This window comes from Streptosporangium jomthongense (assembly GCF_042650425.1).
GTDB lineage: Bacteria > Actinomycetota > Actinomycetes > Streptosporangiales > Streptosporangiaceae > Streptosporangium.
This window is the reverse complement of record NZ_JBHSBC010000008.1, coordinates 175,096-232,019: the sequence shown is the minus strand read 5'-3', so window position 1 is coordinate 232,019 and position 56,924 is coordinate 175,096. Positions and strand designations below refer to the sequence as shown.

General features: G+C 71.6%; 49 protein-coding genes (1 of these 49 running past the window's edge). 12 read left to right on the top strand and 37 right to left on the bottom strand.

Annotation, left to right across the window (positions count from 1 at the left end):
- The 7 genes from ACFOYY_RS09045 to ACFOYY_RS09015 form a co-directional block, all read right to left on the bottom strand.
- Positions 1-716, bottom strand: partial view of an MFS transporter gene (locus ACFOYY_RS09045; RefSeq protein WP_386189272.1) — the 5' portion only. Its footprint begins 553 nt before the window's first position; the window shows 716 of its 1,269 coding nt (coding positions 1-716); its start codon is at positions 714-716; the stop codon falls past the left edge of the window.
- Between the two features lie 60 nt (positions 717-776).
- Positions 777-1,382, bottom strand: a complete 606-nt coding sequence (locus ACFOYY_RS09040) for an energy-coupling factor transporter transmembrane component T family protein (RefSeq protein WP_386189270.1) — start codon at positions 1,380-1,382, stop codon at positions 777-779.
- Positions 1,379-2,053, bottom strand: coding sequence for an energy-coupling factor ABC transporter ATP-binding protein (locus ACFOYY_RS09035; RefSeq protein ID WP_362781306.1), 675 nt, complete (start codon positions 2,051-2,053; stop codon positions 1,379-1,381). Before ACFOYY_RS09035 ends, ACFOYY_RS09040 begins: the two co-directional genes overlap by 4 nt.
- Positions 2,054-3,208: a thiolase family protein gene (locus ACFOYY_RS09030; protein WP_352012576.1), complete on the bottom strand. Its 1,155-nt coding sequence runs from the start codon at positions 3,206-3,208 to the stop codon at positions 2,054-2,056.
- A 1-nt stretch (position 3,209) separates the two neighbouring features.
- Positions 3,210-4,598, bottom strand: coding sequence for a class I adenylate-forming enzyme family protein (locus ACFOYY_RS09025; protein WP_386189267.1), 1,389 nt, complete (start codon positions 4,596-4,598; stop codon positions 3,210-3,212).
- Positions 4,599-4,605: 7 nt separating this feature from the next.
- Positions 4,606-5,244 (bottom strand): biotin transporter BioY, encoded by a 639-nt coding sequence (locus ACFOYY_RS09020; RefSeq protein WP_386189265.1) that lies wholly within the window; start codon positions 5,242-5,244, stop codon positions 4,606-4,608.
- A gap of 192 nt (positions 5,245-5,436) precedes the next feature.
- Positions 5,437-5,979, bottom strand: a complete 543-nt coding sequence (locus ACFOYY_RS09015; protein ID WP_386189263.1) for a TetR/AcrR family transcriptional regulator — start codon at positions 5,977-5,979, stop codon at positions 5,437-5,439.
- A gap of 112 nt (positions 5,980-6,091) precedes the next feature.
- On the opposite strand from ACFOYY_RS09015, the gene ACFOYY_RS09010 reads away from it, so the two are divergent.
- Positions 6,092-7,333, top strand: coding sequence for an FAD-dependent monooxygenase (locus tag ACFOYY_RS09010; protein WP_386189261.1), 1,242 nt, complete (start codon positions 6,092-6,094; stop codon positions 7,331-7,333).
- A gap of 146 nt (positions 7,334-7,479) precedes the next feature.
- Here ACFOYY_RS09010 and ACFOYY_RS09005 read toward each other — a convergent pair whose 3' ends face one another.
- The 5 genes from ACFOYY_RS09005 to ACFOYY_RS08985 form a co-directional block, all read right to left on the bottom strand.
- Complete coding sequence (locus tag ACFOYY_RS09005) at positions 7,480-8,061, bottom strand: TIGR03086 family metal-binding protein (protein WP_386189259.1); 582 nt, start codon at positions 8,059-8,061, stop codon at positions 7,480-7,482.
- Between the two features lie 149 nt (positions 8,062-8,210).
- Positions 8,211-9,395: a HAMP domain-containing sensor histidine kinase gene (locus ACFOYY_RS09000; protein WP_352012582.1), complete on the bottom strand. Its 1,185-nt coding sequence runs from the start codon at positions 9,393-9,395 to the stop codon at positions 8,211-8,213.
- Between the two features lie 3 nt (positions 9,396-9,398).
- Complete coding sequence (cseB, locus tag ACFOYY_RS08995; RefSeq protein WP_352012583.1) at positions 9,399-10,061, bottom strand: two-component system response regulator CseB; 663 nt, start codon at positions 10,059-10,061, stop codon at positions 9,399-9,401.
- 3 nt (positions 10,062-10,064) lie between these two features.
- Positions 10,065-10,517: a hypothetical protein gene (locus ACFOYY_RS08990; protein ID WP_352012584.1), complete on the bottom strand. Its 453-nt coding sequence runs from the start codon at positions 10,515-10,517 to the stop codon at positions 10,065-10,067.
- Between the two features lie 62 nt (positions 10,518-10,579).
- Positions 10,580-11,074 carry a hypothetical protein gene (locus ACFOYY_RS08985; RefSeq protein ID WP_362772195.1) on the bottom strand — a complete coding sequence of 165 codons (495 nt, stop codon included), beginning with the start codon at positions 11,072-11,074 and terminating at the stop codon, positions 10,580-10,582.
- Between the two features lie 320 nt (positions 11,075-11,394).
- Here ACFOYY_RS08985 and ACFOYY_RS08980 point away from each other — a divergent pair, with 320 nt between their 5' ends.
- On the top strand, positions 11,395-11,967 hold the full coding sequence (locus tag ACFOYY_RS08980; RefSeq protein ID WP_362772193.1) for a shikimate kinase: 573 nt from the start codon (positions 11,395-11,397) through the stop codon (positions 11,965-11,967).
- Here the strand turns inward: ACFOYY_RS08980 and ACFOYY_RS08975 are convergent.
- Both ACFOYY_RS08975 and ACFOYY_RS08970 read right to left on the bottom strand, forming a co-directional pair.
- Positions 11,937-12,155: a hypothetical protein gene (locus ACFOYY_RS08975; protein WP_386189256.1), complete on the bottom strand. Its 219-nt coding sequence runs from the start codon at positions 12,153-12,155 to the stop codon at positions 11,937-11,939. The two genes, ACFOYY_RS08980 and ACFOYY_RS08975, sit on opposite strands and share 31 nt — an antisense overlap.
- Positions 12,152-12,670 (bottom strand): carboxymuconolactone decarboxylase family protein, encoded by a 519-nt coding sequence (locus tag ACFOYY_RS08970; RefSeq protein ID WP_386189254.1) that lies wholly within the window; start codon positions 12,668-12,670, stop codon positions 12,152-12,154. Before ACFOYY_RS08970 ends, ACFOYY_RS08975 begins: the two co-directional genes overlap by 4 nt.
- A 103-nt stretch (positions 12,671-12,773) precedes the next feature.
- Here ACFOYY_RS08970 and ACFOYY_RS08965 point away from each other — a divergent pair, with 103 nt between their 5' ends.
- A complete protein-coding gene (locus ACFOYY_RS08965; RefSeq protein ID WP_362916917.1) occupies positions 12,774-13,337 on the top strand; it encodes a TetR/AcrR family transcriptional regulator in 564 nt (187 codons plus the stop codon).
- 1 nt (position 13,338) lies between these two features.
- Here the strand turns inward: ACFOYY_RS08965 and ACFOYY_RS08960 are convergent, their stop codons facing one another.
- From ACFOYY_RS08960 to ACFOYY_RS08945, 4 genes are all read right to left on the bottom strand, one after another.
- The gene (locus ACFOYY_RS08960) at positions 13,339-15,099 is read right to left on the bottom strand and encodes a phytoene desaturase family protein (protein ID WP_362916919.1); all 1,761 of its coding nucleotides are present in this window, start codon (positions 15,097-15,099) and stop codon (positions 13,339-13,341) included.
- Positions 15,100-16,767: a phytoene desaturase family protein gene (locus ACFOYY_RS08955; protein ID WP_352012591.1), complete on the bottom strand. Its 1,668-nt coding sequence runs from the start codon at positions 16,765-16,767 to the stop codon at positions 15,100-15,102.
- Positions 16,757-26,101 carry an amino acid adenylation domain-containing protein gene (locus tag ACFOYY_RS08950; protein ID WP_386189251.1) on the bottom strand — a complete coding sequence of 3,115 codons (9,345 nt, stop codon included), beginning with the start codon at positions 26,099-26,101 and terminating at the stop codon, positions 16,757-16,759. The genes ACFOYY_RS08955 and ACFOYY_RS08950 overlap by 11 nt, the downstream gene beginning before the upstream one ends.
- A gap of 91 nt (positions 26,102-26,192) precedes the next feature.
- The gene (locus tag ACFOYY_RS08945) at positions 26,193-27,002 is read right to left on the bottom strand and encodes a sterol desaturase family protein (RefSeq protein WP_386189249.1); all 810 of its coding nucleotides are present in this window, start codon (positions 27,000-27,002) and stop codon (positions 26,193-26,195) included.
- Between the two features lie 881 nt (positions 27,003-27,883).
- Between ACFOYY_RS08945 and ACFOYY_RS08940 the strand changes: the two genes are divergently transcribed.
- From ACFOYY_RS08940 to ACFOYY_RS08930, 3 genes are read left to right on the top strand one after another with little or no spacing between them, the layout of a single operon-like run.
- The gene (locus tag ACFOYY_RS08940; RefSeq protein WP_352012594.1) at positions 27,884-28,726 is read left to right on the top strand and encodes a carotenoid biosynthesis protein; all 843 of its coding nucleotides are present in this window, start codon (positions 27,884-27,886) and stop codon (positions 28,724-28,726) included.
- Positions 28,714-30,177, top strand: a complete 1,464-nt coding sequence (locus ACFOYY_RS08935; RefSeq protein WP_362772178.1) for a phytoene desaturase family protein — start codon at positions 28,714-28,716, stop codon at positions 30,175-30,177. Before ACFOYY_RS08940 ends, ACFOYY_RS08935 begins: the two co-directional genes overlap by 13 nt.
- A gap of 8 nt (positions 30,178-30,185) precedes the next feature.
- Positions 30,186-31,331, top strand: coding sequence for a glycosyltransferase (locus ACFOYY_RS08930; RefSeq protein WP_386189246.1), 1,146 nt, complete (start codon positions 30,186-30,188; stop codon positions 31,329-31,331).
- Here the strand turns inward: ACFOYY_RS08930 and ACFOYY_RS08925 are convergent.
- Positions 31,264-31,890, bottom strand: coding sequence for a glycerol-3-phosphate acyltransferase (locus ACFOYY_RS08925; RefSeq protein ID WP_352012597.1), 627 nt, complete (start codon positions 31,888-31,890; stop codon positions 31,264-31,266). The two genes, ACFOYY_RS08930 and ACFOYY_RS08925, sit on opposite strands and share 68 nt — an antisense overlap.
- Positions 31,891-31,939: 49 nt before the next feature.
- Between ACFOYY_RS08925 and ACFOYY_RS08920 the strand changes: the two genes are divergently transcribed.
- Positions 31,940-32,581 carry a spheroidene monooxygenase gene (locus ACFOYY_RS08920; RefSeq protein ID WP_386189244.1) on the top strand — a complete coding sequence of 214 codons (642 nt, stop codon included), beginning with the start codon at positions 31,940-31,942 and terminating at the stop codon, positions 32,579-32,581.
- A 14-nt stretch (positions 32,582-32,595) separates the two neighbouring features.
- Here ACFOYY_RS08920 and plsX read toward each other — a convergent pair whose 3' ends face one another.
- From plsX to ACFOYY_RS08875, 9 genes are all read right to left on the bottom strand, one after another.
- A complete protein-coding gene (gene plsX / locus ACFOYY_RS08915) occupies positions 32,596-33,564 on the bottom strand; it encodes a phosphate acyltransferase PlsX (protein ID WP_386189242.1) in 969 nt (322 codons plus the stop codon).
- Positions 33,557-34,492 (bottom strand): phytoene/squalene synthase family protein, encoded by a 936-nt coding sequence (locus ACFOYY_RS08910; protein WP_386189240.1) that lies wholly within the window; start codon positions 34,490-34,492, stop codon positions 33,557-33,559. The genes plsX and ACFOYY_RS08910 overlap by 8 nt, the downstream gene beginning before the upstream one ends.
- Positions 34,489-35,949 carry a phytoene desaturase family protein gene (locus tag ACFOYY_RS08905; RefSeq protein ID WP_386189238.1) on the bottom strand — a complete coding sequence of 487 codons (1,461 nt, stop codon included), beginning with the start codon at positions 35,947-35,949 and terminating at the stop codon, positions 34,489-34,491. Before ACFOYY_RS08905 ends, ACFOYY_RS08910 begins: the two co-directional genes overlap by 4 nt.
- Positions 35,946-36,995: a polyprenyl synthetase family protein gene (locus ACFOYY_RS08900; RefSeq protein ID WP_362916937.1), complete on the bottom strand. Its 1,050-nt coding sequence runs from the start codon at positions 36,993-36,995 to the stop codon at positions 35,946-35,948. The genes ACFOYY_RS08905 and ACFOYY_RS08900 overlap by 4 nt, the downstream gene beginning before the upstream one ends.
- Before the next feature lie 191 nt (positions 36,996-37,186).
- Positions 37,187-37,564, bottom strand: a complete 378-nt coding sequence (locus tag ACFOYY_RS08895) for a hydrogenase maturation nickel metallochaperone HypA/HybF (RefSeq protein WP_352012603.1) — start codon at positions 37,562-37,564, stop codon at positions 37,187-37,189.
- Between the two features lie 60 nt (positions 37,565-37,624).
- Complete coding sequence (locus ACFOYY_RS08890; RefSeq protein ID WP_352012604.1) at positions 37,625-37,798, bottom strand: hypothetical protein; 174 nt, start codon at positions 37,796-37,798, stop codon at positions 37,625-37,627.
- Positions 37,795-38,616, bottom strand: coding sequence for a hypothetical protein (locus tag ACFOYY_RS08885; protein WP_352012605.1), 822 nt, complete (start codon positions 38,614-38,616; stop codon positions 37,795-37,797). Before ACFOYY_RS08885 ends, ACFOYY_RS08890 begins: the two co-directional genes overlap by 4 nt.
- Positions 38,617-38,713: 97 nt before the next feature.
- The gene (locus tag ACFOYY_RS08880; protein ID WP_352012606.1) at positions 38,714-39,418 is read right to left on the bottom strand and encodes a D-sedoheptulose-7-phosphate isomerase; all 705 of its coding nucleotides are present in this window, start codon (positions 39,416-39,418) and stop codon (positions 38,714-38,716) included.
- Positions 39,415-40,032, bottom strand: a complete 618-nt coding sequence (locus ACFOYY_RS08875; protein ID WP_352012607.1) for a D-sedoheptulose-7-phosphate isomerase — start codon at positions 40,030-40,032, stop codon at positions 39,415-39,417. The genes ACFOYY_RS08880 and ACFOYY_RS08875 overlap by 4 nt, the downstream gene beginning before the upstream one ends.
- A gap of 180 nt (positions 40,033-40,212) precedes the next feature.
- Here ACFOYY_RS08875 and ACFOYY_RS08870 point away from each other — a divergent pair, with 180 nt between their 5' ends.
- The 3 genes from ACFOYY_RS08870 to ACFOYY_RS08860 all read left to right on the top strand — a co-directional run bounded on the left by ACFOYY_RS08870 (position 40,213) and on the right by ACFOYY_RS08860 (position 42,281).
- Positions 40,213-40,599 carry a hypothetical protein gene (locus ACFOYY_RS08870; RefSeq protein WP_352012608.1) on the top strand — a complete coding sequence of 129 codons (387 nt, stop codon included), beginning with the start codon at positions 40,213-40,215 and terminating at the stop codon, positions 40,597-40,599.
- 201 nt (positions 40,600-40,800) lie between these two features.
- Complete coding sequence (locus tag ACFOYY_RS08865) at positions 40,801-41,640, top strand: metallophosphoesterase family protein (protein WP_352012609.1); 840 nt, start codon at positions 40,801-40,803, stop codon at positions 41,638-41,640.
- The gene (locus ACFOYY_RS08860) at positions 41,637-42,281 is read left to right on the top strand and encodes a 4'-phosphopantetheinyl transferase family protein (protein WP_352012610.1); all 645 of its coding nucleotides are present in this window, start codon (positions 41,637-41,639) and stop codon (positions 42,279-42,281) included. Before ACFOYY_RS08865 ends, ACFOYY_RS08860 begins: the two co-directional genes overlap by 4 nt.
- A gap of 69 nt (positions 42,282-42,350) precedes the next feature.
- On the opposite strand, the gene ACFOYY_RS08855 is transcribed toward ACFOYY_RS08860, so the two are convergent.
- The 9 genes from ACFOYY_RS08855 to ACFOYY_RS08815 form a co-directional block, all read right to left on the bottom strand.
- Positions 42,351-43,019, bottom strand: a complete 669-nt coding sequence (locus ACFOYY_RS08855) for a response regulator (RefSeq protein ID WP_352012611.1) — start codon at positions 43,017-43,019, stop codon at positions 42,351-42,353.
- On the bottom strand, positions 43,016-45,556 hold the full coding sequence (locus ACFOYY_RS08850; protein ID WP_386189232.1) for a DUF4118 domain-containing protein: 2,541 nt from the start codon (positions 45,554-45,556) through the stop codon (positions 43,016-43,018). Before ACFOYY_RS08850 ends, ACFOYY_RS08855 begins: the two co-directional genes overlap by 4 nt.
- A 33-nt stretch (positions 45,557-45,589) precedes the next feature.
- Complete coding sequence (locus ACFOYY_RS08845) at positions 45,590-46,438, bottom strand: potassium-transporting ATPase subunit C (protein WP_386189230.1); 849 nt, start codon at positions 46,436-46,438, stop codon at positions 45,590-45,592.
- Entirely contained in the window at positions 46,439-48,592 is a 2,154-nt protein-coding gene (gene kdpB, locus ACFOYY_RS08840; RefSeq protein ID WP_386189228.1) for a potassium-transporting ATPase subunit KdpB, read from the bottom strand.
- A 2-nt stretch (positions 48,593-48,594) separates the two neighbouring features.
- On the bottom strand, positions 48,595-50,256 hold the full coding sequence (gene kdpA, locus ACFOYY_RS08835; protein WP_352012615.1) for a potassium-transporting ATPase subunit KdpA: 1,662 nt from the start codon (positions 50,254-50,256) through the stop codon (positions 48,595-48,597).
- A complete protein-coding gene (locus tag ACFOYY_RS08830) occupies positions 50,256-50,345 on the bottom strand; it encodes a K(+)-transporting ATPase subunit F (protein ID WP_352012616.1) in 90 nt (29 codons plus the stop codon). The genes kdpA and ACFOYY_RS08830 overlap by 1 nt, the downstream gene beginning before the upstream one ends.
- Positions 50,346-50,558: 213 nt before the next feature.
- Positions 50,559-51,269: a response regulator gene (locus tag ACFOYY_RS08825; RefSeq protein ID WP_386189225.1), complete on the bottom strand. Its 711-nt coding sequence runs from the start codon at positions 51,267-51,269 to the stop codon at positions 50,559-50,561.
- A complete protein-coding gene (locus tag ACFOYY_RS08820) occupies positions 51,266-52,378 on the bottom strand; it encodes a sensor histidine kinase (protein WP_362916956.1) in 1,113 nt (370 codons plus the stop codon). Before ACFOYY_RS08820 ends, ACFOYY_RS08825 begins: the two co-directional genes overlap by 4 nt.
- A gap of 10 nt (positions 52,379-52,388) precedes the next feature.
- The gene (locus tag ACFOYY_RS08815; protein ID WP_386189223.1) at positions 52,389-52,895 is read right to left on the bottom strand and encodes a hypothetical protein; all 507 of its coding nucleotides are present in this window, start codon (positions 52,893-52,895) and stop codon (positions 52,389-52,391) included.
- Between the two features lie 308 nt (positions 52,896-53,203).
- Here ACFOYY_RS08815 and ACFOYY_RS08810 point away from each other — a divergent pair, with 308 nt between their 5' ends.
- On the top strand, positions 53,204-55,024 hold the full coding sequence (locus ACFOYY_RS08810; protein ID WP_386189221.1) for an ABC transporter ATP-binding protein: 1,821 nt from the start codon (positions 53,204-53,206) through the stop codon (positions 55,022-55,024).
- On the top strand, positions 55,021-56,910 hold the full coding sequence (locus ACFOYY_RS08805) for an ABC transporter ATP-binding protein (RefSeq protein WP_386189219.1): 1,890 nt from the start codon (positions 55,021-55,023) through the stop codon (positions 56,908-56,910). The genes ACFOYY_RS08810 and ACFOYY_RS08805 overlap by 4 nt, the downstream gene beginning before the upstream one ends.
- The last annotated feature ends 14 nt before the right edge of the window (positions 56,911-56,924 follow it).

Genomic DNA, 56,924 nt, shown 5'->3' with positions numbered 1-56,924 from the left:
GCCAGTGCCTGCACTCCGGAGCGGCGGCCCAGAGCGCGGGCCAGCCGTACGACCTCGCCGAGGGTGCCGCGTGATCTCTCCCTCGGGGCCCGCTCGGAGGGTGGCGGCGTCCTGACCCGGGTGAGCAGCACCGCGGAGAGCAGGAACGACAACGCGTCGGCCAGGACGACCAGGGGGGCGGCGAGGACAGCCATCAGCATCCCGCCGGCCGCGGGGCCGCCGATGTCGGCGACGCTGCGGGTCGCGTTCGTCTTCCCGTTGGCGTCGACGAGGTGTTCCCTGGGGACGATCTGCACCAGGATCGGGCTGGACAGCGCCGACTGCAGGCCGCGGACCAGTGAGGAGACCCCGACCAGGGCCAGCAGCGCCGGATAGTTCAGCGAGCCCAGCCACCACAGCAGCGGAATCGCCCCCACGACCAGCGCCTGGACGACGTTGCAGCCGATGAGCGGCGGCAACCGCCGGTGCAGCGTGTCGGCCCAGGCCGCGGCGGGAACCCCGGCGAGCATCGCGGGCGCGAGCTCCATCACCACCAGCCAGGTCATCTGCCCCGGCGTGGCCCCGATGGTCAGCACGGCGACCATCGGGATGGTGACCATGCTGACGGCGGTACCGAACTGCGAGACCCCGATCGCCGACCAGTAGGCCTTGAATCCACGGTCAGGAAAGCCCTCGGCCACATTTTCCTCCGGACGCGTGGTGACGGTCGCCGTCAAGATCGTCCACACGATAACCGAGGAAGATCTGGATTTTTCCGCTTTTATGGAGATCTGTGGTCAGTCGTCCAGGCCGCGGGCGCTGAGGGCCTCGCCCAGGGTGTCGGCGTGCCGCAGGGCGCTCACCACCAGCGGTACGGCGAAGGCCCGCACGCTCCACTCGGTGCCCCTGGCGCGCTGCGCCTCCCTGACCCGGGTGGCCAACCCGGCGACGACGGGCACGCTGCGCAGGGTGAGGGAGAGCAGCAGCGACAGGCGGAAGGGGTCGGCGCCGACGAACCTGACGGGGGCCAGCAGCCGTTCCAGGGTGGCCATCATGACCGCGGTACGCGTGGTGAGCGTGACCAGCCCGGCCAGCGCGACGGCGAGCAGGACACGAAGCACGGACGACAGCGCCCCCGCCCAGCCGTCCAGCAGGTACTGCATGGCGAACAGGACCACGGCGAACCAGCGGACCGGTCTGATCTGCGCCCAGGCCGCCGCGGCGCCGACCCCGGAGAGCGCGTACAGCAGCGCCACGGCGAACGCCGCCCCCGCCAGCGCCACGGGCGGGCGCAGCAGCAGGAGCGCGGTGCACGACAGGGCCAGGCCGAGGAGTTTGACCCCGGCGGGCAGGCGGTGCAGGAACGAGTTCCCGGGGACGTAGGCGCCGGTGAGCGCGTTCACGCCATGAGCTTCCGGTAGTGGCCGATGGCCGCCTCCGGCTCGTCGTCGGCGACGATCCGTCCCTCGTCCAGCACCAGCACGCGGTCGAAACCCGCCAGCAGCGGCAGGTCGTGGGTGACCACCACGACCTGCTGCGGCAGCTCGCGCAGCAGGCCGGCGACCTGGCGGGAGTGGCGCAGGTCGAGCAGCGTCGTCGGCTCGTCCATGACCAGGACCTCCGGGTCGAGCACCATGACCGAGCACAGGGCGAGCAGTTGCTTCTGGCCTCCGGACAGGTGGTGCGCGGGATGGTCGGCGTGATCGGCCAGGCCGTACCTGTCCAGGACCTCCCGCACCCGCAGGTCGATCTCCTGCCGTGTCAGCCCTCCACGCCTGAGGGAGAAGGCGACGTCCTCGGCGACCGTCGGCATGACGATCTGCGCGTCGGGGTCGCTGAACAGGAACCCGACCCGGCGCCTGATCCTGGCCGCGTCACGGCGGGTGTCGAGCCCGAAGACGGTGACGCCGCCCGAGGTCGGCAGGGCCAGGCCGTTGACCAGGCGCGCGAGGGTGCTCTTGCCCGAGCCGTTGGCCCCGACCACGCCGATCCTGCGTTCGGTCAGCGAGGCCGTGATGCCGCGCAGCACCTCACGCCGCCCGAACCGCACCCCGACGTCGTTCATCTCGATCATCTACACCACCTCGAACAACGCGGCGACGCCCAGGCCGCCGCCGACCGCGGCCGTGGCCAGTCCCAGTGTCCCGGCTGGGGCGCCCTGCCGTACGAGCCTGCTGAACAGTCTGGTGACCACCACGGCGCCGGTCGCGCCCCACGGGTGGCCGAGGGCGAGCGCGCCGCCGTCCGCGCAGACCCGCTCCGCGTCCGCGCCGAGGGGGTCGAGGCCGAGTTCGTCGGTCACCGCGAGCACCTGCGCCGCGAACGCCTCCACGATCTCCACCGCGGCGACCTCCCCGAGGCCGGCCCCCGCGCGTTCGAGCACCCGCCGTACGGCGGGCACCGGTCCGAGTCCGGGAAGCGCGGGGTCGCAGCCGACGACGGCTCCGGCCCGCAGCCGCAGTCCCGCAAGCCCGAGCTCGGCCCGCAGCGACTCCGGCACGAGGGCGACGGCCGCCGCCCCGTCGCTGACCGGGGAGGAGTTGCCCGCGGTCACCGTGCCACCGGGCACGAACGCGGCGGGCAGCCGGGCCAGCGACCGGGCGCGCAGCGGGCGCGGCCACTGGTCGTCGTCCCGGCCGCCGACCGTGACGATCTCCTGGGCGAACCGGCCCGCCTCCCGCGCGGCCAGCGCCTTGGCGTGGCTCAGCAGGGCGTAGGCGTCCTGACGTTCGCGGGTCACGCCGCGCGCGGCGGCCAGCGCCTCGGCGGCGGGCCCCATCTCGGGGTCGTGCCACCCCGCGGGGACGAACGGCGCCCGCTCGTACGGAACGGCCGTGCCGCGGCGGGTCCGCAGCGGAGCGGTCGAGGCGCTCTCCACCCCTCCGGCGACGACGAGGTCCGTCTCTCCCGCGGCGACCGCGTTCCCCGCGAGCAGGATCGCGGCCAGGCCGCTGCCGCACTGCCTGTCCACGGTGACGCCGGGGACGCCGTGGCCCAGCCCGGCGGCCAGCGCGCAGATCCGTGCGACGTTGCCGCCGGGGCCGGTGCAGTTGCCGAGCACGACGTCCTCGACGGGCGGGCCCAGGTGGGCGACGTCCCGGGCGACGGCGTCGATGACAGGGGCGGCGAGCGCCTCGACCGTCAGTTCCTTGAAGGCGTGGAAGGCGGTGCCGATGGGGCCGCGGCGGGCCGCGACGACGACCGGCCGTGAGGATGGGTCCCGTCTCATGTCAGGTGAGCCGCCTGATGTCCGGGTCGCCGTCGGCCAGGCGGGCGGCGAGCAGGCCGCGCGCCGGTTTGCCCGCCGGGGTTCGCGGCAGGCTGCGGACGGCGTACCAGCGCCTTGGCCGTTGCGCGGCGTCCAGGCCGCCGCGCGCCACCTCCTCAAGCGTGGCGCGTGAGGGTCGCCGGGGACCGTCCGTCTCCAGGATCGCGGTGACCACGGAGCCGAGCTCCGGGTGCGGTGAGCCGACGACCACGACGTCGTCGACCCCCGGTGCCCGTCGGAGGACCTCCTCGACGTCCTCCGGCACCACGGTCGCGCCGCCGGTCTGTATCGCGCCGCCGCCCCGGCCGCGCAGCCGCAGAACCTCCCCCGCCCGGTACGGCTCCGCCACGTCGCCGACCGTCGCCCAGCCGTCGCCGTCGATCCGCAGCGGGCCCGCCCCTGCCGTCAGGTATCCCTCGGCCAGCCAGGGCGAACGCGCCCACACCTCACCGAGTTCCTGGCCCGGATCGGCCCTGACCTGGATCTCCACCTCGGGGAAGGGCCGCAGGCCGTGGCCGTCGGTGTCGGCGGCGACGAACGAGAGCTCGGTCGCGCCGTAGTAGGCGACCACGTCCACCCCGGCCCGCACCGCCAGGTCACGGACGCCCGCGCCCAGCGCCGCCCCGCCGACGACCGCGGTGCGCAGCCGCCCCCGTGCACCGCCGCTCTCCCGCAGCGCGTCGAGTACGGCGGGCAGCCGGTGCGGCACCACGTGGACCGCGGTCACGTCGCCCAGATGGGCGGCCGGCCTCGCCGGCCAGCGGCCGGGGACGACGGCCGTGGCGCCGGTCGCCAGGGCGTGCACGGCCGCGAAGCCGTACAGGGAGGAGGTCAGGGGACCGGGGACCAGCACGACGTCGCCTGGGCCGATCCCGGTGAGCGCGCTCAGGTGCGGGAACGAACCCGTCCACGACGCGCGGGTTCGTACCACGGCGCGTGGCCTGCCGGTGCTGCCCGAACTGAAGCAGGCCCACGCCCGGTCCTGCGGCGAGGCCCCGGAGTCCACCGGGACGGGGCCGGGGTCCGAGGGCAGCGGGGCCTCGACGCGGACGTGGGCCGGGACCGTCGCCATGATCCGCTCGCGCCGTTCCCGCTCCCAGGTGTGGTCGCAGACCAGCGGCGTGGCACCGGCCAGGTCCGCGGCGAGCACGGCGACGAGCAACTCGGCCGGGTCGGCCAGGCTGAGCGCCGTCAGCGTGCCCCGGCCGATCCCCCGGCTCCGCAGTGCCGCCGCGGCGGCCTCCGTCCGCCTCGCGAGCCCGGCGTAGCTCAGGTCGCCTCCTGGAGCGCGCAGCGCGATCCGGCGCGGGTGCTCCGAGGCGTGTCGCACCACCTGAAGGGCCACCGGCATGGGCGGGTCAACGCCTCCCCGCGGCCTTGAGCCGCTCCTGCCGCACGGCGGGGACGGCGTCGGGGTAGGCCCGCTGCGTCCCCCTGACCACCAGGGAGGCGAGCACCACCTTGATCAGGTCGCCGGGCAGGAAGGTGAGGCTGAGCAGCGCGGCCTGTCCCAGGGAGACGCCGGTCACGGCCGCCTGCACGGGAATGCCGAGGAGGTAGACCATCCCGACGCCGCCGAGGAGGCAGGCGATCAGCAGGCGGACGATGCCCGGGGTGCGCCCGCCGCGCTCGACGATCCAGCCGGTCAGCATCGCGCCGGGCAGCCAGCCGATCAGGAACCCGGCGGAGGGCGCGACGAAGACGCCGAGTCCGCCACGGCCGCCGGCCAGCAACGGCAGTCCCGTCGCGACGAGCGCCATAAGGACCGCTACGGCGAGCCCGGCCCGCCAGGTGCCCAGGATCGCTCCGGCGAGCATGACGCCGAACGTCTGCAGGGTGATGGGCACCGCGTTGCCGAAGACGTTCAGCGCCCCGGGCAGTCCGAGCACGGCGATCAGCGCGGCGAACACGCTGACCCTGGCCAGATCTCCGGTGGAGAAGCCTCGGCCCGACGAGGAGCCCGACGAGGAGCCCGACGTCCCTTCCTGCTGTGACACCGTCTTCCCTTCATCTGTCATGAGGTCGATCCCACACCAGGAGGTGCCGGGTCACGCATGGAGGAACCCCACAACATTCCACACGGCCGTCTGGGAGAACGGATACCGGTCCCCACCCGTACACCACCCATACTCGTACGAAGGAGGGTATACGGTCACTTTAGGTGCCCGAAAAGCGCCTTTCGGTGATCCTCAGGGGGTCGCCCGGCCGAGCGTTCCGAGGGCGGCGAGCGCGGCCTCGACGGCGGCGGCCTTGACCTCCTGCGCGGGGAGATCCGCGTGTTCGACCACACAGTCGGCCATGCCGCCCAGCGCCACGGTCGAGCGGATCCGGGCGGCGTCCGAGGGAGCGGGGCCGAGCAGGAGCACGGTCAGCTCCTTGCGCCAGCGCCACATCCGATCGACCATTTCCAGCTCGGCGAGCACGGTCGGCGCGTGCAGCACCATCGAGATCTCCTCGCGGTAGCGCCAGATGAGATCGAAGTAGTCTTCGAGCAGTAGCCGCCCCTCCCCCGGCTCACGCCCGATGACGAACGCCTCCAGGGTGTCCATGACGGGCTGCAGGATGCTCCTGACCAGCTCCTCCCGTGAGGAGAAGTGGTAGTAGAGAGCCGGTTTGGTGATGCCGAGCCGGTCGGAGATCTGCTTGAGGCTGGTGTTCTGCACACCCTGCTCACGAAAGAGCTCACGCGCCGTCGCCTGGATGCGGATCTTGGTGTCCGAGGGCCTCGCCATGAGCCAAGGGTATCGCTTACCTATCGTTCAGTAAGACTTGCGCCCCGCCGTCAACCGTGCTTACCTATCGTTAAGTAATTAACTTACCTCCCGTTAAGTAAGGATACGGCGCATGCGGATCCTCATCTCCGGCGCCAGCGTCGCCGGGCCCGTCCTCGCCTACTGGCTCACCAGATACGGCTTCGCCGTCACCGTCGTCGAGCGGGCCCCCTCCCCCCGCAAGGCCGGCGGCCACGCGGTCGACCTGTTCCGCCCGGCCATGGACATCGTCGACAGGATGGGACTGGCCGGGGCCGTCCAGGCGAGGAAGACCGGCACCGAGTGGCTCTCCTTCCTGGCGGAGAACGGCGACCGCCCGCACACACTCGACGTCGGCAGGCTGATGCGCGTCGTGTCCGACCGGCACGCCGAGATCATGCGCGACGACCTGGGCGAGATCCTGTACGAGGCCACCCGGCACGACGTCGAGTACGTCTTCGACGACTCCATCGCCTCCCTGACCGAGGACGCCGACGGCGTCGAGGTCACCTTCGAACGGGGACCGGCCCGCAGGTTCGACCTGGTCATCGGCGCCGACGGGCTGCACTCCAACGTCCGGCGCCTGGTCTTCGGCCCCGAGTCGCGCTACACGGCCTGGATCGGGGCCTACCTGGCGGTCATGTCGATCCCCAACTATCTGGGGCTGCGCGACCGCATATCGGGCATCACCGGCGTCAACAGGATGGTCGGCGTGTACGGCGGCGCCCACCTGGACGACGCCCGCGCCGTCTTCCTGTTCCGCCCTCCGGCCGAACTCGACTATCACCACCGGGACGTCGCCCGGCAGAAGGAACTGCTGCGGGAGCAGTTCGCCGGGATGGGCTGGGAGGTCCCCCGCCTGCTGGGCGAGGAGCTCGACCGCGCCACGGCGTTCTACTTCGACTCGATCACCCAGCTGCGCATGGACACCTGGTCACGGGGGCGGGTGAGCCTGGCCGGGGACGCGGGCTACTGCCCGGGCCCCGCGGTCGGAGGCAGCACCAGTCTGGCCGTCGTCGGCGCCTACGTCCTGGCGGGCGAGCTGGCCGAGGCAGGCGGCGACCACACCCGCGCCTTCCCCGCCTACGAGCGGGAGATCGGCGACTACGTACGGCGCAGCCGCTCCTTCGCCGTCGGCGCGGCCAAGCGGCTCATCCCCACCAGCCCCGGGGCACTGCGGACCCTGACGTGGGGGATGTGGCTGATCAACCACATCCCCACCTCCGCCGCCCGCACCCTGACCGACATGGGCGCCAGGGGGCTGCGCCTGCACGACGAGGTCAGGACGAAGGACTATTCACGCGGCCTCACCCCCAGGACCGGCGTCACCGGCTGATCGCCCCGCCGGAGGACCCCCTCTCCCACCCGTGTGCGTGCTTCTTTCTCCTGCCTGGGCTCATGAAACGGGCCGTGACCCAGGACGCCTCCGCGAGCCCTCCTCCCGGCCCGGACGCGTGGGCCGGGGCTTCCGCCCTCCCCGGTTCAGGCGGACCAGTTCGGGTCGCGGCCGAACAGGCCGAGAAGGCGGTGCTGGAGCGGGGCGTCGTCGGGGACCTCTACCTCCGGCCCCAGGACGACGACCCCGGGGCCGAAGGCACCGGGGATGCGCATCTCATCGGGAATGTACTGAACATGGGGCCACATCGCCTCGACCTCGGCCGGGTCGATCGTGTCGTCCTGCCCGGTGGCCCGGGACAGATCCCAGCCGTGCAGCACCATGTCGGCGCTGACGACCTGGTCGATGTGCTGCTCGACGGACACGTTGCCGGTCGGGGTTTCCACCTTCCTCTCGGCGGTGGCCGGGTCGTCGAGCAGGGCCTCCACGTCGGCGCGGGCCGCGGTGAAGGCGGCGAGCGGGTCCTGCGCGACGGACGGCGCGGGGCTCAGCGACCGGCCCAGGGGCCTGAGCATCACGGCGTGCATGTCGATGATGTGACCGACGACGTCTCTCGCGGTCCACTCCTCACAGGGGGACGGGTCGGACCAGCGGCCGGGCTCCACAGCGGCGATCTTGGCCGCGAAGATGTCGGCACGGGTTCGATAGCGGGTGGCGATGTCACTCATGGGGTTCCCCGTTCTCGTCGGCGTCGCCAGGGACGCTACCGCGGGGCTCAGACAATATCCGGGGCCTATCTCCAGCCCCGGTGTTCGAGCCTGCGCCCGGTTCCGTCGTCTCGCAGATGGTGCCCGGCGACCCGGCAGGCGCCACCGGGTCAGGCGAGGTCCAGCCGGACGATCGCACCGCCGTCCGGAGCGTTGGCGAAGCTGAGGTGCGCCCCGAGGACACGGGCCTGTCCCGCGGCGATGGTCAGCCCGAGGCCGACGCCGTCCTCACGGGCGGCCGACCCGGTGCCGAAGCGCTGTGGGCCGTGCTCGCGGAGCATGACGAGCATCGGTTCGGGGAAACCGGGACCGTGATCCCTGACCGTCACGCTGAACCCGGTGACGTTGACCCGAACGGGCGGGGCTCCGTGTCTTGCCGCGTTGGTGACGAGGTTGGCGAGGATCCGCTCGACCCGTCGCGGGTCGGTCTCCACCTCGGCCTCCCCTGCGACGACCACCTCGACGCCCGGCACCCCCGAGGCCACGACCGCCCGCCTGGCCAGCGCCCCCGAGGAGCGGACCTCCCTGACCGGCGTCTCGGCGGAGGCGTCGAGCCGGGCCACCTCCAGGATGTCCTCGACCAGGCGGCGCAGCGTCGCGGCGCTGTCCCTGACCAGTTCGGCGGGGCGCCCCGACGGTAACAGCCCTGCCGCCGTGACCAGTCCCGCGACGGGGGTGCGCAGCTCGTGGGCGATGTCGGCGGTGACCCGTCGCTCCGCTTCGAGCCTGGCCCGCAACGCGTCGGCCATCTGGTCGAGCGCCGCCCCGACGGCTGCGATCTCGTCCCGGCCCCGCGCCTCGACCCGGGCGGACAGGTCCCCCTCGGCGATGTGGGCGGCCGTTCTCGCCACCGCGCGGATCCTGCTGCTGAGCCCGCCCGCGACCACCAGCCCCACACCGGAGGCGAACAGCGCCGCCGCCAGGCCGGAACCGAGGAGGATGCGGTCGAGCCGGGCAAGCTCCGCGTTCTCCGCCTCGTAGGAGCGGCGCAGCGAGAGCGTCTGCCCGTCGGCCCTGGTCGCCGCCCAGAGAGTGGTGCCGTCCTGCAGGTAGGTGGCGCGTGTCCCCTCGCCGAGGGCCGCGGCCAGCGGCGCGGGAACGTCTCCGGCCGCCAGCGGGGTGTCCTGCCCCTCCTGGTGACGGATCAGGGTGCTCGTCAGCTCGGCGTCCAGACCGCGCCGCGCGGAGTCGAGTGTGACGACGGCCGTACGTGTGTGGACCAGAAGACTCAGGACCGTGGCGACGAGCACCGACATTCCCACGATGACCAGGCTGAGCTTCGCGCGCAGACCCATGCGTCATCTCCGCAGTTTGTAGCCGAAACCGCGCACGGTCTCGATGCGGTCGTTACCGATCTTGGCTCTGAGCCGTTGCACGTGGACGTCGACGACCCTGGTGTCCCCGTCCCAGGCGTAGTCCCAGACCCGGTTGAGCAGAGTGTCCCTCGACAGCACGACCCCCGGTTCCGCGGCGAACTCCAGCAGGAGCTTCAGCTCGGTCGGCGTCAGCGCCACCCGCTCGCCGCGCAGCCGTACCTCCATGGACTCGACGTCGATCGCGAGGTCGCCGAAGGCGAGTGGCGCGTTCGCCTGCCCGGGCATGGCGACACGGCGGAGCACGGCGCGGATTCTGGCGTGAAGCACGGCGGCGTCGAACGGCTTGGTGACGTAGTCGTCGGCCCCTGCCTCCAGGGCGTTGATCACGTCGATCGCGTCGGACCTGGCGGAGATCATGATGATCGGGGTCTCGCCGCCCTCCCTGATCCGCCTGGCCAGGCTGACCCCGTCCAGGTGCGGAAGCATGACGTCCAGCAGCGCGACATCCGGTGGGCGGGCGCGGAACTCGGCCAGGCCGCCCAGTCCGTCGGACGCGGTCCGCACCCGCATGCCGTACAGCTCCAGGGCCATGCCAGTGGCCTCGCGGATCACCGGGTCATCCTCGACCAGGAGCACGTCGATCATGTCTCAGGACTCCGGCACCGTGAGTTTCCCGCCGGTCAGCTCCTTGGCCTTGTCAGGAGGGAGGCCGTCGGCCCTCACCGTGAACCGGCCGTAGTATCCGGCCCGCTCGTGCCAGATCAGCTCACTGAGCGTGATCGTCCCCCGGTAGGGCCTCTCCTGACAGCCGGGCAGACACCACGTGCCGCTCAGCTCACCCGTTCCCACGGCGCTCTCTCCTCCCCAGGACTCCCAGCGAATCCCCGTGACGCTGTTGAACTCGTCCAACGCGAGCCTGCTCGGCCGTCGCAGCGGATCTCCCAGGTAGGCGATCACGTAGACGGGCCCTCTGGGGGGCTTGGAGGGCGGCGCCGACCCCTCCACCCGCACCCCGCCGTCCGCTCCGCACCCCGCCACCACCGGAATCATCGTCAGAACAGCGGTCAGAACGGCGGCGCTCAGGGGGGCTGCTCGCTTCACACCGGTCATCATCGTGTGGAGGGTATGCGACCCGCTGACCCCTCCGCTCAGAAACCCGCAGTTCAGGGGGTGGAGAACGGCAGCGGGAGCGTCCCGCTCAGAGTGTCCTTGGGGCTGTCAGGGCGGGGGAAGTCACCGGTGATGTCGAACTTCGTGAAGTAGCGCCTCTCCCCGACCTTCCTGGCCTTGCTGAGAGTGATCGTCGCATCGTACGGCCTGGCCTGACAGCCGGGCAGGCACCACGTCCCGCTCAGCCTGCCGCCGCCGACGGCCCTCTCCGGACCCCAGCTCCGCCAGGTGATCCCCTTGAGGGTGCTGAACTCGGAGGCGACCAGGTTCGCCGGGCGCCGGGCGGGCTGCCCTTCCTCGGCACCGTACAGATTGATCACATAGACCCCGCTCTCCTGCGGAACCTCGTGGGAGACCGGCTCCGCGTCCTCCGGGGACAACGTCTGGGCCAGCGGCCGCCTGACCTCGTCGGCCCCGCAGGCCGCCGCGCAGGTCACCACCACGAACCCGAGCAGCGTGACGGCCACGGCCGTTGTGATCCTTCTCATCGTCTCCCCCTTGGGCCTCGTACGCGCCGGGACCCGACGAGAGGCGTCTCAGCACGCCCCGCCCGGCACAACGATGACGGTAGGAGGGAAACTTCTCGGTCTTCCTGCGGCTTTGTAACAGCCCTCCATCGAGAGGTTCGCCGTGGAGGACCGTCGCGTGTGCCCGTTTTCCGGTCCTCCGGCAGGAGGCAGCAAACCGGTCTGTTCCCCCACGAGGCCGGGAAGCCGATGGGAGAGGGGAAACCAGGGTGGATGGGACGGTGTTTTCCGGGCAGAGGCGACGGTGGGGATCACCTGGGCGCCGGCAGGAGGAGGGCAGCATGACGAACGACATCCCGATCGTCGTGGTCGGCCTGATGGGGGCGGGAAAGACCAGCGTTTCGCGCCTGCTCGGCGAGAGCCTCGGCAGGCCGGTGCGCGACAGCGACGAGTATCTCCGGGAACGCTACGGCGCCACGGCCGCGGAGATCGCCGAGCGTGAGGGGATGGAGGTCCTGCACGCCAGGGAGGTCGAGCACCTGCGGGCCTGCCTCGCGGAGCGGCCCGCTCCGGTCATCGCCGCCGCCTCCAGTGTGCTCGACGACCCCGGCGCCCGGACCGAGATGAAGCCCGCCCTGGTCGTCTGGCTGGACGCCGCCCCCGAGTTCGTCGCCGAGAAGATCGCCGCCAAGCCGTACCGGCCGCGGTTCGGCATGGAGCCGCTGGCCCTGGCGACCGAGCTGCACGAGCGCAGGGCCGCCTTCTTCGAGGAGGTCGCCGACCTGCGCTTCCAGCGTCCCTCGGCCTCCAAACGCGAGGTGGCGCGAGCCGTACTGGACCACCTGGAGGGACTGCGGCCCCGCCGGAAGGTTCACGGCGGGCGTCACACGGCGCAGGAGTCCTCGGAACGGTAGGTGACCAGGCGGATCGCCGGGGCGGAGAGCACCTCGACGCGACCGCTGCCCGGCACCTCGACGTGCGCGAACCCCCCTTCGAAGGCGACGCGGGCCTGTCCCACGCGGGTGGTGGGCGCGCCGTCCTGGCCGGTCAGCAGGTATCCCTCGACGAGTTCGACGGAGGCGGTGCGCCAGGTGAGGGTCATACGGTCACCTCGGGGAAGTCCAGGTCGGGGCGGGCCAGGTGGTTGAAGTGGTTGGACAGGGTGTTGAGCGCCACGTGCGCGACGATCTCGGCGAGTTCGGCGTCGGTCACCCCGGCCTTCCTGGCCAGGGCGAGCTCCTCGTCGTCCACCCTGCCGCCCGTCCTGACGACCTGCCTGGTGAGGCGCAGCACCGCCTCAGTGTGCGGGTCGTCGTCGCGGGCGTCGCGGGTGCGCTCAAGCTGCCGCCCGTCCATGCCCATCAGGCCGCCGCGCAGCGTGTGCGCGCTGACGCAGTAGACGCAGCGGTTCTCCTGGGCGACCAGCAGGGCGATCTGCTCGCGCAGCCTGGCCCTGAGCACGCCGCGGGACAGCGCGTCGCGCATGGCCAGATAGCCGCGGAGCGCGGCGGGGCCGTTGGCCAGGGCTGCGTACAGGTTGGGCACTCTGCCCAGTTGCCGTCGTGTCTCCTCAAGCAGGCCGTCGGGATCCTCGGTCAGCTGCGGCAGCCTCGGCATGGTGTCCTCCATGATCAGAGCCCAAAACGGTACCGGTCGGTTCCGTTTGAGAAGACGGTACCGATCAGTTCCATTTGCGTCAACGGCGGATAGAATCGACGACGTGCCGACCCGAGCCCGCGAACGCCTGCTGGACACCGCCGAGGAGCTCTTCTACGCCCAGGGGGTGCGCGCGGTCGGCGTCGAGCAGATCCTGACCGTCTCCAAGGTGGGGCGCGCCTCCTTCTACCGCCACTTTCCCGGCAAGGACGACCTGGTCGTGGCCGTGCTCGAACGCCGTGACCGGCGGTGGCGCGAGTGGCTGGCCGAACGGGTCGCCGCGCACGGCGGCGGGCCGCTGGCGGTCTTCGACGCGCTCGCCGAACGGTTCGCCCGCGCCGACTTCCGCGGCTGCGCGTTCATCAACACGATGGTGGAGGCCGCCGACCCCGCGGGCGCCGCGCACCGGGTCGCGGCCGGCCACAAGGACCGGGTGACCGGCTACGTCGAGTCGTTGCTCACCGCCGCCGGGCACCCCCGCGCCGCCGCGCTCGCGCCGCAACTCGTCATGCTCATGGACGGCGCCATCGTCACCGCCCTGCGTGAACGCTCCACCGTCCCCGCCCTGCGGGCCCGGGCCGTCGCGGAGACGCTCATGGGGGCGGCCGGAGAACCGGCCGCCCCCTGAACTACCGGCCGGTGGGCACAGCCTGCCTGCGGGGTTCCGCCGGGGCGTCCGCCCGGCCGGGACGCGGCCCGACCGGTATCACGAGGTGGGTCGGCGGCGGAGCCGTGTCGTCGATGGAGGCGGTGAACTCCTTGCCGTCGTCACGGCAGACGAACTGCATGACGTGCCTGCCCGCCGCGGCGGCGCGGATCAGGCCGCCGGTGGTGGCCCACACGCCCGACTGGTAGAAGTTCTCCAGCCCGGGCAGGCCGGGGCCGTGCTTCTTGACCAGTTCCTCCAGGGTCTCTCCGCTCTCCACGAACGGCTGCCAGCCCAGGACGGTCCCGTCGTAGTTGCCGGTGTAGCGGACCTGGGTGAGCGGCGTCGACACGTCGCGTACGGCCACCGCGTCCGTGATGCCGGGGAAGCGCCGTTCGAGGAACTCCATGAGCGCCAGCCGCGCCCGGCGCTTGGCCGCGGAGTACTCGCGGCCGCGCCGTACCGGCATGGTGTGGATCTCCTCTCCCTTGTGCTTGCGGCTGGACTGCTCCGGCCCCTCGGCCAGGGCGCGCCAGGGGGCGATGTCACAGAAGTAGGTCGCGTAGACCACGGTGCTGTCCTCCGGCGACAGCTCGGGGTAGTGCATGCTGCGGAACTGCACGTTGATGCTCGGGTGGCGGATGCCGGTCAGGTCGGCGGCCTCCTCCTCCGTGAGCAGATAGGTGGTGCAGGGGTCCCCCTCGGGGAAGGGGCGCCGCAGGCCGAGGAACAGGCAGAAGTAGCCGGGGAAGACCATGCCCGGCTCCTTGATGGTCGTGGTGTACAGCTTCCGGTAGGCCTCGTTGAGGTAGCGCCCCTTGAGGAACTTCGTCATCGTGGTGTGGCCGTCACAGGCGGAGACCACGATGTCGGCGCGGTGTTCGCTGCCGTCGCTGAGCCGTACGCCGACCGCGCGGTCGTCCTCGACCAGCACCTCCTCGACCTTGGCGTTGTAGGTCACCTTGCCGCCGAGCCTCAGGTAGCGCTGCTCGATCGAGGTGGACAGGCCGAGCGAGCCGCCCTCGGGAACGCCCGCCGACAGGTTGGCGTGCGAGGCCAGCTGGAAGTAGAACGGCAGCACCGGGAAGGCGGCGTGCTTCTCGTAGAGGATGAAGTTGAACGCCTCCCGCAGCAGCGGGTCCTTGAACCTCGCCGAGTACTCCGTCATCAGCACCGCCATCGACTTGCGGATGACGTTGAAGTAGGGGACGAAGGAGGCCAGCATCCGCAGCCGTTCGATCCGGCCCATCAGGCCGACCGGCTTCAGGAAGGGGTAGACGGCCAGGCACTTCCTGAACGCCCGCAGCCCCGCGCAGAAGTCCTTGATCAGCTTGGCGTCGGCGGGCGAGAGGTCGAGCAGGTGCGCCTGGAGCCGGTCGGGGTCGGAGTAGAAGTACACCGCCCTGCCGTCGCGTCCCCGCACGATGTTGAACACGTCGAAGTGACGCATCTGCTTGCCCTGGAGCGCGCCGAGTTCGAGCCAGATCTGGTGCATCTGGTTGCCCGGCCCGTTGCCGAGCAGCCAGCTGATGCAGCAGTCGAGGGTGAAGTCACCCCGCTCCCACGCCGTACAGCAGCCGCCGGGGATCTCGTGCATCTCGAAGATCTGGGTCCTGTACCCGTTCATCTGCGCGTAGCAGCCGGTGGACAGACCACCGAGACCGGCGCCGATGATGATCATCGTCTCTCTGTTCTGACCGGGCCGTGACACGTCCCTGTTCTCCTTGGTGATCACTGTCGCCACCTATCGCACGAGCCGCTTGTCGAGCTGTGGCATGTGGCCGAACTTCCCCGGATGCCAGGCCTCGTCGTTGTCGCTCTCCCAGGCCTTGAACTCCATTCCCAGTTCCTCGCACAGGTACTGCACGACGAAACGCCCGGTCGAGGCGGCGCGGATCAGGCCGCCCATGCCGACCCACTGACCGGCCATGGAGAAGCCGCGCAGCCCCGGCAGCCGCATACGGTCCTCGTTGACCAGCTTGGTCGCGAGGTCGTCGGCGTCGGAGAAGGCCTTCCAGGCGAGGATGCTTCCGTTGAAGTTGCCGGTGTAGCGCCTGGTCGTCGCGGGCGAGGCCACGTCGACCAGGTCGATGCGCTCACCGAGCCCCGGATAGCGCCGCTCCAGGAAGTCCCGGACGAAGTCGGCGACCTGCCGCTTACGCGCCCAGTACTCCTTGCGGTTCTCCGTGCGCAGCGTCCTCCAGTAGCCGAAGTCACTGAAGTAGGTGCAGTGGATCACCGACTTGCCCTGCGGCGCGAACCCCTCGGAGTAGCGCGAGCGCAGCTGCACGACCAGGCTGCTCTGCAGCGCGCCGGGCAGCCTGGCCCCTTCCTCCTCGGGCAGCAGGTAGGTGGTGCTGTGCGCGTCGCCGGGCTCGAAGTCGCCGTCGATGCCGACGAAGGCCGAGACCACCGCGGGGAACAGGATGCCGGGGCGGTTCAGCATCTCGTCGTAGAGCTTCTCGATCCTCGGGCTGGTGTACTTGCCCTCCAGCAGGCCGTACACGGTGGTGTGGCCGTCGCAGGCCGAGACGACGTGGTCGGCGTAGTACCGCTTGCCGCCCCGCATCTCGACCCCGACCGCGCGCCCGTCCTCGACCAGGATCCTGTCCACCCTCGCCCGGTAGCTGATCGTGCCGCCCAGCGAGGTGTAGCGCTCCTCGATGGAGCGGGCCAGCCCCAGCGACCCTCCCTGCGGGAATCCGGCGTTGCCGTTGTGGGCGCTGGCCATGTTGAACAGGTACGGCAGCACCGGGAAGCTCTCCGGGTCCTGGAAGAAGATGTTGCGGAAGGCCCGGCGCAGCAGCGGGTCCTGGAACCTGTCGGCGAAGGTGTGCATCTGCGTCGCCGCGGTGCGCCAGAACAGCCGGAAGGCGGGCAGGACCGTCCGCAGCGTGCCGAGCTTCTCCCGCGCCGTCTGCAGCGGCGGCGGCTTCAGGAACGGGTACAGGTCGATGTTCACGAAGCGCCGCAGGTCACGGCAGAACGACCGGATCAGGGCGGCGTCTGCGGGAGAGACCTCCAGCAGGTGCCGCTCCAGGCGGTCCGGGTCGTTGTAGAACGTCACCGACCTGCCGGTCTCGTCGGTGACCTTGTTGAACATCTCGAAGTTGGTGATCGTCTTGCCGTCGAGCGCGCCGAGCTCCCGCCACACCTGGTTGGCGTTGTTGCCCGGGGCGGTGCCGATCAGCCATTCGATGCAGTAGTCGAAGACGTAACCGTCACGCGCCCAGGCGGTGCAGCAGCCCCCCGGCAGGACGTGCCTTTCGAGGACGCGGGTCTCCATCCCGCTCATCTGCGCGTAGCAGCCGGTGGCCATGCCCGCGACGCCCCCGCCGATGACGAGGACCCGGGGCCTGCCTCCTGGAGGTCGTTCGCGGACGCTCCAGTCCTGTTCGGTCTCAGCCGGCATGGGTGGCGCCTCCCGCGAGGATCTCGCGGACCAGGTCCGCGTTGCGTGCGATGTGGTCCTGGCCGAGCATCTCGGCGTGCGTGCCCGAACCGCGGAAGACCTCGGTGCGTGCCTCTGAGCTGCCGTGCCAGGTGCCGCTCTCGGCGGCGGCGTAGAAGGAGACCTTCTCCTCGTCGGAGATCACACTGACCGCGGCGGAGACCACTCCGAGGTTCGGCGTGCGGCTGGAGAAGTCGATGTACTCCCTGGCCTGGCCGAGCGTCTCCTCGGCCACGATCTCCGAGCCGGTGTGCCTGAGCAGGTGCTCGCTCAGCTCACGCTCGAAGATCGCGAGGTGCTCCTCCCCGAGCTCGAAGGACTCGGAGATGCGGTAGGAGTCCATGATGACCACGTTCGGCACCTCGCGCCCCCGGCTCTGGAGCACCTTGGCCACCTCGAAGGCGAGGTTGCCGCCGAGCGAGTAGCCGAACAGGTCGCAGGGGCCCTCGGGCCTCAGGGACTCGATCAGGTCGGCGTAGTGGGTGACCTTGTCGTCCCCCGCCACGTAGTTGAACGCGACGAACCGGTACTCGGGCAGGTGCGCCGCCAGCTGCCGGTAGACCAGGCCGTGGCCGCCGGCGGGCGGGAAGCAGAAGATCGTCCGGTCCTGGTCGGGGTTGAACCACAGGTACGGCTGCGCGCCGCCCAGCCTGCCGGTGATGATGTGCTCGACCGTCTTGGCCATGCCGTGCAGGGTCGTGACCTTGAACAGGTGGCTGACCGGGATCGTGATGTTGAACTCGCCCTGGAGCCGGTAGATGAGCTCGATCAGCTTGATCGAGCTGCCGCCGACCTCGAAGAAGTCGTGCTGTAGGCCGACCTGCTCAAGGCCGAGGAGCGCCTTCCAGTGCTCGGCCATGCGCATCTCGTACAGCGTCACCGGCGCCTCGTAGGCCCGCTCCCCGGTGTCCGCCTCGGGTGCGGGCAGCGCCGCGACGTCGACCTTGCCGTTGGGAGTCAGCGGCAGCTCGGGCAGCTCGACGAAGTACGACGGGACCATGAAGGTCGGGAGGTACCCGGCCAGGTGCCTGCGCAGCTCGCGCCAGTCCAGGGACTCGCCCTGGGCGGGCACGCAGTAGGCGCACAGCGCGTTCTCGCCGCGCGTGTCCGCGACGACCGTGACCACCGCCTGCGCCAGCGTCGGCCAGGCGGCGAGCCGCGTCTCGATCTCGCCGATCTCGATGCGGTGGCCGCGCACCTTGATCTGCGCGTCGACGCGCCCGAGGAGCCGCACGTCGCCGTGGGCGTCCCAGCTCGCCAGGTCGCCGGTGCGGTAGAGCCGTAACGGTTCGGCCCCGTCCCCGCGGCCGAGGGTCACGGTGACGAAGCGCTGCGCGGTCTGCTCGGGGTCGCCGAGGTAACCGGTCGCGACGCCGTCGCCGCCGACCCACAGCTCACCGGGGACGCCGGGCGGCACCGGCTCGCCGTGCTCGTCGAGGATGTACAGCGCGCTGTTGGGGAAGGGCCGCCCGATCGGCACCATCTGGCTGGGGTCGAGCTCGTCGGCCGGGCCCTCGAAGTAGGCGCTGTCGATGGTGGCCTCGCTGAGGCCGTAGGAGTTGACCAGGCGGGTCCGCGAGCCGCACAGGGCGCGCAGGCGCCGGTACTCCTCGACCTTCCAGGCGTCGGAGCCGACGATCAGCAGGCGCATGAAGTCCAGGCGCTCGCCCTCCCGCTCGCAGTAGGCCGTCAGGCCACGGACGATCGCGGGCACGAACTCGCCGCAGTCGACCTTCTCCTCCAGCATCGTCCGGTACAGCCGCGCGGTGTCGAACAGCAGCTCACGGCGGACCAGGACCAGGTTGCCGCCGGAGCACAGCGCGCGGACCAGGTCACCGGTGAAGACGTCGAAGGAGAAGCTCGCCATCTGCAGGTGCACCCGGACGTCCTCGTCCAGGCGGTAGGCCTCCCGCCAGGCGGCGTTGACGGAGGCCAGGTTGCGGTGGGTGACCTGCACGGCCTTCGGCCTGCCGGTCGATCCCGAGGTGTAGATGACGTAGGCGAGGTCGTCGAGCCCGACCTCGGGCTCCGGCTCGTCGTCCCGCGCCTCCGCGGTGTCCCGGTGCAGTTCCTCCAGGGTCAGCGTCATCCCCGCCGCCCCGGCCAGGCTCTCCCGGCCCGACTCGTCGACGACGGCGAGCGCGGCGCCCGCGTTGCGCACCATGTAGGCCAGGCGCTCGGCGGGGTAGTCGGGGTCGAGCGGCAGGTAGGCTCCACCGGCCCGCAGCACCGCCAGCAGGGTGACGATCAGGTCGGGGGACTTGTCCAGGCACAGCGCGACCACCGCGCCCTCACGCACGCCCAGGCCGCGCAGCCTGCCCGCCAGCGCCCTGGACCGCTCCTCAAGCTCGGCGTAGGTCAGCCGGACGGTCTCGCCCGTCTCCGAGGGGGCCGTGACCGCGACCGCGCCGGGGTTCCTGGCGGCGGCCCTGCTGATCAGCTCGTGCACGGGGGTCTCGTGCAGCGTCCTGCGCCTGGCACCGCTCCAGGTCTCCAGGACCCGCTCGCGCTCGTCGGCGGCGAGCAGTTCGAGGCGGGTGGCGGGCTGCGCCGAGGAGGCGCGGGTCAGCGCGTCGAGCAGGTTGACGTAGTGCGAGGCCAGGCGCCGTGCCGTCTCGGGCAGGAACAGGTCGGTGTTGTACTTGAACACGCAGTGGAAGCGCTGCTCGGCCTCGTCCTCGTAGGCCGAGAGCGTCAGGTCGAACTGCCCCTCCTCCTCGGGCAGCTCGATGTACTCCAGGCGGTAGCCGTACTTCTCGGTGGCGACCTTGTGGGCGAGCAGGATGAACATCGCCTGGAACACCGCCGAGCGGCTGGGGTCGTGCTGCAGGCCGAGCTTGTCCACCAGCAGCACGAACGGGTACTCCTGGTTGTCCAGGCCGTTGAGCACCGTGGTGTGGACCTGCGCCAGCAGCTCGGAGACCGACGGCTCACCGGCGAGGCTGACGTGCAGCGGCAGCGGGTTGACGAAGTAGCCGTACAGGGAGGCGAACTCCTCCTGGGTGCGGCCCGTCACCGGGCTGCCGACGATGATGTCGTCCTGTCCCGAGTAGCGGTGCAGCAGCAGGTAGTAGGCGCTCAGCAGCACCATGAACACGGTCATCTTGTTCTCACGGGCCAGCGCGTGGACGCGGGCGCTGAGGTCGGCGTCGAGCACGAAGAACTCGGAGGCGCCGTTGTTGGTCTGCACGGCCGGGCGGGGCTTGTCGACGGGCAGGCTGAGCAGCGGCACCTCGGCCGGCAGGTGACCGCGCCAGTAGTCGAGCATCCGCCGCGCGTCAGGACTGGCGAGGAAGCGGTTCTGCCAGTTGAGGAAGTCGAGGTAGGTGGCCGTCAGCGGCGGCAGCTCGACCTGCTCGCCCCGGCGCAGGCCCTCGTAGATGGCCAGCAGTTCCTCGATGAAGGTGAAGGTCGAGATGGCGTCGGAGATGATGTGGTGGACCGCCTTCATGATCACCCAGCGGTCCTCACCCCGCTTGAACAGGCGGAAGCGGACGAGCGGGTCCCGTTCCAGGTCGTACGGCCTGCGGTACTCACGGATGATCATCTGGTAGATGTCGTCCCACTCCTCGTCCTGCACGTCGAACAGGGCGAGGTCCTCCCTGGCCTCGGCGGAGATCCGCTGCAGCGCCTGCCCGTCCTGCAGGACGAAGTTGCCGCGCAGGATGGGGTGGCGCCGGATCAGCGCGCGGACGGCGTCGAACATCAGCTCCGGGTCGAGCTCGACCCGCACCTCGACCGCGCCGCCGATGTTGTAGGCGAAGCCGTCGGGGTTGAGCTGCTTGAGGAACCACAGCGCCTTCTGGTTCTGGGTCAGGGGGTACTGGTTCTCGTCCAGGTACACCTCGACCGCGGCGTCGGCGCCGTCGTCGTCCGCGTCCGCGGCGACCAGGGCGGCCAGGCCGTCGTGCAGCTGGGTGACCAGGTCTCCGACGGAGGTGCCGCTGAGCAGGGCGACCACCGGCAGCGCGACCTTGAGGTCGGCCTGGACCCGGGCCCGCACCTCCATCGCGAGCAGGGAGTCCAGTCCCAGGGTGTTGAGGCTGACCTCGGGCTCGACCTGCTCCGCCCGCACCCGCAGCACGCCCGCGACCAGCGCGGTGAACCGCTCGGTCACCAGGAGCCTGCGCTTGTCCTCGTCGGCCTCGCGGAAGGTGTCGAGGAAGCCCCCGCTCTCCGCGGGCGAGGAGGTGTCCGCGGCCGCGGCCAGCTCGGTCACCAGCAGCGGCGGCGAGTCGTACCAGGCCATGAAGACCGGCCAGTCGACGACGGTCGCGACCAGCAGCTGGGCCTTGTCCTGGCCGATGACGCGTTCGAGCACCGCCATGCCCGCGTCGGGTGGCAGCGAGCTCATCCCCCGGCTGTTGCGGTAGTGGTCGATCAGGCCGAGTTCCTCGATCATGCCGGTGGCCCAGGGGCCCCAGTCGAGGCTCAGCGCGGGCAGCCCCTTGGCGCGCCTGTGGTGCGCCAGCGCGTCCAGGAAGGCGTTGCCCGCCGCGTAGTTCGTCTGGCCCGCGGTCGTCAGCAGCGAGGCGATCGAGGCGAACAGCACGAAGTGCTCAAGCGGTTCGTCCCGCAGGTGGCGGTGGAGCAGGAAGGCGCCCGCGACCTTGGGGCCGTGGACGGCGTCGAAGGCCTGCCGGTCCATCTCGGGGACGAGCGTGTCGCGGACGTGGCCCGCGAGGTGGAACACGCCGCGGATGGGCGGGGAGTCGTTGCGCCGGTAGTCGTCGAGCCAGGCGGTCAGGGCCGCCTCGTCGGTGATGTCGAGCGGCGCCAGGATCACCTGGGCGCCGAGCGCCTCAAGCTCCTTGACGAAGCGCACGTTGCGGCCCGCGGTGGTGTCCGGGTCCGTCTCGCGCCATCGGTCTCGTTCCGGCAGCCGGGTGCGGCCGACGAGGATCAGCCTGCGGGCGCCCCGCGCGACGAGCGTGCGGCACATCAGCCTGCCGAGCGCGCCGAACGCGCCGGTCACCAGGTAGCCGCCGTCGGCGCGCAGCCGCAGCGGGAGCGGGCTGGTCAGGTCCGCGGCCTGCGCGAGCCTGCTGGTGTGGCGTTCGCCACCGCGCAGGGCGATCTCTTCCTCGTCGTCGGTCAGCAGCTCACGCAGCAACGCCTCGGCCTCGGCCTTGACGTCCCCGCCCGCGGGGTCGAGGTCGACGAGCTTGCCGCGCCAGGCGGTCAGCTCCTGGTGGCGCAGCACCCGGGTGACGCCCCACGCGGGAGCGCCGAGCGGCTCGGCCGCCTCGTCCGCGGTGACGGCCTGCGCGCCCCGGGTGACGACGTGCAGCCTGCTGTCGTCCTGCCCCGCGGGAAGCGTCTGGGCCAGCGCGACCAGCGAGTAGGCGCCGAGGCCGTTGTGCCCGGCGAGTGAGTCGCGGTCGGTCTCCTCGATCGACGGCAGGTCGAGGTTCCACAGGTGGGCGACGGTGCCGAACGACGTGCCGCTCGCCTCCAGGCCGTCGAACAGAAGGGCGAGGTCGTCGGCGGAGCCGGGGACGACCGCGGATTCGCCGTCGGCGTCCTCAAGACGGTAGACGTCCGAGGGGCGGACCAGGTGGCAGCGGGTGCCCCGGGCGCGCAGCAGGCCCGCGAGCTCGTCGGCGACCCCTCGCGAGTCGGCGAGGATCAGCCAGTCCCGCGTGGTCTCACCGGCGTTCTCCGCCGTGCCCTCGCCGCTTTCGGCCGCGGGCTCGCCGTACGGCCTGCGGACCCAGGTCACCTCGGCCAGCCAGCCGTCGATGGTGCTCCTGCCGACCGCCGTCGAGGCCTTCTCGACGTCGGCGGCGAGGATGCCGCTGATCCGGCCGAGCGAGGCGCCGTCGGCGTCGTGGACGGCGATGTCGCCGACCAGTTCGTCGCCGCCGCGCCGTACGACGGTCGCGTGCACCCACAGCGGCCGGTCGCCGACGGGGCGGACGCGCACCTCCTCGATCGACAGCGGCAGGCGGATGCCGGTCCCCTCGGTGTGGCTGAGGACCAGCGGCGTCAGCAGGGTCTGGAAGCAGGCGTCGAGCAGCGCCGGGTGGAAGTGCGCGTTGGCCGCGTCGCCGCCGAGCGCCTCGGGCGGGCGGATGCGGGCGAGCGCCTCGTCTCCGCCGATCCAGACCTCCTCGATCCCCTGGAAGGCGGGGCCGTAGTGGTAGCCCATGTCCGCCAGCGCCGCGTAGCAGCCCTCTCCCCGGAGGTGGCGTTCGCTGCGCGCCTTGATCCCCTCGATGTCGAGTGCCGGGTTGAGCCTGCGGTGCTGGCCCGCGCGCACGACGCCGCCCGCGTGCACGACCCGGTCGCCCGAGCCGTCGGGCACCGTGGCCACGGTGAAGGACGCCCCCTCCGAGGAGAAGGACAGCTGGACCGTCCTGACCTCGCCCTCGGGCAGGAACAGCGCCTTGCGCAGCTCGACGTCGGCCAGGGTCGCCTCCGTGCCGCCGGTCATCGCCAGCACCGCCTGGGTCGCCATCTCCAGGTAGCCCGCCGCGGGGAACAGCGCGTTGCCCTGGATGCGGTGGTCGTCGAGGTAGGGCAGCGCCTCGGTGTCGAGCTTGACCTCCCAGGTGGGCTCGGTCATGGCCAGGCGGCGGCCGAGCAGCGGGTGGTCGAGCCTGCCGAGCCGTACCTGCCTGACCTGCTCGGGCTCGGTCCAGTAGCGGTCGCGCCGCCACGGGTAGCGCGGCAGCGTCACCGTCTCGCCCGAGGGGTAGAGCCTGTCCCAGGCGATGTCGACGCCCAGGTTGTGCAGGGCGGCCAGCGACATGGTGAAGCGCGCGTTCTCATCCTCCTGGCGGCGGATGGAGGGCAGCGTCCTGCCCTCGACGTCCTTGGCCTCCAGGCACTCCTTGATCGAGTGGCCCAGCACCGGGTGCGGCCCGATCTCAAGGAACAGGCCGTAGCCGTCGTCGGCGAGGCGGTCGACGGCGGCGCGGAAGCGGACGCTGTCGCGGACGTTGTGCCACCAGTACTCCGCGTCCAGCTCGGGGCCGCGCGCGAGGCCCTCCTTGCCCGTCAGGTAGAGCGGGACCCGCGCGGGGTGTCCTTCGAGCCCGGCCAGCGAGGACAGCAGCTCGTCCTTGATCAGGTCCATCTGCGCGCTGTGGTAGGGCACCCGCACGGTGAGGAACTTGGCGAAGATCTGCTCGGCCTGCAGCTCGGCCTGCAACCTGCCGAGCGCCTCCTCCTCGCCCGCCAGCGTGATCGCGGTCGGGCTGTTGACCGCGGCGATTGAGATCAGGTCGCCGTAGGGGGCGACGCGGCTCCGCGCCTCGTCCTCCGGCAGGCTCACGGCGAGCATGGTGCCGGTGCCGACCAGCTTCTGCTGCAGGCGGCTGCGGTGCAGCACGACCCTGACCGCCTCGCGCAGGTCGTAGACGCCCGCCTCGTGGAAGGCGGCGACCTCGCCGGTGCTGTGCCCGACGATGGCGTCGGGGTGCACGCCGTAGGAGCGCCACAGCGCCGCCAGGCCGATCTGCACGGCGAAGTTGGCGGGCTGCGCCAGCCAGGTCTCCGCCATGTTGGAGTCGGCCTCGGCCGCGCCCATCTCCTCGATCAGCGACCAGCCCGCCTGCTGGCGGATCTCACGGTCGCAGTCTTCGATCACCTCGCGGTAGACCGGCTCGCTCTCAAGGAGCTGGCGGCCCATGGCCCACCACTGGGGGCCCATGCCGGTGAAGACCCACACCAGCTCGGGCCGCGGTCCCTCGCGCCGCTGGTCCTGCAGCACGTACGGCCCCTGCTCGCCGCGCAGGTAGTCGGCCAGGCGCTCGTCGAGCGACTCGGGTGAGGAGTAGACCACGGAGAGCCGTGATTCGAGGTGCTGACGGCGGCGGGCCAGCGTGTAGCCGAGGTCGCCGGGCGAGACACCGGCCGCGAGCTCCTGCCTGACGCCCCTGACCAGTTCGGGCAGGGCCTGCGGGTCGCGCGCGGTCAGCGGCAGGATGGCGTGTCCCGTGTCGCGCGCGGGGGCGGGCTCGGCCGGGCGTGACGGAGCCTCCTCAAGCAGGACGTGCGCGTTCGTGCCGCCGAAGCCGAAGGAGTTCACGCCGGCGCGCGCCGGTCCCTCGTGCTCGGGCCAGTCGGTCGGCTCCGCCGGGATCTCGTACGGCATCGACTCCAGGTCGATGGCCGGGTTGACCTGTTCGAGGTTGATGTGCGGGGGGATCTTCCGGTGTTTCAGGGCCAGGGTGGTCTTGATCAGACCGGCGATCCCCGCGGCCGACTCGGTGTGCCCGATGTTCGTCTTGACCGAGCCGACGTAGCACTTGGCGCCGGGTCTGCGGCCGATGGACAGCGCGCGGCCGAGCGCGCCCGCCTCGATCGGGTCGCCGACCGGTGTCGATGTGCCGTGCGCCTCCATGTACTGCAGGCTGCCGGGTTCGACGCCCGCCTCGGCGCAGACACGCTCGATCAGCCTGACCTGGGCGTCGGGGTTCGGCACCGTGATGCCGTTGGTACGGCCGTCCTGGTTGACCCCGCTGCCCACGATCACCGCGTGGATCGGGTCGCCGTCGCGCAGGCTGTCCTCAAGGCGCTTGAGGGCGACCACGGCGACGCCCTCGGCGCGCACGTAGCCGTTGGCCGAGGCGTCGAAGGTGCGCGAGCGCCCCTCGGTGGACAGGAAGCCGCCCTTGGTCTCCGCGACGGTGTACTGCGGCGTCATGTGCAGCAGGGTGCCTCCGGCGAGCGCGAGGCTGGTCTCGCCCCTGCTCAGGCTCTGGCACGCCAGGTGCACGGCCACCAGCGACGAGCTGCAGGCCGTGTCGAGGGAGACACTGGGGCCGCGGAAGTCGAAGCAGTAGGAGATGCGGTTGGAGACCATCGTCATCATGGTCCCGGTGGCGGTGTGCGCCGCCAGGGTCTCGAAGCTCAGGTCGGCGAACTGCAGGATCTTGTAGTCCAGGGTGAAGGCCCCGACGAACACTCCGACGTCGGTCCCGGCCAGTTCGCCGGGTTTCTGGCCGCCGTCCTCCAGCGCCTCCCAGGCCACCTCGAGCAGCTTGCGCTGCTGCGGGTCCATGTGGTCGGCCTCGCGGGGACTGATGCCGAAGAAGGCGGGGTCGAACTCGTCGAAGCCGTCGATGTAACCGCCCCTGCCGCCGACGAGCCTTCCCGGCTTCGTCTTGTCCCGGCTGCCGAGCGTCGCGACGTCGTAGCGGTCGGCGGGTGTCGGCGTGATGCAGTCCTTGCCCTCGATCAGGTTCTGCCAGAACGTGCGGTGATCGGAGGCTCCTCCGGGGAATCTACACCCGATACCGATAATGGCGATCTTGTCACGGAGAGTAGCATTACTGAGGTCCGTCACGATTGATCCTTGTGTGATGGCGCTGTGCGCGAGCATGAGGGGAAAGCGGACAACAGTGGACGCGCCCGTACGGCGCGCGTTCCCGGCCTGGTCAGGCGGCCGGGCCACCGGCCTCCGGCGACGAAACCGCGGGGCGTCGGCGCCAGGGGTGGGAGAAGGTGGCAAGGACTGCATCCGTCCTGGGGAAGGACGCGGGGTCCGTCAGCCCTACGGCGACCGGTGTGCGGCCGGAACGCCATGTGAAGCTGCCGAACATGAGATCCCAGATCGACAGGTCGGAGCCGTAGTGACCGGCTTCCGACAGGTCGGTGCTGTGATGGAGACGGTGCTGCTCTGGACTCGCGAAGAGGTAGTTGAGCGGGCCGATGCGGATGTCGGCGTTGACGTGTACGAAGTAGCCCTGCGCGACGACGAACAGGCCGACCGCGAAGACCGCCTCCTGGGAGAAGCCGGCCAGCGCCAGCGACAGCTGCACGATCCCTTGCTCGAACAGGACGTCGAAGGCGTGGTTGACGCCGTTGTTGGCGACGTTGACCTTCTCGGGGACGTGGTGGACACCGTGCAGGCGCCACAACAGGGGGCGGGTGTGCGCGAGCCGGTGGACCACGTAACTGGCCAGCGAGCCGACGAGAAGGGCCGTGGGGATCTCCGCCCACAGGGGGATCATCGGGACCCGGACCGCCAGGACGCCGACGAGGGTCATCACCAGGAACTGCGCCACGCTGCTGGTGGCGAGCGTCAGCACGAGGTAGAGACCGTACCAGCCCCATTCGCGGCGGTCGGGATGCCAGCCACGCTCGTAGGGGACCACCCGTTCGAGCAGTGCGAGGTATGCGATCGTGCCGGCCAGGAAAAGAGCGCTGACCTGACCGAAATCCAGGTGGCGGCCTATGGCCACCACGGCTGTCGAAACGACGGCGACGAGAAGGACGGGGTAGGCGCAACGGCGCACGAGACGGCGCGCCGGAAACGTGAAACTGTTTAACCTTCGCCGCCGTTGCGACACTTGTTCGAACATAATACCCATGCCACGCATCCACCTAAAAGGACTCGAACGACCGCAAATCGGTCAAAGGAACGGCGGATACGGAAATCGCGGCGGCGACCTCCGGCGGAACGGGAGAGCTCCCCCGAAGCCCGTCATCTTCACCCCCCCTCCCCCGAAGACGCTCTCGCGCATGACATCCCTCTATCAAGAGTCCGGACAACGTCACAGTACTCCAAAATGGCTTTGACCTGGGCAGATTTGGGCTGGCGACAATTTTCCCATGTGCGGACAATGCGGTAATTCAACCCCCATCGTTCGACATTCAGACGTAACCACAGGCACCAACCGGAATCAATATGACGCGGACCAGATTTTTTGCACGCCGCCCTCAACCTATAGATGCAATGACAGAAACCCGGGTTTGCGGGCGCAGTTAATAATCTATTCTTTCAGCCCCAAATCGGATTTACGGACAACCCTTTCTGGTTTTACATGAGCAAGTAATGGACATAAGGTGCATACAGTGCAAACCATGTAAACCATTGGTTAACTTAATATTTCGCGCCAACCTTTGATGTGTATTCGTGGCGGCGGATAACCTCGTCCCGGATTTCCGAAAAAGTTTCGGCCGCGACACCCGCCGTTCCCCCTCCCGCACCCGGTGCGCCGCTCCGCGCGGAACGGCACGGAGCGGCACTGAGCGGCACGGGTGGAGGGAACACCGTGGGGAACAGGGACGGACTCCGGGAGGCCAAAGTGAATCTGACCATGGGGCAACGCTCGAATGACCGTTCGTGGGGCACAGCGAGAAGATGAGCAGCGGACGGCCGGGTCCTGGCGCGACGACGGACGCCCGGGGCGCCCCGCGCGCCAGACCCTCCCTTCCGGATGCGACGGGCGGGATCCTGCTGACCGTCATGGTCGCGGCGCAGGTCGTGTCCGGTCTCGACTCCCGGCCCGCCCGGCTGACCGGTCTGATCGTGCTGTTGCTCACGGTCTGTGCCCTGGCCTTCGCCGCCGGGACGTACGGTCCGTTCAGGGCCTCTGCGGCCCTCTGTGCCGCGGCCGCGGCGGGGTACGCCGCCGAGTGGGTCGGCGTCAGAACAGGGCTGCCGTTCGGCGGCTACGCCTACACCGACGTCCTTTGGCCGCAGCCGGGCGGGGTGCCCGTGATCGTGGCGCTCGCCTGGGGCGGCATGGGACTGGCCGCGCACGCGACGGCACTGGCCGCCACCACGGTTTCAAGGGGCGGCCGGGTCACACGGATCGTGCTCGGCGCCTGCGCGCTCACCGCCTGGGACCTGTTCCTCGACCCGCAGATGACGCGGCTCGGCCTGTGGACCTGGCATGTCCCCGGGCCCTACCGCGGTGTCCCGCTGAGCAACTTCGCCGGCTGGCTGCTGGTCTCGCTGCTGGTCATGGTCCTGATCGACGGAATCACCGCGGCAGGCGCCACGACGAGCGCGGGACTCGTGGGTCTCTACACCGTGATGGCCCTGATGGAGACGGTCGGCTTCGCGGTGGTCTTCACCCCGCCCGACCCCCTGGTGGCCGTCCTGGGAGGGGCCTGCATGGGGTGCTTCGCCGTGGCCGCCTGGTCGGGCGTCAGAAGAAGGAGCCGCGCGTGGCAGACGTGATCGTGGTGGGAGGCGGCGTCGGCGGGATGGTCTCCGCCCTTCTGCTGGCAGGGCGGGGCCACCGGGTGCGCCTGTACGAGCGGCTTGACCGCCTCGGCGGCAAGCTGGCCGAGCACCGGCGTGACGGCTTCGCCTTCTCCCTCGGCCCGTCGCTGCTGACCATGCCGCATCTGTTCGCCGGGCTCGGCCTCGACCTCGTCGAACCCCGGGAACTGTGCCGCTACCGCTTCGCCGACGGCTCGGTGCTGACGGCCCGCCGTGATCCCGGCGCCATGGCCGCGGAGGTCGACCGGCTCGCGCCCGGGGAGGGCCGGAACTGGCTGGCCTTCCACCGCTGGGGACGGACCTGTCTTGAGGCGTCGCACCGCACGTTCTTCGCGGGCCCGATCGACCGGCCGCCCGCGCAAGCACGACTGTCCGACCTGTTCGCGGTCGCGCCAGGCCGTACGCTCGACGGTCTGGCCAGGCGTTTCTTCACCGATCCCCGCCTGCGGCAGTACACGGGACGGTACGCGACCTACGCGGGGGCGAACCCCTACCGGGCTCCGGCGGCGCTGGGATGCGTCCCCGCCCTCGAACACGGGCAGGGAGGCTGGTACGTGCGTGGCGGCCTGCCCCGTCTGGCGGACGCCCTGCGGGCACGGCTTGAGGAGGCCGGGGTCGAGGTGACACTGCGCACCGGGGTCACCGACGTGCTCGCCGACTCGGAGCGGGTCCTGGGGGTGCGGCTCGCCTCGGGAGAACGCGAGCGGGCCGACGTGGTGATCGCCAACGTCGACGCGGCGGCGCTGTACGGGCGGCTCCTGCCTGACCGGCGGCGGCTGCGGCGGATCGCCAGGCTCGGCAGGTCGTCCTCGGCGTTCCTGCTGCTGGCCGGCGTCGAGGGCAGGACCGAAGGCCTGGCGCACCACTCGGTGGTCTTCTCAGCCGACTACCGGCGGGAGTTCGCCGACATCTTCGAGCGGCACAGGCCCGCGGAGGATCCGACCGTCTACGTCGGCTGCTCGGCCGTCGACGACTCGTCGCAGGCACCGGACGGCGCGGAGAACTGGGTGATGCTGGTCAACGTCCCCGCCCGTGATCCGCTGCGGTGGCCGATGTCGCCGTCCGCCTACCGGGACCTGGTTCTGGAACGCCTGGCCGCGCGTGGTCACGACCTGTCGGGAAGGCTGCGTTTCGTCGACCTGTTCACCCCCGCCGATCTGCGGGACCGTTACGGCGCATGGGGCGGGGCTATCTACGGCGGCGCCTACGACGGCCCGCTGGCGCCCTTCAGGCGTCCGGGCAACAGAGGGCCCAGACGTGGCCTCTACCTGGTCGGCGGTTCCGCGCATCCCGGCGGCGGGCTGCCGCTGGTGACGCTGGGCGGTCGCATCGTGGCCTCGCTCGTGGAGGAGGACTTCTCCCTGAAGCAGGACGCCCGCCGTCCGCGTATCCGGACGCGCCGATGAGGACTCCGATGAGGGCACTGACCGTGCTCCAGGCGGCGGCCGCGGTCACCGCCGCGGTGCGGCTCGCCCGCGGCCGTGACCGCCTGCCTCGGCTGAGCCCCACGACGACGGATACGCCGGTCTCCGTGGTCGTACCGGCCCGCGACGAGGAGGAGCGCATCGGTCCCTGCCTGAAGGCGCTCCTGGCCGATCCCGCGGTGGCCGAGGTCGTCGTCGTGGACGACGGCGCACGGGACGGCACCGCCGCCCTGGCGGCCGGGCTTGGCGCCAGGGTCGTCGCGGGCACGCCGCCGCCCCGTGGCTGGGTCGGCAAGCAGTGGGCGCTGCGGCAGGGGGTCACGGCCGCGGTCAACGACGTCGTGGTGACCCTCGACGCGGACACCAGGCCCGCCCCCGGCCTGGTCGGGGCGCTCACCGCCGCCCTGGCGCACCACGACCTGGTCAGCGCGGGTCCGCGCTTCGTCTGCGACGGGGTCGCCGAGCAGGCACTGCACGCCTCCTTCCTGGCGACGCTGGTCTACCGGTTCGGCCCGATCGGGCCGTCAACGCCACCACCTCCCCACCGGGTCGTGGCCAACGGCCAGTGCATGGCCTTCCGCCGTACGGCGATGCTGGAGGCGGACGGGTTCGGCAGGGTGCGCGGGCACATGACCGACGACGTGGCGCTGGCCAGGCTCCTCGCGGCGGACGGCTGGGCGGTCGCCTTCCTGGACGCGGGCGGGCTGCTGGAGGTGGACATGCACGAGTCCGCCGCCGGGGTGTGGCGTGAGTGGGGCAGGTCGCTGCCGTTGCGCGACGTCACCGGGCCCGGCTGGCAGGTCGCCGACCTGGCGGTCGTCTGGCTGACGACCGCCCTGCCCGTCCTGCGGCTGCTCTCCGGCAGGCCGACCCGTCTCGATCTGGGACTGCTGGCCGCGCGGACACTGCTGGCCCGCGCGTTGCGCGGCAACTACGCCGTACCGGGGCCCGGCGTGCTGCTTTCTCCGCTGCTGGATCCGCTGACGGCCGTACGGCTGACGCAGGCGACGCTGCGCCCCGTGCGCTCGTGGCGTGGCCGCCGCTACCCCGCCGCCGAGATGGGCGCTCTCACGTACCGTCCGCCGCCCGGCCCGTGTGGGAGGACCGGGCGGCCTGTCCGAAACGAAGGCCGATGAGACACATCAGCGCCCCCGTCGCGGCCACCTGCCCGATCGGGGTGAAGAACAGCTGGAGGAGCGGCAGGCCGAAAACCGCGACCCTGGCCCCGACCGCGAAGGAACGCGCCGTCAGGGCGGCCAGGACCAGGACCACGACGCCCAGCAGGAAGGCCGGGGGGCAGATCACGGCGAAGCCGCCGACGAAGGTGAGGACGGACCGGCCGCCCCTGAATCCGGCGAACACCGGCCATGCGTGCCCGGCCATCGCGGCGGCCACCGCCAGGTACACCGGCACGACGCCGCCGCCGGCGACCACGCCGGTCCCCGTGGTGTGCGCGCCGCTCACCGCCAGGGCCAGCCCTGCGGCGAGCGTGCCCTTGAGGGTGTCGCCCGCGAAGACGGGTACGGCGGCCCGCCGGCCGAGACTTCGCATGACGTTCCAGAAGCCGGGGTTGCGGTCCCCCGCCTCGCGGGGATCGAAGCCGTGGGTCCGCCCGACCAGTACGGCGACCGGCACGGATCCCAGGAGGTAGCCGCCGATGAGAGCCACCAGCGCGCAGAGCGGTCCGGGAGTCATCGCCTCATTCCATCTCATCAGATATGCGGATCTGGGGGCTGTCGGTCACATGGCCTTCGACCGGCCTTCACTCACGGGCACCGACGGGCTGGTGTTCTGGCGGCTGCTCGGCACCGGCCGTGGCGCGTCGATGAGCCTGGGCGCGGACCTGCGCCGCTGGGCTCTGTTCGCGGTCTGGCGGCACGAGGCCGCCCTCGACGGCTTCCTCACGACCTCCCCGATCGTGGCGCGCTGGCGCGGGCGGGCCGTGGAGGCATGGCAGGTACGGCTGAGGCCGCTGGCCTCGCGTGGGAGGTGGGGTGGCGTCGAACCGTTCGGCTCCGGCATACCGGAGGCGGGCGGAGACGACGCGGCGGGCGGCGGGCCGGTGGCCGTACTCACCCGGGCGTCGATCCGGCCGTCCCGGCTGGTGGCGTTCTACCGGTCCGTTCCCCGAGTCGACCGTCTCCTGCTGGGCCAGGACGGCTGTCTGGCCTGCGTCGGCGTCGGCGAGTGGCCGCTGGCCAGACAGGCGACGTTCTCGCTGTGGCGCGACACGGGCGCGGTACGGGACTTCGCCTACCGGGGACGGGCGCATCGGGAGGTGATCGAGCGAACCAGGGCACAGCGGTGGTACTCCGAGGAGTTGTTCGCCCGGTTCGCGCCGTACGCCAGTGAGGGGACCTGGAACGGCGCCGACCCCATCGCCTGAGGGGAGCGCCCGGCTCATCGAACGGACTCGGCGGCGGGCCAGTCCCCGGGGCGGCCGGTGACGCCGCCGTCCGCCAGGGCACGGGCGAGCACGCAGGCCCGTGCGATCGTCGCAGCCCCGGACGCGCCGTGCGCGACGACGACGGTGCCGCGCAGACCGAGCAGCGCCGCCCCGCCGTGGGTTTCGGGGTCATAGCGGCGGGTGACCTCACGCAACGCCTCGGAGGTGGCGATTCCCCCCTCCGCGACCAGGGTGAGCGCCGCGCGCACCGTCCCTTCGACGTTCTTGAGCACGATGTTGCCGGTGAACCCGTCGGTGACGATCACGTCCACGGTCCCGGCCAGCACATCGTGTCCCTCGACGTTGCCGTGGAAGCGCAGGGGCAGGCTGGACAGCAGCTCCCCCGCCCCACGGGTCACCCGGTTCCCCTTCCCGGGTTCCGAGCCGATCGACAGCAGGCCGACGGACGGGTCCGGCACGCCGAGGACCAGCCGGGCGTAGGAGGTGCCGAGCACCGCGAACTGGGCGACCATCTCCGGCACCGGATCGGCGGTCGCCCCGGCGTCGATCAACACGGTCGCGCCACCGGTCACCGAGGGCAGGGCGACGGCCAGGGCGGGCCTGAGCACGCCCGGCGCCCTGCCGATGCCCCGGACGGCGCACGCCACGACGGCCCCGGTCGGGCCCGAGGACACGAACGCCGAGGCGTCGCCCCGCCCGACCAGTTCACAGCCGATCCTCAGGCTTGAGGCGGCCTCGGTGGCCGCCGCGCCCGGCTCGTCCATCGGGATCACCTCCTCCGCGTGCACCACACCGATCTCCCCGAGGGCGCCGTGGCGCGCCAGGTGCCGGCGGACCTCCCCGGATCTGCCGACGAGCACGACGGGGACGCCGTACTCGCGGCTGGCCACGACCGCGCCACCGACCGTCTCGGCTGGGCCGTGGTCTCCGCCCATGGCGTCGACGGCCACCGGATCAGGCATCGCGCCCTCCTTGGGGACTCCGGGTGACCACCCGGCGTTCGGCCCTGTCCGCCACACAGGCCGCGTACAGGTGCCGGGTGAAGACGGCCAGTCTGCGGCCCAGCGGCACGACCGCCCTGGCTCCGAGGACGTCGTGGCGGGCCGCCTCGATACGGCTGAGGATCTCGCCGTACAGCTCGTGGGCGGCGCGGACGCACGGCTGGGAGGAGGGGATCAGCAGGTCGATCCCCTCGGCCGCGCGTCTGTAGTGCTCACGAGCCCGCTCGGTCTCGAAGGCCAGCAGCTCGCGCAGGGCGCGGGTGGGGGTGGGCCGCCCCAGGTCTGCGACCCGTACCCCGAACCTCTCCAGGTCCTCCAGCGGCAGGTAGACCCGGCCGCGTCGCAGGTCCTCGGACACGTCACGCAGGAAGTTCGTCAGCTGGAAGGCGAACCCGAGCTGCCTGGCGGGTTCGCGGGCCCGTTCCACCATGCCGGGCAGCGCCTCCAGAACCGGCAGCATCATGGTGCCGACGACCGCCGCCGACCCCTCCATGTAGCCGAGCAGGTCGTCGTAGGTGGTGTAGCGGCTGACGGTCAGGTCGGCCCGCATCGAGGCGAGGAAGGACTCGATGTCGCCGTGGTCGATGCCGAACGAGCGCACGGTCTGCGCGAACGCCGGAAGCACCGGATCGTCCTGGGGGACGCCCGCGAGGGCGTGGGCCGTACGTACGGCGAACCCGTCCAGCGCGGCCGCCCGGTCCCCGGTCATCGCGAAAGAGTCCACGATCTCGTCGGCACGGCGCGCGAAACCGTACAGGGCGTGCACGTGGGGACGTTTCCAGGCCGGCAGCAGCCGGGTCGCCAGGTAGTAGGAGCGGCCGTGGCGGGCGTTGAGTCTGCGGCAGAGTTCGTAGCTGGTGGTCAGCGTCACCGGAGGCGCCAGGGTCATCGGGGTGTCCTCAGGATGCGTTCCGCGGCCAGCCTGCCGGAGATCAGCACCGGCGGCACGCCGACGCCGGGGGCGGTGTGCATTCCAGCGAAGTGCAGGCCGGGGACACGACCGGCCGCGCCCGCCGGTCTGAACCAGGCCGTCTGTGTGAGGCGGTGGTCCAGGGCGAAAGGGGTGCCCGCCGAGTGGCCGAGCCCGGCCCAGGCGGGCGGGTCGAAGGTCAGCCGGGAGTCCTGCGAAAGGTCGCCGTAGCCGAGGCCGGCCAGTCTGCCGAGCAGACGTTCGCGCAGGTACGGGGTCAGGCGGGTCCAGTCTCCTTCGCCACGCAGGTTCGCGGTCGGCTCCAGCACGGTGAGTGTCGCGTGGCCCTCGGGGGCGGCGGAGGAGTCGGACTCGGGGTAGGTGACCAGCAGGCTGGGGTCGGGCTGTGGCCTGCCCGCGCGCAGGGCGGAGAAGCCGGAGTCCCAGTCGCTGCCGAAGTGCAGCGTGTGGTGAGCCTGGTCGGCCAGCCTCCGGTCGAGGCCGAAGTGCATGACCAGGCACGAGGGGGAGAAACGGGGGCGGCGCAGACGCCAGTCCTTCGCTTCGGGCGGCAGCAGCCCCTGATGGGCGCCGGGCAGGTCGCAGGCGACCACGACGTGCCGGGCGGGCAGGCGTTCGCCGGTGTCGAGCCGTACCGCGCGGACCCCGTCGTGGCCGGTCTCGACCCTGACGGCCCGCGTGCCGTACCTGATGCGTGCCCCGGCCTTCCGCGCCACGTCGGCCAGTGCCCGCGGGATGGCGTGCATGCCGCCGTCGGCGGGGAAGAAGACACCGCCGACGGTGTCCATGTGCGCGATCACGGCGTAGATGCCGAGGGCCTGACGAGGGGACAACCCCACGTACAGAGCCTGGAAGGTGTGCGCCCTGATCAGCCTGGGGTCGGTGAGGTGGGCCTTGACGAGCCGGTCGAGGCGTCGCAGACCCCCCAGAGAGGCCAGCCTCGCCAGGGCGAGAGGGCGCAGCAGGCTCCGCAACCGGGTCACGTCACGGTCGATGAAGTCGTGCCACTCCGCGGTGAAGAGCTCGCCGAGCCTCGCCCTGAAACGGAGATACCTGTCGGCCTCGGCCGCTCCGCACAGCTCGCGTACCCGTTCGGCCATGGCGTCCCGGCCGGCGACCACGTCCAGGTGGGAACCGTCGTGGAAACGCAGCCGGTAGTAGGGGTCCAGACGCCGCAGCGGCAGCAGGCTCTCCATGTCGTGCCCTGCCGCGGCGAAAACGTCGGCCAGCACCTGCGGCATGGTCAGCACGGAGGGACCTGTGTCGAAGCGGTAGCCGTCCAGGCTCACGGAGCCGCAGCAGCCTCCAGGCACGTCCCTGGCCTCGACGAGCGTGACGTCCCTGCCCGCCGCGGCCAGCCTGACCGTCGCCGCCAGGCCGCCGAGCCCGGCGCCGACGACCACGACCGGGCTCACGCCCGCCTCCGCGTCGCCAGGTCGGCCAGCTCGCCGAGCCCGCGCACGACCTCCGCCGGCAGGTCCGCCTCGTCCAGGGCCGTCCTGGCCAGGGAGACCAGGTCCGTGATGCGTTCCTCGGCCGTCTCCAGGGCTCCCGTGGTGACGATCAGCCGTCGGGCCGCCGCGACGTCCGCCTCGTCGTGGACGTCGTCGAGCAGCGCGGCGTCGTACCGGCCCGCCCGCTCCCTGGCCGTCGCGGTGAGCCAGGTGTGTTTGCCCTGGCGCAGGTCGGCGCCGACGGGTTTGCCGGTGACCTCCGGGTCGCCGAAGACACCGAGCACGTCGTCGCGCAGCTGGAACGCCTCCCCGAGGGGCAGGGCGTAGGCGCTGAGCGGGGCGCGCCGCCTCGGGTCGCCGCCCGCGACGGCGTGGCCGAGGTGCAGGGGGCGCTCGATGGTGTACTTGGCCGACTTGTACGTCGCGACCCGAGCGGCCTCGACCGGGCTGCTCGCTCCCCCGGCCGCGTAGGCGAGGTCGAGATACTGGCCGCCGACGACCTCGGTCCGCATCCGGGTGAAGACCTCGAACGCGTCGGTGAGGTGGGGCCCGGCGCGCAGCAGCGCCGCGTCGGCCCAGGTGTAGGCGAGCATGCCGAACAGGGTCGCGGCCGACTCCCCGAAACGCCGCCCGTCCCCCCGCCAGCCCCGTCCGCCGTGGTGCTCGGCGAGCGCGAGGTGTACGGCGGGCCTCCCCCGCCGGGTCTCCGCCTCGTCCATCACGTCGTCGAGGATCAGCGCGCACGCGTGCACGAGCTCGACCGCGCAGCCCGCGGCGAGCACGGCCTCGTCCCCTGGTTCGCCGCCCGCCGCCCGGTGTCCCCAGTGGACGAAGGCGGGCCTGAGGCGTTTGCCGCCCTGGCGGACGAAACCGAGCAGGGTGTGCCGTAGTAAGTCGAGGTCCTCACCCAGGAAGGCCATCTCCGCTGTCTCCCGCTCCAGGAACTCGTCCAGGTAGCGGCTCATCCGCTCGCGAAGATGATCGGTTTCGCGGGTGACGGTGGCCATGGGCGTCGCTCCTCTGTCTTGTTGGGGGTAACTTCGCAGCCGCAACCGCATTCGGATGCGCCTACCGGAGAGCGAGCCGGAATGGGCCATGATCATCGCATTCCCTGACGATCCATCCCCGGGCTCCGTGCTAATAAATCACCCCATCACGCAAGAAGTCGCAAAAAAGGCCATAAAACGCCCTGGTGTGGTCAAGCGTGCTCCGGCACGTCCACGGGCCCGGCGGCCTGGGCGGACTCCAGGAACTGGACGGAATCGAGGAAGAGGTCGTCGCCGCCCACGGTCTCGACGTCGGTGCCGTCGCACTCGACGCAGACGGAGCGCGGGACGAACGCCGCCGCGGTCTGGCCGCACCTGCGGCAGATGAGCTGGGCGGGGACGATGAGCAGCTCCACCTTCGCCCCCTCGGCCAGCGAGCCCTCCGCGACCTTGGCGAAGGCGTGGTTGATCTCCGGCTCCGTCACCCGGAGCAGGGCGCCCGCGTGCACCCTGGCCCGGCCCACCCTCCGGCCCTCCGCGCGTTCCTCGACCGCGATGAGGATCGCCTCCGCGACCCCGAACTCGTGCATGCCCGATTCCCTCGTTCCCGGTTTGTCCTGTTCCTCAGCGGCTTCCCGCCGCGCGGAGTGTCACGTCCCACCGTTCTCCGGGCGGCCGCCCCGGCGCCCGAGACGGGGCAGGACCCGGTAGACCACCCAGCCGGCTCCCGTCACCAGCGCCCTCGTCACCACCGTCGTCGCCGCTGTCGTCACCGCGGTCAGCGGCCGTCGCGGCAGTCCTCCTCCCATGGCGAAGCTCCTCACGCGATGGCCTCCTCATCCCCCGCCTGCGCGGGGTCGTCCGGGTGGTCGGGCAGGACCACGGGCGAAGAAAGCACCGCGTCACGGTGCCCCGGCTCACCGACCAGCGCGGGCCAGGTGTGCTCGTTGCGGCAGGCACGGGCGAACGGCCCGGCCCATTCGGGGGGATCGGCGAGCGAGACGAAGCCCCCGCCGTCCGTCTCGACGATCAGGTGCGCCGAAAGCAGCGACCGCCGCAGCGCGTACTCGCCCGAGACCCCCCGCCCGATCAGGAGCGCGGTGTTGCGCGCCACGACACGCAACCGGATGAGCCCGCACGGCCCGGCCAGGCGTTCGGCGCTCATCGTGAGGGCCGCGTCCAACGGCAGGTGCTCGCAGACCACCCGCCCCTCCGGTCCGCCGCGGGGGCCGCGGATCTGCTCGGTGAAGCGGTCCCCGGGGACGTTCACCTCCGTCGTCCGCTCCCCGCCGAGCAGTACGGCCAGCGGGAAGGACACTCCGATCTCGCGCTCGGTCGCCTCGTCGTAGGACAGGAAGGTCCCCTCTCCGGACTCCGGCCGGGTGCGCTCGACACCGCACCTCCTGAGGTGCAGGAAGCGCAGGCACAGGTGGACCGAGGCGTCCTGCGCCCGTTCGAGCAGGCACTCGGTCATGCTCCACGAGGTGCCCTCCTCCTCGGGACGTCCCGGCGGCACCAGCGTTCCCGGCCGCTCCCCCGGGGCCGCGGGCGATCGGTCCCGGTACAGCACGGCGTCGGCGACCCTGCGGGCGATCCGCGCGGGCACGCCGGAGGGGATCCCGTCTCCGGTCCACGCCGTCATGCCGCCTCCCGCCACCTCGCGCCCGCCGATACCCCGTCGCCGCTGTGCCACCGTCCTGTGTCTCTGTCCTGTGTCTCTGTCCTGTCGCCGCCCGCCCTCAGCCCGTGCCCGGCGGGTTCACCCCGAGCGCTCGCTGGGTGAGTTCCCACAGCACGTGGTAGACCGTCGCCTGGGCCTCCTGGACTCGGTGCGCCGACGACGACGGGATGACGAAGAGATAGTCGAGCAGGCCGAGCCCGGCCATCCTGCCGCCCTGGTCCCCGGCCAGGCCGATGGTGAGCATGCCCTGGTGCGCGGCCTCCTCCAGGGCCCGCAGGACGTTGAAGGAGCCGCCGCTCGTGGACAGGCCGAGGGCGATGTCGCCGCGCCTTCCGAGCGTGGCCAGCTGACGCGCGAAGACGGCCTCGAAGCCCACGTCGTTCGAGAGCGCGGTGACCACGGCGACGTCGCCGGTCAGGCTGAGGGCGGGCAGCGACAGGCCGTAGGCCGGGTGCAGGAAGGCGGTCGCGACCTGCTGGGCGTCGGTGCTGCCGCCACCGTTGCCGAAGGCGAACAGCCTGCCTCCCGCGGCGAACCTGATGGCCATCTCCTGGGCGCACTCGGCCAGTTCGTCGCCCGCGACCTCGGCGACCTGCCAGCGCAGCCGTACGATCTCGGCCGCCTTCTCCTCGGCCGACCTGCGGGCCTCGGCCAGCGCCGCGGCGGAGTCGGATCGTGCGGGGGCGGCGATCCGCCGTCCCGGGGCGGGAAAGGGGTAGAGGGCGGGCACCGCCCCGGCGGCGGGATCCTCAAGCGTGCTCATCGCGCTCCCTCGCCCACGGGTCCCGCCTTCTCGAAGAACACGTGGACCAGTTCCCACAGCAGGTGGCAGAGGGTCACGTGGACCTCCTTGACCACGGCGGGGTCGTCGGAGTCGACCGTCAGCAGATGGTCGGCAACGCCCCGCCCGGCCGTGATCCCGCCGTCGCCCCCGGTGAGCGCGACGGTCAGCAGGCCCAGTTCCCCCGCCGTCTCCAGACCGCGCAGCACGTTCTCGCAGCGGCCGTCGCGGGAGATCCCCAGCGCCATGTCGGCCGGGTCCGCCCAGCGGCGCACCTGGTGGGCGAAGGCCTCGGCGAGGCCCTCCCTTCCGCTCACCCCGGTGACGGTCGCGCAGTCGTTGCTCAGCGCCAGCGCGGGAAGCGTCCGTCTGCCGACGATGACCGGGTGCATGAACTCGGCGGTGATGTGGGCCGCGTCCGTGCCGCAGCCGCCGTTGCCGAAGACGATCAGTTTTCCGCCCCTGCGGAACCGCGACGCCATCTCACGGCAGGCCAGGGCGACGCGTTCGGCGTCCGCCGCGAGTGCCCGGCCCGCGCGGTCGCGTCTGAGGAAGGCCGCGCCGACAGCCGGATGCATGGTCGATGTCACTGGCATGGGTGAACGCTCCGTTGTCCGCGGTAGTCGTCAGGCTACGACGCGTGTCCGAGACGCCGACACCTCCGGCGCTGCAAACCGGGGTAAAGGTCTGATCATGGGCATGCCGCCACCGGCCTCCCGCTCCCGAAGTCACACGTCGCAGATATACCCTATAAATCGGTAGGTAATATTGACATTATGGAGTCGGTCTGGTCGGGTGATGGCGTGGCGGGCGACAAGTCGGCGGTCCGGTGGAAGCGGGTCGGCACCGCGCGTGAGAGAACCACATGTGAGAGAACCGCGCACGGAGGACGGGCGCGGCCGCGGTCGGGCTCGCCCCACGAGGGGACGGGCCGGGGCACCGCCGCGAGACCCACGCCCGCGTGTACGGAGCACGAGCACCTGACGGCCCTGGGCGAGGCCGCCGCGGCGGTCATGGAGTCGGCTCCGGGGGTCGCCGCCTGCTGGCTGCGGGCCGCGCTGAACACCTTTCCCCCGGAACAGCGCGGCGGCCGGGAGCACACCCGGCTGCTCGGCCTGCTGGAACGCGCCCTCACCCTCTCCGGGGACCGGCGCCCGCCCTGACCCGCCCATGCCGTACGGCCGTGGCTCCCCGAACCCACCCTCTTGGTGATCGCGGGGGTTCCGGATATCTTCCTGGCATCGGGGCGGACGGGGACGGAGGCGGCGACGCCGTACGGCGCGGCCGCGTGGGCCCGCCCCGGCGGACGACCCCCGGGCCGCCGTGGCCCGGGAGACCTCTGAACCACCGAGGACGGTGCAAGCATGACCTCGCTGCTGGCCATCAGCGACCTGCACATCGGATACCAGGAGAACCGGAGGATCGTCGAGGGGCTGCGGCCGGACTCCCCCTCCGACTGGCTGCTGGTCGCCGGGGACGTCTCCGAGGCGGTCGCCGACGTCGAGTGGGCACTGCGCCTGCTCTCCGAGCGCTTCGCGAAGGTCGTGTGGGCGCCGGGCAACCACGAGCTGTGGACCCATCCCAGCGACCCCGTCCAGCTGCGCGGCGAGGAACGCTACCGGCACCTGGTGAAGGTCTGCCAGAACCTGGGGGTGGTGACCCCCGAGGACCCCTACCCGGTGTGGGAGGGGCCCGGCGGGCCGGTGGCCGTCGCCCCGCTGTTCGTGCTCTACGACTACACCTTCCGGGTGCCCGGCGCGGCGACCGAGGAGGAGGCGCTGGCCCTGGCGTACGAGAAGGGGGTGGTGTGCACCGACGAGATGTTCCTGCACCCCGACCCGTACCCCTCCCGTGCCGCCTGGTGCCGGGCCAGGATCGCCGAGACCGAACGCAGGCTCGCCGGACGCCCCGAGGGCGTGCCCACCGTGCTCGTCAACCACTATCCGCTGGTCCGTGAGCCGACCAGGATCCTGCGGCACCAGGAGTTCGCGATCTGGTGCGGCACCGAGCTGACCGCCGACTGGCACCTGCGTTTCGACGCCGCCGCGGTCGTCTACGGCCATCTGCACATCCCCAGGACGACCTGGCACGACGGCGTGCGCTTCGAGGAGGTCTCCCTCGGCTATCCCCGTGAGTGGCGGCCCCGGCCGACCCCGCCCGGCAGGCCGCGCCTGATCCTGTCCTCCCCCGGGGCGGCCTCGTGATCGACAGGATTCTGCCGTCCTGGGTGGCGAGCGCCGAGGCCTTCGACGACCCGCCCGAGGCCACGCTGTTCCCCGAGGAGGAGGCCGTCATCGCCCGCGCGGTCGGCAAACGGCGGATCGAGTTCACCACCGCGCGCCACTGCGCCAGGCGGGCGCTGGCCGATCTCGGACTGCCGTCCGTGCCGATCCTGCCCGGCGAGCGCGGGGCACCCACGTGGCCCGGCGGGGTGACGGGCGCCATCACCCACTGCGCGGGCTACCGCGCCGCCGCCGTCTCTCTTGAGGCCCTGACCGTCGGCATCGACGCCGAGCCCCACGAGCCGCTCCCCGAGGACGTGCTCGGGGCCGTCTCCTCGGAGGGCGAACGCAAGGAGCTCGAACTGCTCGGCGGGGACGTGCACTGGGACCGGCTGCTGTTCAGCGCCAAGGAGAGCGTCTACAAGGCCTGGTACCCCCTGGCCCGGCGCTGGCTCGGCTTCGAGGAGGCCCACGTCACCTTCGACCCTTCGGGCGTCTTCAGCGCCCGCATCCTCGTCGAGGGCCCGCTGGTCGAGGGGCGCCCGCTGACGGGGTTCGACGGCCGGTGGCTGGTGTCCGGCGGCCTGCTGATGACGGCCATCGCACGCCCCCGCACGGCATGAGCCGCCTTTTCCTGATTTTTCAGGATTACGGTGCTGTCCCGTCGCCCGCCCTTCCAGGACGGGGTTCGTTCAGGGCTGGAAGCGGTAGCCCATGCCGGGTTCGGTGAGCAGGTGGACCGGGCGGGCCGGGTCGGGCTCCAGTTTCCTGCGGATCTGGGCCATGTACTGGCGCAGGTAGTGGGTCTCCCTGACGTAGGCGGCGCCCCAGACCTCGGTCAGCAGCTGGCGCTGGCTGATGAGTTTGCCCGGGTTGCGCAGCAGGATCTCCAGCAACTGCCACTCGGTCGGCGTCAGCCGTACCCCTCCGGAGATCGTCTTGCCCGCCAGGTCGACCACGTGCGCGCCGACCTCGACGCGGGCGAGTTCGGCCTCGTGGACGGTGGTCCTGCGGGTGACGGCCCTGATGCGGGCCAGCAGTTCGTCGATGTTGAACGGCTTGGTGACGTAGTCGTCGGCCCCGGCGTCCAGGGCCTCGACCTTGTCCTGGTTGCCCGCCCGTCCGGACAGCACGATGATCGGCACCTTGGTCCAGCCGCGCAGCCCGTGGATGACGTCGATCCCGTCGATGTCCGGCAGCCCGAGGTCCAGGACGACGAGGTCGGGGTGCCAGTCGGCGGCCTCGCGCAGGGCGGCGCCGCCGCCGTCGGCGACCGCGACCTCGAAGTGCCTGGCCAGGAGGTTGATGCGCAGCGCGCGCAGGATCTGCGGTTCGTCGTCGACGACGAGGACGCGGGTCATGTCCGCTCCTCGGGGGCGATGGGCAGCTTCAGGATCATGGTGAGGCCTCCCCCTGGTGTCTCCTCCGGCGTGAGCGTCCCGCCCATCGCCTCGGCCAGCCCTCTGGAGAGGGCGAGGCCGAGGCCGACACCGGTGTGGTTGTCGCGGTCGCCCAGGCGCTGGAAGGGCATGAAGATCCGGTCGTGCGCCTCCCTCGGCACGCCGGGGCCCCGGTCGATGACGCGGACCTCGACGCTGTCGCCGTAGGAGCTGGCGGTGACCAGGACCTTGTGGTCTCCCGGGGTGTAGCGCACCGCGTTGGACATCACGTTGACCAGGATCCGCTCGACCAGGGCCGGGTCGGCGACGACCTCGGGCAGGCCGGGCGGGATGTCGCCCTCGACACGCTCGCCGAGCGGCCCGAGGTCGTCGACGGAGCGCGGGACGACCTCCCCCACCGCGACGGGTTCGAGGGCCAGTCCGAGCACCCCCGCCTGCAGGCGGCTCATGTCGAGCAGGTTGGCGACCAGCCGGTCGAGCTTGACCAGCGACTCGTCCGCGGTGGCCAGCAGTTCCCGCCGGTCCGTCTCGCTCCAGTCGATCTCGGTGCTGCGCAGGCTGTCGACCGCGATCCTGGCCGAGGCCAGGGGGGTGCGCAGGTCGTGGCTGACGGCGGCGAGCAGCGCGGTGCGCATCCTGTCGGCCTCGGCCAGCGGCCCGGCCAGGTCCGCCTCACGCCGCAGCCGCTCCTGGCGCAGGGCGACGGCCGCCTCCGCGGCGAAGGCCTCCAGGACCCTGCGGTCGGCCGCGTCGAGCAGCCTGCCGCGCGCGGCGAGCACCAGGTCGCGGTCGATCACCACGTCGGTGTCGGCGGCGCCGGGGGTGGCGCAGGGCGGCCCTCCCGAGGTGGCCGCGATCCGCCACGCCGCGGGCTCGGAGCGGTCGTCGGGGGCGGGCTCGCCGGTGCGTTCGAGCAGCGTGACGGAGGTCAGCCCGAAGGTCTCGCGCAGCCGCGCCAGCAGGGAAGCCAGCGCCGCCTCCCCTCTGAGCACGTGTCCCGCCAGGGTGGACAGCACCTCGGCGTCCGCGCTCGCCCTGGCCGCCTCCCTGGTCCGTCTGGCGGCCAGGTCGACCACCGCGCTGACCATGACGGCGACCAGCACGTAGACGCTGAGCGCGAAGATGTTCTCCGGGTCGGCGATGGTGAACCGGTCGACCGGCGGGGTGAAGTAGTAGTTGAGCAGCATGAACCCGGCGACGGCCGCGGTGACCGCGGGCCACATCCCTCCGGCGAGGGCGACGCAGACCACCATGAGCAGGAATATCAGGATCGCGCTCGACAGCTTCAGGCCGTCCCTGAGCGGGGCGAGCAGCGCGGTGATCGCCGGGATGCCCAGCAGCGCCATGGCCCAGCCCGCGATCCTGCGTCCTCGGGTGAGCGCCGCCCTCGGCCGGTCGCGCCCGGCTCCTCTGCCCACCTCGCCGTGCGTGATCATGTGGACGTCGATGGAGCCGGACAGGGCGGTGGTCGTGACCCCGACCCCCCGGGAGAAAAGCTGCGCGAAACGTCCCCTGCGGGAGGCGCCGAGCACGAGCTGGGTGGCGTTGACCCCGCCGGCGAAGTCGAGCAGCGCGCGCGGGACGCTGTCGCCGACCACCTGGTGGTAGGTGCCGCCCAGGCTCTCCACCAGGGCGCGCTGGCGGGCCAGGTGCGCCGGGTCGGTGCCGTTCAGCCCGTCGGAACGGGTGACGTGGACGGCCAGCAGATCGGCGCCCTTGGTCCTGGCGGCGATCCTGGCGGCCCGCCGTACCAGGGTGTCGCCCTCGGGGCCGCCGGTCAGCGCGACCACGACGCGTTCGCGCGCCTCCCAGGTCCCGGCGATGCCGTGTTCGGCGCGGTAGCGGTCGAGCTGGTCGTCGACCTTGCCCGCGACCCACAGCAGCGCCAGCTCCCGCAGCGCGGTGAGGTTGCCGACCCTGAAGTAGTTCGACAGGGCCGCGTCCACCTTCTCCGGAAGGTAGATGTTGCCGTGGGCCATCCTGCGGCGCAGCGCGTCCGGCGCCATGTCCACCAGCTGTACGGCGTCGGCCTGCCGTACCACCTCGTCGGGGACGGTCTCGCGCTGCGGAACGCCGGTGATCTCCTGGACGACGTCGTTGAGCGACTCCAGGTGCTGGATGTTGACGGTGGAGATGACGTCGATCCCCGCGTCCAGGATCTCCTCGACGTCCTGCCAGCGCTTGGCGTTGCGCGAGCCGGGCACGTTGGTGTGCGCCAGCTCGTCGATCAGCGCCAGTTTCGGTTTGCGGGCGATGACGGCGTCCACGTCCAGCTCGGTGAAGCTCGCCCCCCGGTGGACCAGGGTCGCGCGGGGGACGGTCTCAAGGCCGTCGAGCAGCGCCGCGGTGCGGGGCCGGTCGTGGGTCTCGACGAGCCCCACGACCACGTCCGTGCCGCGTCCCAGGCGCCGGTGCCCCTCGTCGAGCATCGCGTAGGTCTTGCCGACGCCGGGGGCCGCGCCCAGGTAGATCCGCAGTTTCCCGCGCGCCCCGTTCATCGCCCGCTCATCTCCTCTCGCCTCTTCCTACGATCATCCCCTGTCGAGGGCGAGGTTGAGTTCCAGGACGTCGACCGCCGCCTCGCCCATGAAGCCCAGGGGCCTGCCGGTCGTGTGCTCCCTGATCAGTTCCCTGACCCGCGCCACGCCCAGGCCGCGTTCCCTGGCCACCCGGGGGGCCTGGAGTTCGGCGTAGGCCACGGAGATGTGCGGGTCGAGCCCTGAGCCGCTCGCGGTGACGGCGTCGGCGGGCACGACCGCGACCCCCGTGCCGCGGACCGGGACCGTACGGCCCGCCGACAGGTCCTCCCCCGGCTTGGCGCAGGTGACCCTGACGCCCTGGTAGGCGGTGAGGAACGGCGTGACGGGGCAGGCCTGGTTGGCGCTGACCACCCGCTGGGGGGTGCCGGTCGTGGGGAAGACCTTCAGCACCGCGCCGACCCCGTCCGGCGTGCAGTACGGCCTGGCGCCGCTGACGCCCTCCAGCTCCCCGACCGCCCTGGAGCGGGCGCAGACCCGCGTCAGCAGGGACGGCCTACCGGCGTCACCCGGTACGGGGAGGACGTCCAGGACGTCCTCGGGGCCCAGGTTGCTCGCGCCGCTGGCCAGCGGGTCGTAGCCGTCGCCCGCCGCCGAGGGACGGCTCTGGAAGTACTTCCCGACGGGGGTTCCGTCCTTGCCGGTGAAGTTCTGGCCGATCAGCTCGCTGCCGACGTCCTTGCCGTCCTTCTGGACGGGGGATCCGTCGGCCTGGTGGCCGAACACGGCCTGGGCGACTCCGGTGACGAGAAGGGGGTAGGCCAGCCCGAGGAGCAGGGTGAGGACGAGCAGCGCGCGCAGCGCGGCGATGTGACGGCTGAGCCAGCCGGGCAGGCGTTCCATTTAAGACATCCCTGGAAGGAACTGGATGAGCAGGTCGATGACTTTGATGCCGGCGAACGGCGCGACGACGCCGCCGAGGCCGTAGACGTACAGGTTGCGGCTGAGCAGCCTGGAGGCGCTGGCAGGGCGGTAGCGCACCCCGCGCAGGGCCAGCGGGATGAGCGCGACGATGACGATCGCGTTGAACACCACCGCCGACAGGATCGCCGACTGCGGGCCGGCCAGCCGCATGACGTTGAGCGCGTCCAGGCCCGGGTAGACGGCGGCGAACATCGCCGGGATGATCGCGAAGTACTTGGCGACGTCGTTGGCGATGGAGAAGGTGGTCAGCGCGCCCCGGGTGATGAGCAGCTGCTTGCCGATCTCCACGATCTCGATGAGCTTGGTGGGGTTGGAGTCCAGGTCGACCATGTTCCCGGCCTCCTTGGCGGCGGAGGTTCCGGTGTTCATGGCCACCCCGACGTCGGCCTGGGCGAGGGCGGGGGCGTCGTTGGTGCCGTCGCCGGTCATCGCGACCAGCCGCCCGCCCTGCTGTTCCTTGCGGATCAGCGCGAGTTTGTCCTCCGGGGTGGCCTCGGCCAGGAAGTCGTCGACCCCGGCCTCGTCGGCGATGGCCCTGGCGGTCAGCGGGTTGTCGCCGGTGATCATGACGGTGCGGATGCCCATCCTGCGCATCTCGTCGAACCGTTCGCGCATGCCCTGTTTGACGACGTCCTTGAGGTGGATCACGCCGAGCACCCTGGCGGTGCCACCGGGGCCGCCCGTGATCTCGCCGACGACCAGCGGGGTGCCTCCGGAGGCGGAGACGGCGTCCACTATCGCGCCGACCTCGCCGGTCGGGTGGCCGCCGTGGTCGCGCACCCACTTCATCACCGCGGTCGCCGCGCCCTTGCGGACCTGGCGGCCGTCCACCCCGACCCCGGACATGCGGGTCTGGGCGGTGAAGGGCACCCACTCGGCGTGGGCCAGCTCACCGGGGGCGCGTTCACGCAGGCCGTAGGCCTGTTTGGCGAACACGACGATGGAGCGGCCCTCCGGGGTCTCGTCGGCGAGGCTGGACAGCTGGGCCGCCTCGGCCAGTTCCTCGGCGGAGACGCCGGGCGCCGGGACGAACTCGGCGGCCTGCCGGTTGCCGAGCGTGATGGTGCCGGTCTTGTCCAGCAGCAGCGTGGAGACGTCCCCCGCGGCCTCGACCGCGCGGCCGCTCATGGCCAGCACGTTGCGCTGCACGAGCCGGTCCATGCCCGCGATGCCGATCGCCGACAGCAGGGCGCCGATCGTGGTGGGGATGAGGCAGACCAGCAGGGCCGCGAGCACGATCCCGCTGACGCCGTCGGCGGTCAGTGCGAGCGAGTCGGGGACCCCGGGGTTGACGGCCTTGGAGTAGATGGCCAGGGGCTGCATGGTGACGGTCGCGATCAGGAAGATGACGGTCAGCGCGGCCAGCAGGATGTTGAGGGCGATCTCGTTGGGGGTCTTCTGCCGGTCGGCGCCCTCGACCAGGGCGATCATCCGGTCGATGAAGCTCTCCCCGGGCTTCTGGGTGATCCGTACGACGATCCGGTCGGAGAGGACCTTGGTGCCGCCGGTGACGGCGGAGCGGTCGCCGCCGGACTCGCGGATGACGGGCGCTGACTCGCCGGTGATGGCCGACTCGTCCACGCTGGCGATGCCCTCGACCACGTCACCGTCGCCGGGGATGATCTCCCCCGCCTCGACGACCACGTGGTCGCCCTGCCGCAGTTCGGGCGCGCCGACCTGGTCGTAGGAGGGCTCCTCGGAGCCTGGCCGCCAGTCCCTGAGCCTGCGGGCGACGGTGTCGCGCTTGGCGGCGCGCAGTGTGGCGGCCTGCGCCTTGCCCCGGCCCTCGGCCACGGCCTCGGCGAGGTTGGCGAAGAGCACGGTCAGCCAGAGCCAGACCACGACGGCCCAGGCGAAGAACGAGGGGTCGAGGATCGCGAGGGCGGTGGTGAAGACCGCGCCGACCTCGACGACGAACATGACGGGGTTGCGCCACAGCGTGGCCGGGTTGAGCTTCGTGAACGCGGCGGGAAGGGAGGTGATCAGCTGGGCGGGGTCGAGCAGGCCGCCGCCGACCCGGCTCTCCTTGCGCGGGCTCCCCGGGGCCGGGGCCTGGAGCGTTGGGGTGGACACGTCTACCGGATTCCTTCTGCGAGCGGGCCGAGCGCCAGGGCGGGGAGGAAGGTCAGCGCGACCAGGACGACCGTCACGCCGACGACCATGCCGACGAACTGCGGCCGGTGGGTCGGCAGCGTGCCCGCCGAGACCGGAACCGGGTCCTGGCGGGCCAGGGAGCCGGCCAGGGCCAGCACGAACACGATCGGCAGGAACCGGCCGAACGCCATGCACAGCCCGAGCGCGGTGTCGTACCACGGCGTGCTGACGGTCAGGCCGCCGAAGGCCGAGCCGTTGTTGTTCGAGGCGCTGGTGAAGGCGTAGAGCACCTCCGACAGGCCGTGCGGCCCGCCGTTGAGCATGCTCGCGCGCTGTTCGGACGAGCCCATCGCCAGCGCGGTGCCGACGAGCACCAGGACGGGGGTGACCAGGAAGTACATCGAGGCGAGTTTGATCTCGCGGGCGCCGATCCGCTTGCCCAGGTACTCGGGGGTGCGGCCGACCATCAGCCCGGCGACGAACACCGTGATCACGGCCAGTACCAGCATGCCGTACAGACCGGAGCCGACGCCGCCGGGCGCGACCTCGCCCAGCATCATGTTGACCATCGTGACCATGCCGCCGAGCGCGGTGTAGGAGTCGTGGAAGGAGTTGACGGCGCCGGTCGAGGTGAGCGTGGTGGCCGCGGCGAAGGTCGCGGAGTTCGCGACGCCGAAGCGCACCTCCTTGCCCTCGGTCGCGGCACCGACAGCCTGCGGGACGGTGCCGTTGTGGGCCAGTTCCAGGCCGGTCAGCACCGCGACGCTGACGACGGCGAGGGTGGCCATGATCGCGACGATCGCGTATCCCTGCCGCCGGTCGCCGACCAGGCGGCCGAAGGTGCGCGGCAGCGCGAACGGGATCAGCAGGATCGCGAAGATCTCCACCCAGTTCGTCCAGCCGGTGGCGTTCTCGAAGGGGTGGGAGGAGTTGGCGTTGTAGAAACCGCCGCCGTTGGTGCCGAGTTCCTTGATGATCTCCTGGCTGGCGACCGGGCCACCGGTGATCGCCTGGGTGCCGCCGGTCAGGGTGGTCACCTCGTACGGCGCGGCGAGGTTCTGCACCAGGCCGCCCGCGACCAGCACGAGCGCCCCGACGAAGGCGATCGGCAGCAGGATGCGGACCGAGCCGCGTACGAGATCGACCCAGAAGTTGCCCAGTTCCTCGCTCCGGCCGCGGGCGAAGCCGCGGACCAGGGCGATCGCCACGGCCATGCCGACCGCGGCCGAGACGAAGTTCTGCACCGCGAGCCCGGCCATCTGCACCAGGTGTCCCATGGTGGACTCGCCGGAGTAGGCCTGCCAGTTGGTGTTGGTGACGAAGCTGACCGCGGTGTTCCAGGCGACGTGGCCGGTGACCGGGGGCATGCCCAGGCTCAGCGGCAGCCGTTCCTGCAGGCGCTGCAGGCCGTACAGCAGCAGGACCGAGACCGCGGAGAAGGCGAGCACGGCGCGGGCGTAGGCGCTCCAGCGCTGCCCGGCCTCGGGGCGGACCCCGGCCAGCCGGTAGATCACCCGCTCGGCGGCCAGGTGCCCGGGGGCGGTGTAGACGCGGTACATGTAGTCGCCGAGCGGGCGGTGGACCACCGCGAGGGCGACGATCAGGGAGGCGATGAACACGATCCCCGACAGGGCCGGTGACATCAGAAGCGCTCCGGGAACAACAGGGCGGCGACCATGAGGGCCGCCAGCACGACGGCCACGACCAGGCCGATGGCGTTGACGGCGCTCACAGCCGTTCCACCGCCTTGACGACGAGCCCGAGGACCGCGAAGATCGCGATCGTCAGGGCGACGAAGATGACGTCGGCCATCCTCACTCCTTGTTGGCGCATACGTTCCCGGCCGCCGTTTGGCGGCCATGCGACAAGGAAATCGCGGGATTTATGGGTTTTTGCGCGCCTTGACGGGTTCCATACGCCTTCGCACCGTTTATTGACGCGTTCCCTACGCCCCGCCGGTCTCCGGCTCCGCCAGGCCGACGCGGTAGGCGTAGGTGACGGCGTGGACCCGGTCGCGCAGCCGGGCCTTGGCGAACAGGTTGTTGATGTGCGTCTTGACGGTGGCCTCGCCGATGAACAGGACGGCGGCGATCTCGGCGTTCGACAGTCCCCTGGCGATGAGGCGCAGCACCTCCGCCTCACGCGGGGTCAGCCCGTCGGGCAGCGGCCCCCGCCCCCGCCGCTCCTGCCGCTCCCGCTCCGCAGGCCGGGTACGGCCCGGCGGCGGGGACGGCTCCCCCATCACGGCGTTGAGCAGGCGGCGCTGCACGCCGGGGTCGAGCTGGGCGTCGCCGTTGACGACCGCCGCGACGGCCCTGCCGATCTCCTCCGCGCCCGCGCTCTTGGTGAGGAAGCCGCGCGCCCCGGCGCGCAGCGCGGCGAAGACCGACTCGTCGTCCGCGTAGGTGGTCAGCACCACGACCTGGGTCGCGGGGAAGGCGGCACGGATCTCCCGGGTCGCCTCGACCCCGTCCATCCTCGGCATCCGCAGGTCCATCAGCACCACGTCGGGACGCAGTTCCGCGACCAGCCGCAGCGCCTCCAGCCCGTCCCCTGCCGAGCCGACCACCTCGACGTCCGGCAGCAGGCCGAGCAGCAGGACCAGCCCCTCGCGGACCACGGCCTGGTCGTCGGCCACCAGCACCCGGGTGCTCACGCGGGCACCCGCAGCCGGACCAGGAAGATCCCCTCCCGCTCCCCCGACTCCAGCGTCCCGCCGAGAAGCTCGGCCCGTTCCCGCATGCCCACGATCCCGTATCCTCCCCCGGGCGTCCCCGGGGAGTCCGCCAGGGGGTTGGTGACCTCCAGTTCGCACGAGCCGCCGTGGAAGCCGAGCCGCACGGTCGCCGGGGAGCCGGGCGCGTGCCGACGCACGTTGGTGACCGCCTCCTGGGCGGTGCGGATCACCGCCAGCTCGGTCTCCGGCGGCAGCCGCCGCTGCCTGCCCGACGTCAGCAGGGCGCACTCCTGCCCGGTCGCGGCGTGGAACTCCTCGGCCAGCCTCCGCAGCGCCTCGGGCAGCGGCGGCTGGTTCTCCCGCAGCGCGGACACGGCCCTTCGTGCCTCCTCAAGCCCGTTCCTGGCCAGGTCACCGGCGCGCTCGACCCGTTCCAGGGCCTCTCCCGCCCGGTCGGCGCGCAGCAGCATCCTGGCCCCCTCCAGGTGCACGATCTGCGCCGACAGGCTGTGGGCGAGGATGTCGTGTATCTCCCTGGCGATGCGGGCGCGCTCGGCGAGCACCGCCTCCCGCTCCTGCGCGCTCCTGGCGGCCCTGCGCTCCCTGATCGAGTAGGCGATCATGAAGACCATGCAGAGGCTGAAGGCCAGGCTGAGGTCCCGCTCCAGGGCGCCGGTCACCGCCCCGGCCACCAGCAGCCCGCCCAGCGCGAGCCCTCCGATCGGCAGCGAGCGGGCGAGGGGATACCTGACCGCGGCGGTCCCCACGCCGAAGAGCAGGACCGCGACGGCCGGTCCGTCGACGGCCACCATCTCCAGCCAGAGCGCGAGCAGCACCGCCAGGCCGAGGGCCACGACCTTGACCGGCACCCCGAGGAGCGGCAGGCGCGGCGAGGGCCCGGTCGCCGACGGCAGGATCGCCACGGCGAGGAACCCGGCGACGGCGAAGGCCAGGAGCGTGACCGCGAGCCTCTCCCCCGACAGGCCGAACCCGGCCCCGGCACCCGCCTGCGCGACCAGGAACAACACGATCACCCCGGCCCGCAGGACAACGGGGGCGATCGTGGTGTCCCTGAGTCGCGTCGTCACGCCACGGACGTTACCGATCCCGCCCGGCCGGCTGCGAGGCGGGCACCCACGCCGGTACGGCCTCGCCGAGCATCCGCCCCCTCCTGGCGACCAGGACGGCCTGGGCCGCGACGGTCAGGCCCGCGAAGACGAGGGCGGCGGCCGGCCGGTAGGTGAGGCCGAGCGCGCCGCCCGCGGCGAACAGGGCCAGGCGGGCGGCGAAGGAGACCGCCCAGGCCGCCAGGGTCCATGCGGTGCCCCTGGCCCAGGCGACCCCGTCGGCCTCCCGCCACACCCGCACGGTCCAGGCGCGCAGGGCGCCGAAGGCGACGGCCATGACCGCCTCGACGGCGATCACGGCGACGCCGAGGACGGACGGGCTCTCCTCCAGGAGGCCGCCGCCGTACACCCCGGCCCCCGTCAGGATGAGGCCGAAGACCAGCAGGCCGCGTCCCGCGGCGGGCCGGGTCCGCATCTGGCGGTAGACGACGAGGGCGAGGACGACGAGGGAGAAGACGGCGATCTGCAGCGAATCCATGTCACCGACGGTAGGGACGGTGGTCCCGGCGCGGATCGGAGCACGGGTGGAGACAGGAGAACTCCACCCGTGGGTGGAGACGCGGGTCGTGTGGCCCCGATGTCAGGGGAGGCCCACTTTCAGGACAGTTGTCGGCGTCTGAACCGTTGCGGACACTCTGATGGTCGCCGCACGCCGGACGGGGGGACCGATCCGGCGGGCGTTCACCGGGGCCCGTGACGCGGAAAACCGTTTGACGGGGGTTTTAGCCTTTACGGGCCCTTCTGCGAGGACAGTGCTGAACCCAGTAAGGAGTGTGCTGCCTGCTGATGCCCCCCGATACCGTCGCCTCAGCGCGAGAATCCGGTACCACCCGTTCCCCTCTCCCCCACCCCCGCCGCGCCAGGATCTCGTCACTGTGGCGGTTGCGGCCCTACCTCCGTCCCTACACGACCCGGCTGATCGTCATCTGGCTGGCCGCCCTGGCCGGGGTCGGGATCGGCATCGTCATCCCGCTGATCGGCAGGGAGGTCATCGACGGCCCCGTCGCCAGCGGTGACACCGGCGCGCTGCTCCCGCTGTTCCTGCTCGCGCTGGCCCTCGGCGCGGGTGAGGCGCTGCTGGTCCTGCTGCGCAGGTGGATGCTCGGCGAGGCCGTCCTCGGCGTGGAGACCAGCATCCGCGACGACCTCTACGCCCACCTCCAGCGGCTGCCGATGGGCTTCCACGGCTCCTGGCAGTCCGGGCAGCTGTTGTCCCGCGCGACGACCGACCTGTCGGCGATCCGGCGCTTCCTCGGCTTCGGCATGCTCTTCCTCGTCCTGATCAGCGTCCAGATCGTGACGGTCACGGGCCTGCTGCTGAACATGTACTGGCCGCTCGGCCTGCTGGTCGCCGCCTCGGCGTTGCCGATCGCCCTCATCTCGCTGCGTTTCGAGCGGGGGTACGTCGACGCCTCACGCCGGGTCCAGGACCAGCAGGGCGACCTGGCCACCCTGGTCGAGGAGTCCGCGGCGGGCATCCGCACGATCAAGGCCTTCGGGCGGGGGCCGTACGTCGGCGGCGTCTTCGGCGACGCGGCGCTGAAGATCTACCGCACCGCGATGGAGAAGGTGGGCCTGTCCTCCCGCTTCTTCACCTTCCTTGAGGTCGTCCCCAACGTCACCCTCGCCGTGGTGCTGCTGACCGGTGCGCTCGCGGTCGGCACGGGAGCGCTGACCCTGGGCACGATGGTGGCCTTCACCACGCTGATGCTGCAGCTGGTGTGGCCCATCTCCGCGCTCGGCTTCATCCTGGTGATGGGCCAGGAGGCGATGACCGCGGCCGACCGGGTGATGGAGGTCCTGGACACCGAGCCCGCCATCGTCGGCGGCACGGACGCGGTCGAACGGCCCCGCGGGCACCTGCGCTTCGAGGGGGTCGGCTTCACCTTCCCCGGCACGGACAGGCCGGTGCTGCGCGACGTCTGGCTGGACGTCCGTCCGGGGGAGACGGTGGCGGTCGTCGGCGCGACGGGGTCGGGCAAGACCACGCTGACCTCGCTGGTGCCCCGCCTGTACGACGTCACCGAGGGCCGGGTCACCCTCGACGGCCACGACGTGCGGGACCTGTCCCTGACCGCGCTCCGCACCATGGTCGCCACCGCCTTCGAGGAGCCGACGCTGTTCTCGATGAGCGTCAGGGAGAACCTCACACTGGGACGGCACGACGCCACCGAGGAGGAGATGGCGGCGGCCGTCGAGATCGCCCAGGCCGGGTTCGTCCACGACCTGCCGTGGGGGCTGGAGACCAGGATCGGTGAGCAGGGCATGTCGCTGTCCGGTGGCCAGCGTCAGCGCCTGGCCCTGGCCCGCGCCGTGCTGGCCAGGCCGAAGGTCCTCGTCCTCGACGACACCCTCTCCGCCCTGGACGTCGAGACCGAGGCCCTGGTCGAGGAGGCGCTCAGGCGGGTGCTGCGGGACGCGACCGGGATCGTCGTCGCGCACCGCGCCTCGACGGTGCTGCTCGCCGACCGGGTCGCCCTGCTGCTCGACGGCACGATCACCCACGTCGGCCCGCACCACGAGCTGATGGCGACCGTTCCCGAGTACCGCGAGCTGCTGTCGGCGGCCCTCGACGAGCCGCTGGACGAACAGGAGGCGCTGCTGTGAGCGGGACCACGAAGGAGAACCAGAAGACGGACAGGACGACGATCGGCGAGAGCCCGGGCTGGCGGGGCGTCGCCGCGGAGAACCAGGACGAGCTGTCCGAGCGGGCCTCCTTCCTGCTGCGCGCCCGGTCGCGCCGGCTGCTGGCCGAGCTGCTGCGGCCGTACCGGCGGGAGATCGCGGTGCTCGTCGCGGTCATCGTGGTCTGCAACGGGGCCTCGCTGGCCATCCCGTTCCTGGTCAAGGTGGGCATCGACTCGGGCATCCCGCCGATGACCTCGGGACAGGGACCGGGCACGCTCGTCGCGGTGGTCATGGCGGTGCTGGTGGCCGCGGCGCTCCAGGCGGCGACCCGGCAGGTGTTCCTCAGGCGCTCCGGACGTATCGGCCAGGACGTCCTGCTCGAACTGCGGCGGCGGGTCTTCGCCCACTTCCAGCGGCTGTCGCTGTCCTTCCACGAGGACTACACCTCCGGCCGGGTCGTCTCCCGGCTCACCTCCGACATCGACGCCATCTACGAGATGCTCGAATCCGGCTTCGACGGGCTCGTCACCGCGGTGCTGACCCTGACCGGGACCGCCGTCCTGCTGCTCGTCCTCGACGTACGGCTCGGCCTGGTCGCCCTGCTCCCGCTGCCGGTGCTGCTGCTGTTCACCCGCTGGTTCCGGCGGCAGTCGAGCATCGCCTACCGCAGGACACGGGAGACGGTCGCGCTGCTGATCGTCCACTTCGTGGAGTCGATGGCCGGTGTCAGGGCGGTCCAGGCCTTCCGCAGGGAGCCGCGCAACCAGGAGATCTTCGGCCGGCTCAACGTCGACTACCGCGACGCCAACATCCGGGGCATGCGCCTGATCTCGATCTTCGCACCGGTCGTCAAACTGATCGGGAACGTCACGATCGCCGCGATCCTGCTCTACGGCGGGTGGCTGGCGCTCGGCGGCCACGTCACGGTCGGCGTGCTGGCCGCGTTCCTGCTCTACCTGCGTCAGTTCTACGAGCCGATGCAGGAGATCTCCCAGTTCTACAACGCATTCCAGTCGGCGGGCGCGGCGCTGGAGAAGCTCTCCGGCGTGCTGGAGGAGAGACCCGACGTCGCCGAGCCGCGTGACCCCGTGCCGCTGGTACGGCCACGCGGTGGCGTCCGGTTCGAGGCGGTCGAGTTCTCCTACCTCGACGGGACCCCCATACTGCCCAGGATGGACCTGACGATTCCCGCCGGGCAGAGTGTGGCGCTGGTCGGCACGACGGGGGCGGGCAAGACCACCCTGGCCAAGCTCGTGGCCAGGTTCTACGACCCGGTCGCCGGGCGTGTGCTGCTGGACGGGGTCGATCTGCGCGACCTGGACGACGAGACGCTGCGCGCGGCGGTGGTCCTGGTGACGCAGGAGAACTTCCTGTTCACCGGGTCGGTCGCGGACAACATCAGGTTCGGCAGGCCGGAGGCGTCCACGGCCGAGGTCGTCGAGGCCGCCAAGGCGGTCGGCGCCCACGGCTTCGTCTCCGCGCTCGCCGACGGCTACGACACCCAGGTCGGCAAGCACGGCGGACGGCTCTCCGCGGGACAGCGGCAACTCGTCGCCTTCGCCAGGGCCTTCCTCGCCGACCCGGCGGTGCTGATCCTCGACGAGGCGACCTCAAGTCTCGACGTACCGGGGGAACGGCTGGTCCAGCGGGCGATGCGCACGATCCTCGCCGACCGGACCGCCCTGATCATCGCGCACCGCCTCTCGACCGTCGAGATCGCCGACCGGGTCCTGGTCATGGAGGGCGGCGAGATCGTCGAGGACGGGCCGCCCGATCGGCTCGTCCGGGACGCGGGCCGGTTCGCGGACCTGCACCGGGCCTGGCGCGAGAGCGTCTCCGACCTGCCGGGCAGGCTTCCCGGATAACGGCGGGGGCGGTG

Coding starts and splice junctions, on each gene's coding strand:
- ACFOYY_RS09035 (WP_362781306.1), bottom strand. CDS start 2,053: ATGATCGAGATGAACGACGTCGGGGTGCGGTTCGGGCGGCGTGAGGTG.
- ACFOYY_RS09030 (WP_352012576.1), bottom strand. CDS start 3,208: ATGAGACGGGACCCATCCTCACGGCCGGTCGTCGTCGCGGCCCGCCGC.
- ACFOYY_RS09025 (WP_386189267.1), bottom strand. CDS start 4,598: ATGCCGGTGGCCCTTCAGGTGGTGCGACACGCCTCGGAGCACCCGCGC.
- ACFOYY_RS09015 (WP_386189263.1), bottom strand. CDS start 5,979: ATGGCGAGGCCCTCGGACACCAAGATCCGCATCCAGGCGACGGCGCGT.
- ACFOYY_RS09010 (WP_386189261.1), top strand. CDS start 6,092: ATGCGGATCCTCATCTCCGGCGCCAGCGTCGCCGGGCCCGTCCTCGCC.
- ACFOYY_RS09005 (WP_386189259.1), bottom strand. CDS start 8,061: ATGAGTGACATCGCCACCCGCTATCGAACCCGTGCCGACATCTTCGCG.
- ACFOYY_RS09000 (WP_352012582.1), bottom strand. CDS start 9,395: ATGGGTCTGCGCGCGAAGCTCAGCCTGGTCATCGTGGGAATGTCGGTG.
- cseB (WP_352012583.1), bottom strand. CDS start 10,061: ATGATCGACGTGCTCCTGGTCGAGGATGACCCGGTGATCCGCGAGGCC.
- ACFOYY_RS08985 (WP_362772195.1), bottom strand. CDS start 11,074: ATGAGAAGGATCACAACGGCCGTGGCCGTCACGCTGCTCGGGTTCGTG.
- ACFOYY_RS08980 (WP_362772193.1), top strand. CDS start 11,395: ATGACGAACGACATCCCGATCGTCGTGGTCGGCCTGATGGGGGCGGGA.
- ACFOYY_RS08975 (WP_386189256.1), bottom strand. CDS start 12,155: ATGACCCTCACCTGGCGCACCGCCTCCGTCGAACTCGTCGAGGGATAC.
- ACFOYY_RS08970 (WP_386189254.1), bottom strand. CDS start 12,670: ATGCCGAGGCTGCCGCAGCTGACCGAGGATCCCGACGGCCTGCTTGAG.
- ACFOYY_RS08955 (WP_352012591.1), bottom strand. CDS start 16,767: ATGCCGGCTGAGACCGAACAGGACTGGAGCGTCCGCGAACGACCTCCA.
- ACFOYY_RS08930 (WP_386189246.1), top strand. CDS start 30,186: ATGAGGGCACTGACCGTGCTCCAGGCGGCGGCCGCGGTCACCGCCGCG.
- ACFOYY_RS08925 (WP_352012597.1), bottom strand. CDS start 31,890: ATGACTCCCGGACCGCTCTGCGCGCTGGTGGCTCTCATCGGCGGCTAC.
- ACFOYY_RS08920 (WP_386189244.1), top strand. CDS start 31,940: ATGGCCTTCGACCGGCCTTCACTCACGGGCACCGACGGGCTGGTGTTC.
- plsX (WP_386189242.1), bottom strand. CDS start 33,564: ATGCCTGATCCGGTGGCCGTCGACGCCATGGGCGGAGACCACGGCCCA.
- ACFOYY_RS08910 (WP_386189240.1), bottom strand. CDS start 34,492: ATGACCCTGGCGCCTCCGGTGACGCTGACCACCAGCTACGAACTCTGC.
- ACFOYY_RS08900 (WP_362916937.1), bottom strand. CDS start 36,995: ATGGCCACCGTCACCCGCGAAACCGATCATCTTCGCGAGCGGATGAGC.
- ACFOYY_RS08895 (WP_352012603.1), bottom strand. CDS start 37,564: ATGCACGAGTTCGGGGTCGCGGAGGCGATCCTCATCGCGGTCGAGGAA.
- ACFOYY_RS08885 (WP_352012605.1), bottom strand. CDS start 38,616: ATGACGGCGTGGACCGGAGACGGGATCCCCTCCGGCGTGCCCGCGCGG.
- ACFOYY_RS08880 (WP_352012606.1), bottom strand. CDS start 39,418: ATGAGCACGCTTGAGGATCCCGCCGCCGGGGCGGTGCCCGCCCTCTAC.
- ACFOYY_RS08875 (WP_352012607.1), bottom strand. CDS start 40,032: ATGCCAGTGACATCGACCATGCATCCGGCTGTCGGCGCGGCCTTCCTC.
- ACFOYY_RS08870 (WP_352012608.1), top strand. CDS start 40,213: ATGGAGTCGGTCTGGTCGGGTGATGGCGTGGCGGGCGACAAGTCGGCG.
- ACFOYY_RS08865 (WP_352012609.1), top strand. CDS start 40,801: ATGACCTCGCTGCTGGCCATCAGCGACCTGCACATCGGATACCAGGAG.
- ACFOYY_RS08855 (WP_352012611.1), bottom strand. CDS start 43,019: ATGACCCGCGTCCTCGTCGTCGACGACGAACCGCAGATCCTGCGCGCG.
- ACFOYY_RS08850 (WP_386189232.1), bottom strand. CDS start 45,556: ATGAACGGGGCGCGCGGGAAACTGCGGATCTACCTGGGCGCGGCCCCC.
- ACFOYY_RS08845 (WP_386189230.1), bottom strand. CDS start 46,438: ATGGAACGCCTGCCCGGCTGGCTCAGCCGTCACATCGCCGCGCTGCGC.
- kdpA (WP_352012615.1), bottom strand. CDS start 50,256: ATGTCACCGGCCCTGTCGGGGATCGTGTTCATCGCCTCCCTGATCGTC.
- ACFOYY_RS08815 (WP_386189223.1), bottom strand. CDS start 52,895: ATGGATTCGCTGCAGATCGCCGTCTTCTCCCTCGTCGTCCTCGCCCTC.
- ACFOYY_RS08810 (WP_386189221.1), top strand. CDS start 53,204: ATGCCCCCCGATACCGTCGCCTCAGCGCGAGAATCCGGTACCACCCGT.